Source organism: Flexivirga sp. YIM B11880 (genome assembly GCF_058148645.1).
Genome location: NZ_JBMAMH010000005.1, coordinates 1 through 56384, shown reverse-complemented (window position 1 = coordinate 56384; position 56384 = coordinate 1). Strand labels below are relative to the sequence as shown.

Annotated in this window: 53 protein-coding genes and 2 tRNA genes (1 of these 55 running past the window's edge); 34 read left to right on the top strand and 21 right to left on the bottom strand. The window is 69.0% G+C overall.

Going from position 1 to position 56384, the window contains the following annotated elements; translation table 11 throughout:
• The 3 genes in view from rsmA to ACN8HC_RS09445 are tightly spaced (at most 34 nt apart) and all read left to right on the top strand, a layout consistent with a single transcriptional unit that may run on beyond the window.
• Positions 1-91, top strand: partial view of a 16S rRNA (adenine(1518)-N(6)/adenine(1519)-N(6))-dimethyltransferase RsmA gene (gene rsmA, locus ACN8HC_RS09455; RefSeq protein ID WP_490074579.1) — the final stretch only. Its footprint begins 794 nt before the window's first position; the window shows 91 of its 885 coding nt (coding positions 795-885); its start codon lies beyond the left edge, outside the window; the stop codon is at positions 89-91.
• Positions 92-95: 4 nt separating this feature from the next.
• The gene (locus ACN8HC_RS09450) at positions 96-1025 is read left to right on the top strand and encodes a 4-(cytidine 5'-diphospho)-2-C-methyl-D-erythritol kinase (RefSeq protein ID WP_490074578.1); all 930 of its coding nucleotides are present in this window, start codon (positions 96-98) and stop codon (positions 1023-1025) included.
• A gap of 34 nt (positions 1026-1059) precedes the next feature.
• Entirely contained in the window at positions 1060-2853 is a 1794-nt protein-coding gene (locus ACN8HC_RS09445) for an ABC-F family ATP-binding cassette domain-containing protein (protein WP_490074577.1), read from the top strand.
• Positions 2854-2866: 13 nt separating this feature from the next.
• On the opposite strand, the gene ACN8HC_RS09440 is transcribed toward ACN8HC_RS09445, so the two are convergent.
• Positions 2867-3373 (bottom strand): MarR family winged helix-turn-helix transcriptional regulator, encoded by a 507-nt coding sequence (locus ACN8HC_RS09440; protein WP_490074576.1) that lies wholly within the window; start codon positions 3371-3373, stop codon positions 2867-2869.
• Between the two features lie 89 nt (positions 3374-3462).
• Between ACN8HC_RS09440 and ACN8HC_RS09435 the strand changes: the two genes are divergently transcribed.
• A complete protein-coding gene (locus ACN8HC_RS09435) occupies positions 3463-4248 on the top strand; it encodes a methyltransferase domain-containing protein (RefSeq protein ID WP_490074575.1) in 786 nt (261 codons plus the stop codon).
• Positions 4249-4253: 5 nt separating this feature from the next.
• Positions 4254-4646: a VOC family protein gene (locus ACN8HC_RS09430; RefSeq protein WP_490074574.1), complete on the top strand. Its 393-nt coding sequence runs from the start codon at positions 4254-4256 to the stop codon at positions 4644-4646.
• Here ACN8HC_RS09430 and ACN8HC_RS09425 read toward each other — a convergent pair.
• Positions 4633-5256 carry a TetR/AcrR family transcriptional regulator gene (locus ACN8HC_RS09425; RefSeq protein WP_490074573.1) on the bottom strand — a complete coding sequence of 208 codons (624 nt, stop codon included), beginning with the start codon at positions 5254-5256 and terminating at the stop codon, positions 4633-4635. The genes ACN8HC_RS09430 and ACN8HC_RS09425 overlap by 14 nt on opposite strands.
• A 107-nt stretch (positions 5257-5363) precedes the next feature.
• On the opposite strand from ACN8HC_RS09425, the gene ACN8HC_RS09420 reads away from it, so the two are divergent.
• The 5 genes from ACN8HC_RS09420 (at position 5364) to ACN8HC_RS09400 (ending at position 9226) form a co-directional block, all read left to right on the top strand.
• Positions 5364-5442, top strand: a tRNA-Gln gene (locus tag ACN8HC_RS09420).
• Positions 5443-5518: 76 nt separating this feature from the next.
• A complete protein-coding gene (locus tag ACN8HC_RS09415; protein ID WP_490074572.1) occupies positions 5519-5668 on the top strand; it encodes a hypothetical protein in 150 nt (49 codons plus the stop codon).
• Between the two features lie 238 nt (positions 5669-5906).
• The gene (gene glmU, locus ACN8HC_RS09410; RefSeq protein WP_490074794.1) at positions 5907-7349 is read left to right on the top strand and encodes a bifunctional UDP-N-acetylglucosamine diphosphorylase/glucosamine-1-phosphate N-acetyltransferase GlmU; all 1443 of its coding nucleotides are present in this window, start codon (positions 5907-5909) and stop codon (positions 7347-7349) included.
• Positions 7346-8323: a ribose-phosphate diphosphokinase gene (locus tag ACN8HC_RS09405; RefSeq protein ID WP_490074571.1), complete on the top strand. Its 978-nt coding sequence runs from the start codon at positions 7346-7348 to the stop codon at positions 8321-8323. Before glmU ends, ACN8HC_RS09405 begins: the two co-directional genes overlap by 4 nt.
• Positions 8324-8578: 255 nt before the next feature.
• Positions 8579-9226: a 50S ribosomal protein L25/general stress protein Ctc gene (locus ACN8HC_RS09400; protein WP_490074570.1), complete on the top strand. Its 648-nt coding sequence runs from the start codon at positions 8579-8581 to the stop codon at positions 9224-9226.
• A gap of 67 nt (positions 9227-9293) precedes the next feature.
• Here the strand turns inward: ACN8HC_RS09400 and ACN8HC_RS09395 are convergent, their stop codons facing one another.
• From ACN8HC_RS09395 to ACN8HC_RS09385, 3 genes are all read right to left on the bottom strand, one after another.
• A complete protein-coding gene (locus ACN8HC_RS09395) occupies positions 9294-11048 on the bottom strand; it encodes a hypothetical protein (RefSeq protein ID WP_490074569.1) in 1755 nt (584 codons plus the stop codon).
• Positions 11049-11145: 97 nt separating this feature from the next.
• Positions 11146-11964, bottom strand: a complete 819-nt coding sequence (locus ACN8HC_RS09390) for an ABC transporter permease (protein ID WP_490074568.1) — start codon at positions 11962-11964, stop codon at positions 11146-11148.
• Complete coding sequence (locus tag ACN8HC_RS09385; protein ID WP_490074567.1) at positions 11961-13010, bottom strand: ABC transporter ATP-binding protein; 1050 nt, start codon at positions 13008-13010, stop codon at positions 11961-11963. The genes ACN8HC_RS09390 and ACN8HC_RS09385 overlap by 4 nt, the downstream gene beginning before the upstream one ends.
• Positions 13011-13110: 100 nt before the next feature.
• Here ACN8HC_RS09385 and pth point away from each other — a divergent pair, with 100 nt between their 5' ends.
• Both pth and ACN8HC_RS09375 read left to right on the top strand, forming a co-directional pair.
• Positions 13111-13689, top strand: coding sequence for an aminoacyl-tRNA hydrolase (gene pth / locus ACN8HC_RS09380; protein ID WP_490074566.1), 579 nt, complete (start codon positions 13111-13113; stop codon positions 13687-13689).
• Positions 13690-13774: 85 nt separating this feature from the next.
• Positions 13775-14431, top strand: coding sequence for a GntR family transcriptional regulator (locus ACN8HC_RS09375; RefSeq protein ID WP_490074565.1), 657 nt, complete (start codon positions 13775-13777; stop codon positions 14429-14431).
• 52 nt (positions 14432-14483) lie between these two features.
• Here ACN8HC_RS09375 and ACN8HC_RS09370 read toward each other — a convergent pair whose 3' ends face one another.
• The 4 genes from ACN8HC_RS09370 to ACN8HC_RS09355 form a co-directional block, all read right to left on the bottom strand.
• Positions 14484-15641, bottom strand: a complete 1158-nt coding sequence (locus ACN8HC_RS09370; RefSeq protein ID WP_490074564.1) for an NAD(P)/FAD-dependent oxidoreductase — start codon at positions 15639-15641, stop codon at positions 14484-14486.
• A gap of 91 nt (positions 15642-15732) precedes the next feature.
• The gene (locus ACN8HC_RS09365) at positions 15733-16536 is read right to left on the bottom strand and encodes an amino acid ABC transporter ATP-binding protein (protein WP_490074563.1); all 804 of its coding nucleotides are present in this window, start codon (positions 16534-16536) and stop codon (positions 15733-15735) included.
• Entirely contained in the window at positions 16533-17459 is a 927-nt protein-coding gene (locus tag ACN8HC_RS09360; protein WP_490074562.1) for an amino acid ABC transporter permease, read from the bottom strand. Before ACN8HC_RS09360 ends, ACN8HC_RS09365 begins: the two co-directional genes overlap by 4 nt.
• Positions 17460-17472: 13 nt before the next feature.
• Positions 17473-18399: an ABC transporter substrate-binding protein gene (locus ACN8HC_RS09355; protein ID WP_490074561.1), complete on the bottom strand. Its 927-nt coding sequence runs from the start codon at positions 18397-18399 to the stop codon at positions 17473-17475.
• 224 nt (positions 18400-18623) lie between these two features.
• On the opposite strand from ACN8HC_RS09355, the gene mfd reads away from it, so the two are divergent.
• From mfd to ACN8HC_RS09325, 6 genes are all read left to right on the top strand, one after another.
• Entirely contained in the window at positions 18624-22217 is a 3594-nt protein-coding gene (mfd, locus tag ACN8HC_RS09350) for a transcription-repair coupling factor (protein ID WP_490074793.1), read from the top strand.
• Between the two features lie 97 nt (positions 22218-22314).
• Positions 22315-22860 (top strand): YgdI/YgdR family lipoprotein, encoded by a 546-nt coding sequence (locus tag ACN8HC_RS09345; protein WP_490074560.1) that lies wholly within the window; start codon positions 22315-22317, stop codon positions 22858-22860.
• Positions 22800-23834, top strand: coding sequence for a nucleoside triphosphate pyrophosphohydrolase (locus ACN8HC_RS09340; RefSeq protein ID WP_490074559.1), 1035 nt, complete (start codon positions 22800-22802; stop codon positions 23832-23834). Before ACN8HC_RS09345 ends, ACN8HC_RS09340 begins: the two co-directional genes overlap by 61 nt.
• Before the next feature lie 34 nt (positions 23835-23868).
• Positions 23869-24396 carry an orotate phosphoribosyltransferase gene (gene pyrE / locus ACN8HC_RS09335; protein WP_490074558.1) on the top strand — a complete coding sequence of 176 codons (528 nt, stop codon included), beginning with the start codon at positions 23869-23871 and terminating at the stop codon, positions 24394-24396.
• A gap of 213 nt (positions 24397-24609) precedes the next feature.
• A complete protein-coding gene (locus tag ACN8HC_RS09330) occupies positions 24610-25977 on the top strand; it encodes an HNH endonuclease (protein ID WP_490074557.1) in 1368 nt (455 codons plus the stop codon).
• Positions 25978-26018: 41 nt separating this feature from the next.
• Positions 26019-26657 carry an FMN-binding negative transcriptional regulator gene (locus ACN8HC_RS09325; RefSeq protein ID WP_490074556.1) on the top strand — a complete coding sequence of 213 codons (639 nt, stop codon included), beginning with the start codon at positions 26019-26021 and terminating at the stop codon, positions 26655-26657.
• A 33-nt stretch (positions 26658-26690) separates the two neighbouring features.
• On the opposite strand, the gene ACN8HC_RS09320 is transcribed toward ACN8HC_RS09325, so the two are convergent.
• From ACN8HC_RS09320 to ACN8HC_RS09310, 3 genes are read right to left on the bottom strand one after another with little or no spacing between them, the layout of a single operon-like run.
• Positions 26691-27353: a response regulator transcription factor gene (locus tag ACN8HC_RS09320; RefSeq protein WP_490074555.1), complete on the bottom strand. Its 663-nt coding sequence runs from the start codon at positions 27351-27353 to the stop codon at positions 26691-26693.
• Positions 27346-29460, bottom strand: coding sequence for a sensor histidine kinase (locus tag ACN8HC_RS09315; RefSeq protein WP_490074554.1), 2115 nt, complete (start codon positions 29458-29460; stop codon positions 27346-27348). Before ACN8HC_RS09315 ends, ACN8HC_RS09320 begins: the two co-directional genes overlap by 8 nt.
• On the bottom strand, positions 29460-30188 hold the full coding sequence (locus tag ACN8HC_RS09310; RefSeq protein WP_490074553.1) for a hypothetical protein: 729 nt from the start codon (positions 30186-30188) through the stop codon (positions 29460-29462). The genes ACN8HC_RS09315 and ACN8HC_RS09310 overlap by 1 nt, the downstream gene beginning before the upstream one ends.
• Positions 30189-30470: 282 nt before the next feature.
• Here ACN8HC_RS09310 and eno point away from each other — a divergent pair, with 282 nt between their 5' ends.
• The 5 genes from eno to ACN8HC_RS09285 all read left to right on the top strand — a co-directional run bounded on the left by eno (position 30471) and on the right by ACN8HC_RS09285 (position 34118).
• Entirely contained in the window at positions 30471-31751 is a 1281-nt protein-coding gene (eno, locus tag ACN8HC_RS09305) for a phosphopyruvate hydratase (RefSeq protein WP_490074552.1), read from the top strand.
• Positions 31752-31779: 28 nt separating this feature from the next.
• Entirely contained in the window at positions 31780-32298 is a 519-nt protein-coding gene (locus ACN8HC_RS09300; RefSeq protein ID WP_490074551.1) for an FtsB family cell division protein, read from the top strand.
• Positions 32299-32305: 7 nt separating this feature from the next.
• Positions 32306-32821 (top strand): DUF501 domain-containing protein, encoded by a 516-nt coding sequence (locus ACN8HC_RS09295; protein WP_490074550.1) that lies wholly within the window; start codon positions 32306-32308, stop codon positions 32819-32821.
• Entirely contained in the window at positions 32818-33753 is a 936-nt protein-coding gene (locus tag ACN8HC_RS09290) for a Ppx/GppA phosphatase family protein (RefSeq protein ID WP_490074549.1), read from the top strand. Before ACN8HC_RS09295 ends, ACN8HC_RS09290 begins: the two co-directional genes overlap by 4 nt.
• Before the next feature lie 101 nt (positions 33754-33854).
• Positions 33855-34118 carry a WhiB family transcriptional regulator gene (locus ACN8HC_RS09285; protein WP_490074548.1) on the top strand — a complete coding sequence of 88 codons (264 nt, stop codon included), beginning with the start codon at positions 33855-33857 and terminating at the stop codon, positions 34116-34118.
• Here the strand turns inward: ACN8HC_RS09285 and ACN8HC_RS09280 are convergent.
• Positions 34110-34841 carry a helix-turn-helix transcriptional regulator gene (locus ACN8HC_RS09280; protein WP_490074547.1) on the bottom strand — a complete coding sequence of 244 codons (732 nt, stop codon included), beginning with the start codon at positions 34839-34841 and terminating at the stop codon, positions 34110-34112. The two genes, ACN8HC_RS09285 and ACN8HC_RS09280, sit on opposite strands and share 9 nt — an antisense overlap.
• Before the next feature lie 112 nt (positions 34842-34953).
• Here ACN8HC_RS09280 and ACN8HC_RS09275 point away from each other — a divergent pair.
• Positions 34954-35027, top strand: a tRNA-Leu gene (locus ACN8HC_RS09275).
• Positions 35028-35319: 292 nt separating this feature from the next.
• Here ACN8HC_RS09275 and ACN8HC_RS09270 read toward each other — a convergent pair.
• The 4 genes from ACN8HC_RS09270 to uxaC form a co-directional block, all read right to left on the bottom strand.
• The gene (locus ACN8HC_RS09270; RefSeq protein ID WP_490074546.1) at positions 35320-36411 is read right to left on the bottom strand and encodes a ScyD/ScyE family protein; all 1092 of its coding nucleotides are present in this window, start codon (positions 36409-36411) and stop codon (positions 35320-35322) included.
• A 209-nt stretch (positions 36412-36620) separates the two neighbouring features.
• The gene (locus tag ACN8HC_RS09265) at positions 36621-38159 is read right to left on the bottom strand and encodes a UxaA family hydrolase (protein WP_490074545.1); all 1539 of its coding nucleotides are present in this window, start codon (positions 38157-38159) and stop codon (positions 36621-36623) included.
• A complete protein-coding gene (gene manD / locus ACN8HC_RS09260; RefSeq protein ID WP_490074544.1) occupies positions 38156-39382 on the bottom strand; it encodes a D-mannonate dehydratase ManD in 1227 nt (408 codons plus the stop codon). The genes ACN8HC_RS09265 and manD overlap by 4 nt, the downstream gene beginning before the upstream one ends.
• A 28-nt stretch (positions 39383-39410) precedes the next feature.
• Positions 39411-40847 carry a glucuronate isomerase gene (gene uxaC, locus ACN8HC_RS09255; protein ID WP_490074543.1) on the bottom strand — a complete coding sequence of 479 codons (1437 nt, stop codon included), beginning with the start codon at positions 40845-40847 and terminating at the stop codon, positions 39411-39413.
• A 227-nt stretch (positions 40848-41074) separates the two neighbouring features.
• On the opposite strand from uxaC, the gene ACN8HC_RS09250 reads away from it, so the two are divergent.
• The 8 genes from ACN8HC_RS09250 to ACN8HC_RS09215 all read left to right on the top strand — a co-directional run bounded on the left by ACN8HC_RS09250 (position 41075) and on the right by ACN8HC_RS09215 (position 49122).
• The gene (locus ACN8HC_RS09250) at positions 41075-42073 is read left to right on the top strand and encodes a LacI family DNA-binding transcriptional regulator (RefSeq protein WP_490074542.1); all 999 of its coding nucleotides are present in this window, start codon (positions 41075-41077) and stop codon (positions 42071-42073) included.
• 60 nt (positions 42074-42133) lie between these two features.
• Entirely contained in the window at positions 42134-43357 is a 1224-nt protein-coding gene (locus ACN8HC_RS09245; protein WP_490074541.1) for an extracellular solute-binding protein, read from the top strand.
• Complete coding sequence (locus ACN8HC_RS09240; protein WP_490074540.1) at positions 43354-44499, top strand: ABC transporter ATP-binding protein; 1146 nt, start codon at positions 43354-43356, stop codon at positions 44497-44499. Before ACN8HC_RS09245 ends, ACN8HC_RS09240 begins: the two co-directional genes overlap by 4 nt.
• Complete coding sequence (locus tag ACN8HC_RS09235; RefSeq protein WP_490074539.1) at positions 44496-45419, top strand: ABC transporter permease; 924 nt, start codon at positions 44496-44498, stop codon at positions 45417-45419. Before ACN8HC_RS09240 ends, ACN8HC_RS09235 begins: the two co-directional genes overlap by 4 nt.
• A complete protein-coding gene (locus tag ACN8HC_RS09230; RefSeq protein ID WP_490074538.1) occupies positions 45419-46288 on the top strand; it encodes an ABC transporter permease in 870 nt (289 codons plus the stop codon). The genes ACN8HC_RS09235 and ACN8HC_RS09230 overlap by 1 nt, the downstream gene beginning before the upstream one ends.
• A 4-nt stretch (positions 46289-46292) precedes the next feature.
• Positions 46293-47672, top strand: coding sequence for a mannitol dehydrogenase family protein (locus tag ACN8HC_RS09225; RefSeq protein ID WP_490074537.1), 1380 nt, complete (start codon positions 46293-46295; stop codon positions 47670-47672).
• 133 nt (positions 47673-47805) lie between these two features.
• Positions 47806-48720, top strand: coding sequence for a Bax inhibitor-1/YccA family protein (locus tag ACN8HC_RS09220; protein WP_490074536.1), 915 nt, complete (start codon positions 47806-47808; stop codon positions 48718-48720).
• A 33-nt stretch (positions 48721-48753) separates the two neighbouring features.
• Positions 48754-49122: a VOC family protein gene (locus tag ACN8HC_RS09215; protein WP_490074535.1), complete on the top strand. Its 369-nt coding sequence runs from the start codon at positions 48754-48756 to the stop codon at positions 49120-49122.
• Between the two features lie 21 nt (positions 49123-49143).
• Here ACN8HC_RS09215 and ACN8HC_RS09210 read toward each other — a convergent pair whose 3' ends face one another.
• Positions 49144-49422, bottom strand: coding sequence for a hypothetical protein (locus ACN8HC_RS09210; RefSeq protein WP_490074534.1), 279 nt, complete (start codon positions 49420-49422; stop codon positions 49144-49146).
• Positions 49423-49523: 101 nt separating this feature from the next.
• Between ACN8HC_RS09210 and ACN8HC_RS09205 the strand changes: the two genes are divergently transcribed.
• Positions 49524-51515 carry an OPT family oligopeptide transporter gene (locus ACN8HC_RS09205; protein WP_490074533.1) on the top strand — a complete coding sequence of 664 codons (1992 nt, stop codon included), beginning with the start codon at positions 49524-49526 and terminating at the stop codon, positions 51513-51515.
• A 73-nt stretch (positions 51516-51588) separates the two neighbouring features.
• Here ACN8HC_RS09205 and ACN8HC_RS09200 read toward each other — a convergent pair whose 3' ends face one another.
• From ACN8HC_RS09200 to ACN8HC_RS09190, 3 genes are all read right to left on the bottom strand, one after another.
• Positions 51589-52812 carry an acetyl-CoA C-acetyltransferase gene (locus ACN8HC_RS09200; RefSeq protein ID WP_490074532.1) on the bottom strand — a complete coding sequence of 408 codons (1224 nt, stop codon included), beginning with the start codon at positions 52810-52812 and terminating at the stop codon, positions 51589-51591.
• A 118-nt stretch (positions 52813-52930) separates the two neighbouring features.
• A complete protein-coding gene (locus ACN8HC_RS09195) occupies positions 52931-53347 on the bottom strand; it encodes an HIT family protein (RefSeq protein WP_490074531.1) in 417 nt (138 codons plus the stop codon).
• A 10-nt stretch (positions 53348-53357) separates the two neighbouring features.
• Positions 53358-54434 carry an SGNH/GDSL hydrolase family protein gene (locus ACN8HC_RS09190; RefSeq protein WP_490074530.1) on the bottom strand — a complete coding sequence of 359 codons (1077 nt, stop codon included), beginning with the start codon at positions 54432-54434 and terminating at the stop codon, positions 53358-53360.
• A gap of 145 nt (positions 54435-54579) precedes the next feature.
• Here ACN8HC_RS09190 and ACN8HC_RS09185 point away from each other — a divergent pair, with 145 nt between their 5' ends.
• Positions 54580-55959 carry a cystathionine beta-synthase gene (locus tag ACN8HC_RS09185; protein WP_490074529.1) on the top strand — a complete coding sequence of 460 codons (1380 nt, stop codon included), beginning with the start codon at positions 54580-54582 and terminating at the stop codon, positions 55957-55959.
• Positions 55960-56384: the final 425 nt, after the last annotated feature.

The window sequence follows — 56384 nt, the reverse complement described above, 5'->3', positions numbered from 1 at the left end:
CCCGTCGTTGCGGGGTGAACGGCTCACGATCGACCAGTTCGCGGCCGTTGCTGCCCAGCGGGCGAGCGCCGATCGCGAACACATAGGGTGACGGCATGCAAGTGACGTCCACGGCCCCGGTCACGGCACGCGTGCCGGCCAAGGTCAACCTCGAGCTGCGCATCGGGCCGCTCGAGCAGGACGGATACCACTCTCTTTCAACGGTTTTCCACGCCGTCGACCTCCACGACCAGGTCACCGTCCGACCGGCCGACCAGTGGTCCGTCACCACGACCGGCACCGGTGAGGGCGTCGTGCCGGACGACGACAGCAATCTCGCGATGCGAGCGGCCAAGCTCATCGCCCGCCGGATCGGCATCGACGAATGCCTCGCCATCGAGGTCGAGAAGAAGATCCCGGTGGCCGGGGGTATGGCGGGCGGCTCGGCGGACGCCGCCGCGGCGCTGGTCGCCGTCGACGAGATCTGGGACTCCGGTTTCAGCGCACGTGAACTGCAGGACATGGCCGCCGAGCTCGGCAGCGACGTGCCGTTCGCACTCGAGGGCGGGACCGCGATCGGCTCCGGACGCGGCGAGCATCTGGTGCCGGTGCTCAGCCGGGGAGCTTTCGAATGGGTCTTCGCCCTGCACCACGAGGGGCTGTCCACTCCGGCGGTCTACGCGGAGTGCGACAGATTGCGGGGCGGACGGCGGGTGCCGGAGCCGACTCCCAACTCCGCGCTCATGGCGGCGCTGCGGGCGGGCGACGTCGACGCCCTCGCCGACAATCTGCAGAACGACCTGCAGGAGGCGGCGTGCTCGCTGATGCCCCGGCTGAACGACACCATTGCCACCGGCCTCGCGGGCGGCGCGCTCGGTGCGGTCGTCTCCGGCTCCGGGCCGACCGTCGCCTTCTTGTGCGACGACCGCAACTCCGCGCTCGACCTGATGGTCACCCTGTCCGCCAGCAACATCTGCGACGAGGTGGTCAGCGCCACCGGTCCGGTGCACGGCGCCCATCTGGTGCACGACGTGCGACACCGGTGACCTGCTCCCGACATACCCGACCGATAGCTGCCTGATGCCGAACCTCATTGCCGCCGAGAACGTTTCGCTCGCCCTCGGCACCAACCAGGTCCTCGACGGCGTTTCGCTCGGTGTCGGCACCGGCGACCGCTTGGGCGTCGTCGGGCGCAACGGCGGTGGCAAGTCCACCCTGCTGCGGGTGCTCGCCGGCAGCCAGCCGATCGCCGCCGGCCGGGTGACCCGGGTCGGCGGACTGACGATCGGCATGCTCAGCCAGGACGACCGGCTCGACCCGACGGCGACCGTACGCGAGGCGGTTCTGGGTGACCGGGCGGAGCACGAGTGGGCCGGCGACCCACGGACCCGCGACGTGCTGGGTGGGCTGCTCGGCGGTGTCGACTTCGCCGCGATCGGCGGCCCCGGCGCGGTCGTCGGCACCAAGTCAGGCGGTGAGCGCCGGCGAATCGCATTGGCGACGCTGCTGATCCACGATCCCGACCTCCTGCTGCTGGACGAGCCGACCAACCACCTCGACGTCGAGGGTGTGCAGTGGCTGGCCGACCACCTGGTGCAGCGGCGGGCACGACCGGACAACGCCTTCGTGACTATCACGCACGACCGGTGGTTCCTGGACGCGGTTGCTGACCACACCTGGGAGGTCGTCGACGGCAGGGTCGAGCAGTATGACGGTGGCTATGCGGCCTACGTGCTGGCCAAGAACGAGCGGGCCCGGATCGCTGCCGCGACCGAGGACCGCCGCCAGAATCTGCTGCGCAAGGAGCTGGCCTGGCTCCGCCGGGGAGCACCCGCCCGGACGTCGAAGCCGCGCTTCCGGATCGAAGCGGCGAACGAGCTGATCAAGGGCGAACCGGACCCGCGTGACGAGGTCGAACTGGTGCGTTTCGCGACGACCCGGCTCGGCAAGGACGTCATCGACCTGATCGACGCCACCGTGGACGTGGGCGACCAGCGGATCCTCGACAAGCAGACCTGGCGGCTCGCGCCAGGGGAGCGCACCGGGATCGTCGGCGTCAACGGCGCGGGCAAGTCCACCGTGCTGCGCGCCATCGAGGGCACTCAGCCGCTCACCGGAGGCAAGCGCAAGCAGGGCCGCACGGTCGAGCTGGCGTTCCTCACCCAGGAGGTGCGCGAGCTCGAGACGTATGACGGCATGCGGGTCATCGACGCCGTCACCGAGGTGAAGAGCTTCATCATGCTCGGTGGCAAAGAAGTGTCGGCGTCGTCGCTCGCCAAGCGGCTCGGCTTCTCCGGCGCGCGCCAGCAGACCCGGGTCGGGGACCTGTCCGGCGGCGAGCGACGTCGCCTGCAGCTGCTGCGACTGCTGATGACCGAGCCCAACGTGCTGCTGCTCGACGAACCGACCAACGACCTGGACATCGAAACCCTGACCTCGCTGGAGGACGTGCTCGACGGCTGGGCCGGCACACTGATCGTCGTGTCCCACGACCGCTATCTGCTGGAGCGGATGTGCGACCGGCAGGTGGCACTGCTGGGCGACGGCGTCATCCGCGACTTGCCGGGGGGCGTGGAGCAATACCTCGAACTCCATGCAGCGGCAAGGCGATCCGCGCCGTCGCGGCCCACCCAGCAAACGCGTGCGCAGGTCAGCAGTGCGGCGGAGCAGCGTGAGGCCCGCAAGGAGATGGCGCGGATCGAGCGGACCCTCGGCAAGCTGGCCGACCAGGAGGAGAAGCTCCACGCGGCACTCGTCGAAGCGGCGACCGATCCGGCCCGCGCCACCGAGCTCGACGGTCAGTTGCGCGCCATACATGCGCAACGCGAGGAGCTCGAGGAGCGCTGGCTGGAAGTCGGCGAGATCGTCGAGTGAGCTCGCGGGTTCGTCAGTCCGCGGGGTGCTCGACGGCCGCGAGCAGGGTGCGAAGCGACGCCGCGAGTGACGAGCGGTTGCGGCTCGGTAGGTGCGCGAGGATCTGCCGCTCGTGCTCGAGCAACTCGGTCATCGCCGCGTCGACGGCGTCGCGGCCCGCCGGCGTGAGCCGGACGAGCACACCGCGCCGGTCGGTCGGCGCGGGGTGGCGTTCGACGAACCCGCGGCTCTCCAGCCGATCGACCCGGTTGGTCATGGTGCCGCTGGTGACGAGGGTCTGCTGCACCAGCGCGCCGGGGGACAGCTCGTAAGGTGCACCGACGCGCCGCAACGCCGACAACACGTCGAATTCCCAGCCGTCGAGCCCGTGGTCGGTGAATGCGTGGCCGCGTGCCTGGTCGAGCAGCCGCGCCAGCCGGGACACCCGGGAGAGCACCTGGAGCGGCTCGACGTCGAGGTCGGCGCGTTCGCGACGCCAGGCGTCGACGATCTGGTCGACCTCGTCGCGTTCCGCCACCATGCCCGGCAGTCTACTCACGAGTTTCTTGACATCGAGACATATGAAGGTATCTTGATGTCAAGATAAATTGGTGGCGAGAGGATGCTGGTATGGCGACGTGGGATCCGCAGCAGTACGAACGTTTTTCCGGGCTGCGCAATCGACCGTTCGGTGACTTGCTCGCGCGAGTGGGGGCCGACCGGCCGGCGCAGGTGGTCGACCTCGGCTGTGGGAACGGCCCCCTGACGCTGAGCCTCGCCGACCGCTGGCCGGAGGCGACGATCACCGGCATCGACTCCTCGGAGTCGATGCTCCAGCGGGCTCGCGCGCTGGACGCGGCGGCCCGCGTCCACTGGGAGTTGAGCGACGTCGCAACCTGGAGCCCCTCCGTCGCGCCCGACGTCATCGTCAGCAACGCGACGCTGCAATGGGTTCCGGGGCATGTTGGGCTGATCGAGAAGTGGTTGCGGGCGCTGCCGGACGGCGGCTGGTTCGCGATGCAGGTGCCCGGCAACTTCGACGCCCCGTCGCACCGGATCATCCGCGAGGTCGCCCGTGCACAGCGGCGTGCCGACGATCTGGTCGGCGCGTTGCGCGAGTCGCCCGTCGAGACGCCGCAACGGTATGCCGAGCTGCTCGCGAGCGAGTGTGCGCATGTCGACGTGTGGGAGACGACCTACCTGCAGCTGCTCGATCCGCAGGGCGCGCAACGCAGCCCGGTGCTGGAGTGGGTGAAGGGCACGGCACTGCGTCCGCTGCTGGACGTGCTCGGTGAGTCGGAGCGAGAGCCGTTTCTCGAGGAACTGGTGGCCCGCTTCGACACGGCATACCCGCGCGCGCCATACGGTGTGCCGATGCCGTTCCGGCGCATCTTCGCAGTCGGCCGGAAAGGCTGAAAGACATGACAGCGCACTACGTTTCGGTAACCGGTCTGCATCACGTGCAGATTGCCTGCCCGGCCGGGTCGGAGGACGGCCTGCGCGCGTTCTACGGCGGGCTGCTCGGGCTGCCGGAGATCCCGAAACCACCGATTCTCGCAGCACGCGGCGGGTGCTGGTTCGCGGTCGGCGACACGCACGAACTGCATTGCGGCGTCGAGGAACCGTTCGTGCCGGCACGCAAGGCCCACCCGTGCCTGCTCGTCGGTGACGTCGACGCGGCGGCCACTACGGTCGCAGCAGCCGGCGGAGCCGTGCGCTGGGACGACGCGATCCCCGGTGTCCGCAGGTTTCACACCGAGGACCCCGTCGGCAATCGCGTCGAGCTGCAGCAGGCGCCGGTCACACCGTCTTGAGCGTCGGGTCCTTCGCGATGCCGCCGAGGCCGTGCCAGGCGAGGTTGACCATGTGCGCGGCCACCGTCTCGCGGGACAGCGACGAGCCGGACTCGATCCACCACTCACCGGTGAAACCGATCATCCCGACGAGCATCTGGGCGTAGATCGGCACCACCTCGATGTCGAGGTCGTTGCGCTGGAAGACCTCCACGACGATCTCCTCGACGTGTCCCGCGACGGTCGACATGATGCTGGCCGCCGACCCGCTGCCACGCGAGGACGGCGAATCGCGCAGCAGCACCCGGAACGCGGCCGGATGCTCCTCGATGTAGGTCAGCAGTGCGAGGGCACCTCGCTCGAGCAGTTCCCGGGAGCTGCCGCCGGAGGTCAGCGAGCCGACGAGCTGGTCGAGCAGGTCGCGCATCGCGCGGTCGACGACGACGGCATACAACCCCTCCTTGCCGCCGAAGTGTTCGTAGATCAGCGGTTTGGTGACGCCGGCGGCGCTGGCGATGTCCTCGACCGTCGTCGGCTGGACACCGTGCTCGGCGAAGAGTTGCTGAGCGACGGAGATGAGCTGTTCGCGTCGGTCGGCCGCGGAGAGCCGGGACCGCTTCTTCGTGGGCATGGCACATTCATAGGCGATGGCCGGGCCGGGCGTCCGCGTGTCTCCCGGACCGATATGCCTTCTTGATCGATGTGTCCTACCCTTGTCCGCGTCCCCGGCGGGGGCGTTCCCCGGTTGCTCTGCTGGTAGGGGCCGCCTGACTTTGAATCAGGATTAGCGACGTTGGTTCGATTCCAACCCGGGGAGCTTTTGCCAGCAGCATGATGCTGGTGGAGTGCTCGGCTGGCCGAAGACGCGGCCGGTCCGTGTCACGATGTCTTGCATGTTGGCATTCATCGGTTTGTTGCTCGTCATCTGGATCGTTCTCGCGGTCCTCGGTTTCGTGATCAAGGGCCTGCTGTGGCTCGCCTTCGTGGGGATCATCTTGTTCCTTGCGACCGCCGTGTTCGGCTGGATCAAGCGCAGGGTCTGACAAATGCGACAAGCCCCGCCCACCTGCCGTCGTAGGTGGGCGAGGCTGCGTCTGCCGGCCGCCGATCCGTTGTCGAGGATGCTGCGCGCTGCCGGAATTCGCGCCGCGATCGCCAGCCGGTAACATCGCGGCGGGCCGCATGCGCACGCTGCCCCCTTCGCCAGCGCGACCAGGAGTCGAATTCGTGACCGCAAGACCCGCCGCCGTCATCGTCCTGTCCGCGGGGGACGGCACCCGGATGAAGTCGCGACGCAACAAGGCACTGCACGCCATCGGCGGGCGAACGCTCGTCGGGCACGCGGTGAGTGCGGCGGTCGGCACCGGGGCCCAGTATGTCGCCGTCGTGGTGCGCGCCCAGAAGGAAGCCGTCGCCGAAGCCGCGCGGGAGATCTCCCCGGAGATCGTGATCGCCGAGCAGGACGAGATCTACGGCACCGGGCGCGCGGCGGAGTGCGGGCTGCTGGCCCTGCCGGCATCGCTGGCCGGCACGGTCGTCGTCACCACGGGGGACACGCCACTGCTCACCGCCGAGACCCTGACTGCACTCACCGAGGAGCACGAGGCTGCTGGTGCCGCGGTCACCGTGCTCACCGGAGTGCTGCCGGACGCCACCGGATACGGACGGATCATCCGCGACGCGCACGGCGCCGTGCAGGCGATCGTCGAGCACAAGCAGGCGACGCGCGAACAGCTCGCGATCGGCGAATTCAATTCTGGCATCTTCGCGTTCGATGCCGCTGTGCTGCGCGACGCGCTCGCCGAGGTCGGCGTGCACGCGCAGGCGGGCGAGAAATACCTGACCGATGTCGTCGAGGTGGCCGTCCGCCGTGGGTTACCGGTCCACGGACATGTCCTCGACGACCTGTGGCAGACCGAGGGCGTCAACGACAAGGCGCAGCTCGCGCGGCTCGGCAAGGAGCTCAACCGCCGCGTCCTCGACACGCTGATGCGGCAGAGCGGCGCGATCGTCGTCGACCCGGACTCCACGTGGGTCGATGTCACCGTGAGCGTCGGGCAGGACACCGTCATACATCCGGGGTGTCAGCTGCACGGTGCCACCACCATCGGCGCGGACTGCGTCATCGGCCCCGACACCACCCTGGCCGACACCGAGGTGCAGGACGGCGCGAGCGTCGTGCGCACCCAGGCGAAGCTTGCCCTCATCGGCCCGGGCGCGACGGTCGGGCCGTTCTCCTATCTGCGCCCCGGCACAGAGCTCGGCCGTGAGGGCAAGATCGGCGGCTTCGTCGAGACCAAGAACGCTCAGATCGGCGACGGCGCGAAGGTGCCGCACCTCACCTACTGCGGGGACGCGACCGTCGGCGAGGGCGCCAACATCGGGGCCGGCACGATCTTCGCCAACTACGACGGCGTGACCAAGAGTCACACCAGCGTCGGCAAGCACAGCTTCGTCGGCAGCAACTCGGTGATCGTCGCGCCGGTCGACATCGCCGACGGGGTGTATGTCGCCGCCGGGTCGGCCGTCGCGGAGGACGTGGCTCCGGGCGAGCTGGCGATCGCCCGCGCCCGGCAGCGCAACATCCCCGGTTGGGTGGCGCAACGCCGTGCCGGCACCGACACCGCGGCGGCGGCCGAGGCGGCGTCGCAGGCCGAGCCCCCCGACATACCGGCCGACGACTCCGAGGGCCCCGAAGACCAGGAAGGTCGCACCGCAGAATGAGCACCGGCATGAAACGCACCACGGAGAAGAACCTCATGGTGTTCTCCGGTCGCGCACACCAGGGGCTGGCCAAGGCGGTCGCGGACGACCTGGGCACCGAACTGGTGCCGACCGAACTGCGCGACTTCGCCAACACCGAGATGTACGTGCGTTTCGAGGAGTCGGTGCGCGGCTGCGACGCGTTCGTGCTGCAGAGCCACACGGCGCCGATCAACAAGTGGATCATGGAGCACCTGATCATGGTCGACGCGCTGAAACGCGCCAGCGCGAAGCGGATCACCGTCGTCACGCCGTTCTACGGCTATGCCCGACAGGACAAGAAGTCGCGCGGTCGTGAACCGATCAGCGCCCGGCTGATGGCCGACATGTTCAAGACCGCCGGCGCCGACCGGCTGATGGCGGTCGACCTGCACACCGACCAGATCCAGGGCTTCTTCGACGGGCCGGTCGATCACCTGCAGGCGCTACCCATCCTCACCGGTTACGTCAACGACAAGTACGGCAGCGAGGATCTCACTGTCGTCTCCCCGGACGCCGGCCGGATCAAGGTCGCCGAGCAGTGGTCCCGGCGGCTCGGCGGGGTGCCGCTGGCGTTCATCCACAAGACGCGCGACGTCACGCGGTCCAACTCCAGTGTCGCCAACCGGGTGATCGGTGAGGTCGAGGGCCGCACCTGCATCCTGGTCGACGACATGATCGACTCCGGCGGCACGATCTGCCATGCCGCCGACGCGCTCATGAAGGACGGCGCGGCGAGTGTCGTGATCGCCGCGACTCACGCCATCTTCTCCGACCCGGCCGTGCAGCGGCTGCGCGACTCGGTGGCGCGCGAGGTCGTGGTGACCGACACGCTGCCGATCACGCCGGAGAAGCAGTTCGACAAGCTGACCCCACTGTCGATCGCGCCGTTGCTGAGCAAGGCGATCCGTGAGGTGTTCGAGGACGGCTCGGTCACCTCGATGTTCACGCCCTGACGCCGCCTTCGGGCGGGCATGACCGTGCCTGCTGTCCGTCGCCGCAGGGGCGACCGATTTGGGCGGGGGACCGCTCCCGGCATACGATCTGACCGCCAGCCTCGGCGAGGGACGTTGCACGAACGTCCGTGATCGACAAGGCGTGCACCTCGCGGCCGTCGCTGCCGCTCTGCGCACGTATGTCGGTCACCGCTCGCGCCGCGTCCCGCGTCGAGGCACTCCACCACCCGTTGCCCGATGAAGCGAGGAATCCTCATGGCACAGACCGAGCTGCGGCTGAACGCCGAGCTGCGCACCGAATTCGGCAAGGGCGCCGCCCGCCGCATCCGCCGCGACCACAAGATCCCGGCCGTGCTCTACGGGCACGGCACCGAGCCGGTGCACCTGACTCTGCCCGGCCACGACACCATGCTGGCGCTCAAGCACGTCAACGCGATCCTCACCCTCGACTTCGAGGGCAAGCACGAGCTGGCGCTCGCCAAGGATGTCCAGCGCAACCCGATCAAGCCGGTCATCGAGCACGTGGACCTGGTCATCGTGAAGCGCGGCGAGAAGGTCACCGTCGACGTGCCGGTGCACGTCGAGGGCGAGGCGGGTCCGGAGACCAACGTCGTCGTCGAGAACGGCACGCTGTCCGTCGAGGCCGACGTCCTGTCGATCCCCGAGCTGGTCACCGTCTCGGTCGAGGGCCTCGAGGCCGGCAGCCAGATCCTGGCCAAGGACGTCCAGCTGCCCGACGGCGTGACCCTGGTCGCCGACGAGGAGCTGCTGGTCGTCAACGTCAGCCAGCAGGTCGCGGCGGAGGAGCTCGAGGAGGAGCTCGCCGAGGCCGAGGAAGAGGCCGGCATCGAGAAGGACGAGCCCGAGGCGCCCGCCGAGGGCGAGTCGGGCGACGAGGCCTGATCCACTCCCACGCACCGACGCGGCCCCGATCCTCTCCGGATCGGGGCCGCGTCATCTGTCCCGCTGTTCAGTTGCCGCGCGTGACCGTGACCGTCGCGCCCTTGGCACCGATGATGACGATGTTCGCCTTGCCGCTCTTGGTCGGCGTGAAGCTCACGTCGCCCATGTCCCCGGCCAGGACGCTGTAGTCCTCCGGCATGGAGCTGTCGCCGGCCGACGCGTCCGTCGGGAAGTCCGAGGGGAACGCGTCCGAGGGGAACGCATCGGTGGGGAAGTCGCTCGGCCCGTAGGTCTCCGAGCCGACATCGCCCTCCCCGAAACCGCCGCTGTAACCCTCGTCCACCCAGCCGTCCGCGGTGACAACCTCCATCGAGGCGAAGTCGTCCGGTGAACTCTGCAGGTTCAGCGTCACCTTCTTCCCTGCGGTGACCCGGGTGCCGACCACCGCGACGCCGAGTCCGCCGCCGAAGTCCTTGCGCAGCGTCACCTTCACCGAGCTGCTGGTGAGCGTGGCATCGGGGTCGACGTTCAACGCCATCTGCGGCACGTGCAAATAGAGACCCAGCATCCGGTTGAACTCGGAGTCGCTGACCTTCCCAGTGGTCAGACGGAGCGACTGGATCAGCGTCTGCTCTGGGTCGACGTGCCAGCCGCTGCTGTCCCTGGTGGTGACGATGCCGCGGAGGTCGGCGAGGTCGCCGAAGATGCCGGCGGTGCCTACCGGCATGGTCCCGTCGATGCACTGCTTGGGTTGGCCCTCCAGCTTGATGCAGTCGCCGTCCACCGAACCGGACACGCGCTCACCGTCCGCGTCGGTCGCGGTGAAGTGCAGGCGCTTGATGTCGACCAGCGTCGTGCCGTCCACCACCTTGGTGGAGTAGGCGCTGTCCGAGAAGGTGATGCTCGCGTCAGCGGGCTCGTCGGAGCGGAAGAGTTCGGGGTATGTCGCAATCAGCTTGCCGTAATAGGCGGGCAGCGCCTTGGCGATCGGCGTGATCGACGCGGTGCGCGCGCTGTCCGAGACGGCCTTGAGGAAGCCGTTCACAGCGGCTTCCGGTGAGCCGAAATGCTCGGTGGTGATGTTGCCGCTGCCGGCCGCCGCGCCGGTGGATTGCTCCGATTCGGCGGTGTATTCGGCGATGGTGTAGCTGGGGCTGACATACCAGCGGCCGCCGCTCTTGACGACCATGACGAACGGCGCGATATCGCGACCGTCCGCTGACGATGTTGACAGGTCGCGCCGGATGTCGATCGTCTTGTGCTGGACACGCAGTGACGTGCCGGCCATCGTCCGCAGCCCGGGGTTGGCGCGAGCCGGGTCGAAGTCGGTCGTCATGGTGCCACCGGTGAACGTCACCTTGGCCAGGTCGTCCCGGACGGTGCCCACCTTCGTCGTCACGTTCTTGGTGGTGATCGTCGTCCCGTCGGACATCGCGTTGAGGCCGCCGCCCTTCTGGAGTCCGGAACCCTTGGCGCGCTTCTCCAGGTTCTGCAACGTCTGCGCGACGCCGGCCGACTCGGCCGGCGCCAGCATCGCGGTGAGCGCCATCGGGTCGCGCTTGGCGGTCGCCTCGAGGAGGTTCAGGGCTGCGCCGTCCGGCGATGCCGCGCCGGTGTCGTCCGACTTGCTGCGCAGGACCATCACCCCGGCGAGCACCAGGACGGCTGCGACGATGACGGCGATCGCGGCGAGCAGCCAGTTGCGGCGAGGGCCGCCGGCGTCCTGAGGCGGCGAGAAGTCGGCCAGGTCACCGCCGGACCGGTCGGCCGGCGCGCCGGCAGGTGGGATCGGCGGCCCCGACGGCATGGTGGAATCGGTCATGGTGTCCTCCCCGAGAAATGAATGCACAGCCCCGCAACAGCGCTGCCGCAAGTTAACACAGGCAAACTCTGCTATGAGGTGCTTTTCCGTTCTTGGCTCACCGCCGGATATCGCGCACGTTCAGCGCTGCCACGGCGAGCACCACCAGGCAGGTGGCATACACCAGTGAGGTGAAGATGCCCCATGCCATCCGGGTGGGGTCGAAGACCGTCCGACTCGCGTCCAGCCAGGCGGCGAAATTGCGCGTGGGCAACACGTCGAGCACCACGCGTGCCGAGGTCAGACCGCCGATCGCGTGAGACAGCAATGTGATCCCGACGGCCCCGAGCGTCGCGAGCGCCGGGTTGTCGCCGGCCAGGACGGACAGCAGCAGCCCGAGGGCAGCCACCCAGAGCAGATAGACCATCACGTATGCCGTCATCAGCGCCAGCCGCACGAGCGCGGCGGCACCGGAGGTTCCGGTGCCGGAGATCGGGGTCAGCGGACCGGTGCCGAAGAGCGCCAGCCCGACGAGGTAACTGCTGACGGCGTAGCTGCAGACGGCGACGAAGAGCAGCGTGACGAGTGCGCCGATCTTCTTGACCAGCAACGTAGTCCGGGGCACTGGCGCGGTGAGCAGCACCCGCAGGTAGGACCAGGCGGCTTCGCGCGCCACCGCTTCACCGAAGAGGTATGCCGCGGCGATGACGAGGAACAGCTGAGCCCCGCCATACAGCGACAGCATGGTGAAGTTGCCGGCGCTGGCGGTGCCGACGGCGGCCACGATGTTCCCGTCGACGGTGGCGCGGTGCTCGCCGGCGCGCAGCAACAGTCCGACAAAGGCCGGCGCCACCAGCATCAGGCCCAACAGGACGCGCACACTCGTGCGGCTCAGCTGGCGACGGAGCTCGGCCCCGACCGGGAGGACGGCGTTCACGGAGCGACATCCGTCGTCATCCGGCGGTACAGGTCGCCGAGCCGGTTGTCGGTGTGCACCGACCGCACGCCGACGCCGGTGGTGCCGATCGCGGCCAGCACGTCGTCGAGCTGGTTGCCGCGCAATTCGATGTGCAGCGAACCGGTTTCGCAGTGCACCGCGACCGGGGGATCCAGTCGGCGCCACTGGGCGTCGGCGCTCAGCCGGGCGAGCGCCGCCGCCGGGTCGTCGACGCCGACGCGAACCCGGCTGGTCGTCCGCGCCACCTCATCGACCGGCCCGAACCACCGCACCCGGCCCTCGTCCAGGACCAGCACGTGGCTGCACAGGCTGTCCACCTCGGCCAGGTGGTGGCTCGCCAGCACGACGGTGCGCCCGGAGGCGGCATACCGCTCCAGGGTGGCGCCGAGTTCGCGGGTCTGTGCCGGGTCCAGGCCGTTGGTCGGCTCGTCGAGCAACAGTAGGTCGGGCAGCCCCAGGAGCGCGCCGGCGACCGCGAGCCGCTGCTTCATACCCTGGCTGTAGTCGCCCGCGCGGCGGTCGAGGTATGGCGTCAGCCCGGCCAGCTCGGCCGCGAGTTCGAGGTGTGCGTCGGCGAGGCGTCCGCCGCCGGCTCGCCAGAGGAACTCCAGGTTGTCGCGGCCGGTCAGCTGCGGTGCGAACCCTGGCTCCTCGAGCGCGACGCCGACGCGCCGCAGGATCGGTGCGCCTGGAGTGACCAGTTCACCCATCAGGTATGACGCCCCGGACGACGGGTGCGACAACCCGGTGATGGCCCGCAGCAGGGTGGTCTTGCCTGCGCCGTTCGGTCCGAGCAGCGCGAGCACCGCGCCGCGAGGCACCGCGAATGTCACGTCGTCGAGGGCGCGGCGCTCGCCATACGACGTGGCGAGGCCGTGCACGCGGAGGACGGCATCGTCGGGTCGCGCGATCCGCGACGGCCGGCGCACCCGATGGACGACCAGGGCGACCGCCCAGCCGGCCAGGATCAGTGCCGAGCCGGCGAGCGGCAGTGCCGCGTCGTTCAGCGAACCCCCCACGAACATGCAGCGGACCTTACCGGTCGCGCAGCAGGTGGCGGACGGCCTTCACCGGTAGTGCGTTATCTTTCTGGCGATCGAGCCGGACTTTGATGGGAAGCAGAACGTGGCTGACGAGGCACCCTGGCTGATCGTGGGTCTCGGCAACCCCGGCCCCACATACGCCGGCAACCGGCACAACGTCGGCGCCATGGTCGTCGACCGGATGGCGCGCGATGCCGCCACGACGCTGCGCGCGCACAAGGCCGGCGCGCTCGCCGCCCAAGTCCGCCTCACCGGACAGCCGGCCATCATCGCGACACCCACGAGCTACATGAACGAGTCCGGCGGTCCGGTTGCGGGGCTGATGCGCTTCTTCAAGGTCCCGCTCGAGCGGCTCGTGGTGATCCACGACGAACTCGACATCGACTTCGCGGCGTTGCGGCTCAAGCGCGGTGGCGGGGAGGGCGGCCACAACGGGCTCAGATCGATCAGCAAATCGGTTGGCAGCAAAGACTATTTGCGCGTCCGGGTAGGGATCGGCCGGCCGCCGGGCCGGATGGACGCCGCGGCATACGTGCTGAAGGACTTCAACGCGACCGAGCGGAAGGAGCTCGACTTCCTGGTGCCCGACGCTGTCGAGGCCGTCGAGTTGCTGATGAGCAAGGGGCTCACCGACGCCCAGAACGTCGTCCACGCGCGGTGAAGAGCGGCGGCGGTCGTTCGGCACGGGTGTTTCCCGGCCAAATATCATGAGGCCGTGAAGGTTCCAGCGGCGGAGGGTGGGCACAGTGGCGAAGATCGTGCGTGAGACGGTCGCCGACCGGACCGTGGCCGTGCTGCGCGATCGGATCCTGGGCGGTGAGCTGCGTCCGGGTGACTCTGTGACCGAGGAGGCGCTGGCGGCAGAGCTCGGGGTGTCGCGGCCGACCGTGCGTCAGGCCCTCAACACCCTCGAGCTGAGCGGTTTGCTGACCCGCAACCCGTCCACCCGGGTTCTCGAGGTCACCACGCTGTCCACCCAGGACATCGTCGAGATCTACCGGGCCAGAAGGTTTTTGGAGCTCGGCGGCGTCGATGCCGCTGAAGGCTCCTCCACAGCGGAATTGCTACCGATCCACGAATCGGTCGTCCAGATGGGCGAGGCGGTCGAGGCTCACGACATGGAGCGGTTCGTGCAGGCCGACTATCGCTGCCACGTCGAGCTCGTCCGCCTGCTGCGGTCGAGCTTCCTGTCCCGGACGCACGCCGAACTGCTCGCCAAGCTGCGTCTCGCGGTCACCCAGGTCACCGCTGAGGAGCAGGACAACGGCCTCGTCCTCGAGCGGCATCAGGAGTTCTGGCAACTGCTGAGCAGCGGCCGGATCAAGGAGGCACGGGCAAATCTGGAGCAGCGTCTGCTCGAAGCCGAGCAGTCGATCCTGCCCAAGGCCACCGCGAAGAATTAGGCGGTGTGCCGTGACCTGTCGTCACGGCACACCGCCTCGCGGGGCCTGCTCCTTACTGCTCTCCGGGACGTCGCGGCGCCGGCGGAGCCGCAACGTCTGCGGCATCGATCAGTCGGTCGGGCCGGAAGTCGGCGAGCAGTGGATCTTGTTGTCCGGCAAGCTCGTTCGCAACACTCTCGCCGAGGTATGGCGCGAGGGTGACACCGCTGTGCGTCGCGACGACATACGTGCTCGGCAGGGTCGCGATCGGTCCCGCGACGGTCAGCCCGTCACCGGGAATCACCCGCCGACCGACGACGATCCGCTCGATCCGGGCGTCCTCGGTGTCCTCCAGCACGGACCGCAGCCGGTCCAAGAACTGCTTGCCGAGGTCGCCGTCCACCGGCGGCACGACGGCCGGGTCGGCGGTGACGTCCAGGTCGAGGGCCTGCAGGCGCAGCCGGCCACCACCGTCCGGCCGCAGGTTGAGGCCCGGGCTGGTGACCAGGCAGTCCAGTGCTGCGGGCGTCGGCGTCGTCGTGGCCAGATAGCCCACCGTCAGATCGCCGGGGTGGCTGTATTCCGCCATGCTCAGCGAAACCCCGGACGCACTGAGCAGTGGACCGGTCCAGCGCCCGGCGGCGAGGACGACGCGGTCCGCCCCGACGAGCGAGCCGTCGGCCAGCGCGACGGCCGCACCGGACGGCGTCTCCTGCAGCGCCGTCACGGTCGCGGTCCGCACGACGCCGCCGTACCGCCGCAGCCGCTGCAACTGGAAGGCGACATACGGCAACGGGAAGCAGTGCGCCTCGGAGGTGTAGCGCACGGCCAGCCGGACGTCGTCCGGCACGATCAGGCCCGGCACGAGGGCACGCGCCCGTGCGGCGTCCACCTCCTCGACGGGGTAGCCGGCCGCCGCGAGCCGCTCGGCGCGGGCCGCCAGCTCCGTCGCGTGCGCGTCGTCGGTCGCGAACTCGAGGTGTCCGTGCGACACCAGCCAGTCGGCGTTCTCCCGGCGAGCCAGCTCCTGGTGCGCCGCGACGCCGGCCAGGTTGAGCCGGTAGTAACTCTCGGGTTGCTTGTTGTTCGAGTTGACCCAGGCGTATGACGTCGCGGTGGTCCCGGAGCCGGGCGCCTCCTGCTCGAGCACGGTCACTTCGTTGCCGTGCTCCGCGAGGGATGCGGCAATGGACAATCCCACGATCCCGGCACCTACGACCACGACGTGCATGATGAAACTCCTTTAAGTTCTTGCGGATTCGCGCGCCAGGGCGCGACTGATCACGGCGGCGCGGTTGGTTCGCGCCAGGTGGGGGAGGGGTTCAGAGGACCTTGCCGATGAAGTCGCGGGTGCGCTGCTCCTGCGGATCGAGCAGGACCTGGCGCGGGGTGCCGGACTCCACGACGACGCCGTCGTCCATGAACACGACGGAGTCGGCAACCTCCCGGGCGAAGCCGATCTCGTGGGTGACGACGACCATCGTCATACCTGATGCGGCGAGGTCCTTCATCACGTCCAGCACCTCGCCGACCAGCTCCGGGTCCAGTGCGGACGTCGGCTCGTCGAAGAGCATCAACTTCGGCTCCATCGCGAGAGCGCGGGCGATCGCCACCCGTTGCTGCTGACCACCGGAGAGCGCGGAGGGGTAGGCGTCGGCCCGGTCGGCCAGGCCCACCCGGTCCAGCAACTCCTTGGCTCGGTTCGTGGCGTCCCGCTTGCTCACCCGCCGCACACCGATGGGCGCCTCGATGATGTTCTCCAGAGCGGTCATGTGCGGGAACAGGTTGAAGCGCTGAAACACCATGCCGACCTCGGCCCGCATCCGGGCGATGTCGGACTCGGCCAGTTCGTGCAGGCGTCCGCCGCGCTCGGAGTAGCCGACGAGCTCTCCGTCGACATACAACCGGCCGGCGGTCAGCGTCTCCAGGTGGTTGATCAGCCGCAGGAACGTCGACTTCCCCGAGCCGGACGGGCCGAGCAGCGTCATCACCTCGCCGCGCTGCACGGTCAGGTTGATGCCCTTGAGCACCTCGGTGCGGCCGAACGACTTGTGCACGTTGCGGGCTTCGACCATCACCTGGGTCCGGGTCTTCGTGGGCTCCGCGGTGCGTTCGGTGAGTCTCATGCCGTCGCCTTTCTGCGCTGCTGCAACTGCAGCATCCGCGTCAGCGAGAGTCCGCCGCCGCGCCCGCTGACGCCCTTGCTGAAGTGCTGTTCCAGGTAGTACTGCCCGACGGTCAGGACGGAGGTGACGATGAGGTACCACAGCGAGGCGGTGAGCAGCAGCGGAATCGTCTTGAAGTTGTCGGAGTAGATCAGCTGGGCGGCATAGAGCAGCTCCGGGAACGCGAGCACGCTCACCAGCGAGGTGTTCTTCAGCATCGAGATGGTGTTGTTCGCCGTCGGTGGCACGATCACCCGCATCGCCTGGGGCAGCACGATCCTGCGCAGGATCCGCCGGTGCGACATACCCAGCGCCTGCGCGGCCTCGGTCTGCCCACTATCCACCGACTGGATGCCGGCGCGCACGATCTCCGCCATGTAGGCGCCCTCGTTCAGTCCGAGACCGAGGATCGCCGCCATCACCGGCGTGATCAGGTGGTTGACGTCCGCGGACACGAAGCTCGGGCCGAACGGTATGCCGAGCGAGAGCCGCGGGTAGAGCGCCGACGCGTAGCCCCAGAACAACAGCTGCACGAACAGCGGCGTCCCTCGGAAGAACCAGATGTAGAACCAGCTGACGCCCTTCATCATCGGATTGCTGCTGAGCCGCATGACGGCGAGCAGCACGCCGAGGACGATGCCGAGCACCATCGAGATGACGGTCAGCTGCAGCGTCTTCCAGAGTCCGTCGAGGATGCGGACCGACGTGAAGTACTGTCCGACGACGTCCCAGCCGAAGTTCTGGTTGGTGATGAGCGTGTTGATCAGCATCGCGATCAGCACGCACAGCACGACGTAGGAGATCCAGCGGCCGGGCCGTTTGCGGCGAACGACCTTCTCGGCCGTCGGTGGCGCCGTCGCCGTATCGGCAAGTGCAGTGTTCACTGTGGGCAGCTCCTCAAGATGTGGCCCCGTTGAACTCCGACCGGTCGATCTTGATCGCGGTCAGGTTCCATTTGGTGAGGATCTTCTGGTACGTGCCGTCGGCGATGAGCTTGTTGATCGCCGCCTGCACCGGCTTGGCCAGCTGGCTGCCCTTGGGGAAGGCGACGCCACCGGGGTTCGGGTTCTTGACCATCGGACCGACCGTCTGGAAGAGGTTCGGGCTCTTCTTGGCTGCGTCGAGCAGTGGCGGCGCGTCCAGCATCACGGCATCGATCCGGTGACTCTGCAGCGCGAGTTGCGCCTGCGGCCCGTCCTGGTAGGCCTGCGCGACAGGCGCCTTCAACCCGGCCTTCGCGCACTTGGGTGCCTGGCTGGGCAGGAAGGTGTTCTGCTGCAGGGACCCACGGATCACGCCGACGCGTGCACCGCACGCGAGGTTGGCCTTCAGCTTCTTCGGGTTGCCCTTCGGCACCAGCAGCAGCGTGCCGTTCCAGTAGTAGGTCGCGAAGTCGACGGTCTTCTCGCGCTCCTTGGTGTCGCCGATCGAGGACATCGCCATGTCCACCTTCTTGGCGGCGAGCGACGGGATGATGGCGTCGAACGAGGTGGACACGAAGGTCACCTTCAGCCCGAGCACGCCGCCGATCGCGGTGGCGAGGTCCGGGTCGAGGCCGACCATCGTCGTCCCATCGGAGGCGGTGGACTCGAACGGTGGGTATGACGGGTTGATCGCCATCCGGATCACGCCCGCCTTGCGGACCGAGGCGGGCACGGCGGCAGCGAGTTTCGTGTCGGTCTGCTGGGCCTGGCTCGGCTGACCGGCGGCCGGCGTCGAGCCGGCATCGGTCTTGCTCGGCGAGGAGTTCAGCCCGCACGCCGCTAGCGGCAGAGCGCAGGCAAGGACGAGCAGGTTGCGAGGACGAAGGGTGGGACGGGCCATGAAGGGCCTCCTTGTCTTACTGTCTGACAGCGATGCGCAATTCTTAGTGCCCGCCGCTCGGAGCTGTCAATAGGCCGTCCAGGGCGCGGATCGCGGAGGTGTCCCCGTCGCCGACTAGAATCGACTGCGACAACCCCGTCTCGCCTGCGAACGGGGCCCTTTTGCGTGTCCGCGCCGGCGGGCACGACGACCGAGGAGCTGCCGCACTGGTGACTTTGCAACCGATGCTCGACCTGCTCGCCCGCGACGAGGCCGTCGCACGACTGATGTCGCACGTCGGCACGGCGAACGTCGTCGACATCGCCTGCGCGCCGGGCGCGCGCGGTCCGTTGACCGCACTCGTCGCCCAAGGCGCCTCCGACCGCGCCGCCCGCACCGTGCTCGCGGTCACGGCAACGGGCCGCGAGGCGCAGGACCTCGCCGCGTGCCTGCGCTGCTTCCTGCCCGCCGAGCGCGTCGTGGAGTTCCCGAGCTGGGAGACGCTGCCCCACGAGCGGCTCAGCCCGCGCAGCGACACCGTCGGCCGGCGTCTCGCCGTGCTGCGTCGTCTGGCGCACCCGGACGCCGAGGACGCGACGTACGGCGAGATCGCGGTCGTCGTCGCCAGCGTGCGTGCGCTCATGCAGCCGATCGCGAAGGGTCTGGGCGATCTGGCTCCCGTCTCGTTGCGGGTCGGCCAGGACACCGCGCTCCCCGAGGTCGTCGAGGCGCTGGCGGGTGCGGCATACACCAGAACCGACCTGGTGGAGCGACGCGGTGAATTCGCCGTACGCGGAGGCATTCTGGACGTTTTCCCGCCCACCGAGCAGCACCCCGTGCGTGTCGAGTTCTGGGGCGACACCGTCGAGGAGATCCGCTGGTTCAAGGTCGCCGACCAGCGCAGCCTGGAGGTCGCCGAGCACGGGCTGTGGGCGCCGCCGTGCCGGGAGTTGTTGCTGACCGAGGACGTGCGGGCGCGCGCTGCCACGCTGGCGACCCAGCTGCCCGGCGTGCAGGACATGCTGCTCAAGGTCGCCGAAGGCATCGCCGTCGAGGGCATGGAGTCGCTCGCGCCGATCCTGCTCGCGGGCGGCACCGCCGGCGGGATGGAGACCCTGCTGGACGTGCTGCCGCAGGACACCCACGTCATGCTCAGCGACCCCGAGCGGGTGCGCACCAGGGCGCACGACCTCGTGGCGACGAGCGCCGAGTTCCTGGACGCCAGTTGGGCGAACGCCGCCGCGGGCAACGCGGTCCCGGTCGACCTGCAATCGGTGCTCGGCACCGCGTCATACTGGTCCATCGCCGAGCTCCGCGACCATGCCCTCGCCAAAGGCCTGGCCTGGTGGGCATTTTCGTCCTTCGCGAGCGACGCCGAGCTCGCGGAGTTCCAGGAGGACGATGCGCTCGCGGGCGAGCAGGTCACCATCGGCACTGCCGAGGTGCCGCTCTATCGCGGCAACACCGAGCAGGCCGTCGGTGACATCCGCGACTGGGCGCGTGGGGGCAACCGGGTGCTCATCGTCACCGAGGGCTCCGGGCTCGGACACCGCATCGGCGAGGTGCTGCGCGACCACGACGTGCCGTCGCACCGCATCGACCAGCTCACGCCGGGCAGCGTCGAACTGGCGACCGGGGCCCTGAGCAATGGGTTCACGCTGGGTTCAAGCGATTTCGTCCTGCTCACCGAGAACGACCTCACCGGCTCGTCGAGCCACGGCGGCAGCACCAAGGACATGCGGCGGATGCCGTCGCGCCGCCGCAACGTCGTCGACCCGCTGCAGCTGCACCCCGGCGACTTCGTGGTGCACGAGCAGCACGGCGTCGGACGGTTCGCCACGATGATGCAACGCACCGTCGGGGGTGCGACGCGTGAATATCTCGTGATCGACTACGCGCCGGCCAAGAAAGGCCAGCCGGCCGACCAGCTCTACGTCCCCACCGACCAGCTGGACCAGGTCACCCGCTACGTCGGTGGCGAGCAGCCGACGCTCAACAAGATGGGCGGATCGGACTGGCAGACAACCAAATCCCGTGCCCGGCGGCATGTGCGTCAGATCGCGGCCGAGCTGATCCAGCTCTATTCGGCCCGTATGGCGACCGAGGGCCACGCCTTCGGGCCCGACACTCCATGGCAGCGGGAGCTCGAGGACGCCTTCGCGTATGTCGAGACCCCCGACCAAGCGAGCAGCATCGACGAGGTGAAGGCCGACATGGAGAAGTCCGTGCCGATGGACCGGCTCATCTGCGGCGACGTCGGCTACGGCAAGACCGAGATCGCGATACGCGCCGCCTTCAAAGCGATCCAGGAGGGCAAGCAGGTGGCAGTGCTGGTGCCCACCACCCTGCTGGTCAAACAGCACCAGCAGACCTTCAGCGAGCGTTACGCCGGCTTCCCGGTCGTGGTCAAGGCGCTGTCCCGCTTCCAGAGCGACCGCGAAGCACGCGAGGTCATCGACGGACTGCGTTCGGGCGCCGTCGATCTGGTGATCGGCACGCATCGGCTGTTGGGCAACGAGGTGAAGTTCAAGGACCTCGGACTGGTCGTCATCGACGAGGAGCAACGCTTCGGTGTGGAGCACAAGGAGCAGCTCAAGCAGATGCGCACCGCCGTGGACGTGCTGGCCATGTCGGCGACACCGATCCCACGCACCCTCGAGATGGCGGTGACCGGCATACGCGAGATGTCAACTCTGGCAACGCCGCCCGAGGAGCGGCACCCGGTCCTCACCTTCGTCGGCGCCTACGAGGAGAAGCAGATTGGGGCCGCCATACGCCGGGAGCTGATGCGCGAGGGCCAGGTCTTCTTCGTGCACAACAAGGTCGGCACCATCGAGAAGGCGGCGTCCCGTCTGCGCGAGCTCGTGCCGGAGGCTCGGATTGCCACCGCACACGGCAAGATGTCCGAGCAGCGCCTGGAGGACGTCGTGACCGCCTTCTGGGACCGGGAGTTCGACGTGCTGGTGTGCACCACCATCATCGAGACGGGCCTGGACATCTCCAACGCCAACACGCTGATCGTCGACCGCGCCGATCAGCTGGGTCTGTCGCAGTTGCACCAGCTGCGGGGCCGGGTCGGTCGCGGCCGCGAACGCGCCTACTCCTACTTTCTCTTCCCGCCCGAGAAGCCGCTCACCGACACCGCGCACGACCGGCTGCAGACGATCGCCAGCCACACCGATCTGGGCGCCGGCATGCAGGTCGCCATGAAGGACCTCGAGATCCGCGGCGCCGGAAACCTGCTCGGCGGTGAGCAGTCCGGGCACATCGCCGGCGTCGGCTTCGACCTCTACGTGCGAATGGTCGGCGAGGCCGTGGCCGACTTCCGCGGGGACGGCACCACGAAACCGCCCGCCGAGGTCAAGATCGAGCTGCCGGTCGACGCCCACCTGCCCCACGACTACGTGCCGGGGGAGCGGTTGCGGCTGGAGGCCTACAAGAAACTCGCGACGGTCGAGGACGAGACGGCGCTCGGTGAGATCGAGGCCGAGTTGCGCGATCGGTATGGCGCGCCGCCGGAGCCGGTGCAGCACCTCTTCGAGGTGGCGCGGCTGCGGACGATCGCCCGGCAGGCCGGCATCAGTGACATCGGGTTGCAGGGCCGGATGGTCCGCTTCGGACCGGTCGACCTGCGGGAGAGCCAGCAGCTGCGGCTGGAGCGGATCTACAAGGGCACGATGGTCAAGCCCGCCATCCACCAGATCCTCGTCCCACAGCCCAAGACGGCGCCCGTCGGTGGCAAGCCGCTGCGCGACACCGAGGTGCTGCGGTGGGCGGCTCAGTTGATCAAGGCCGTTCTGCTGGACGACATCTCGGCAGCCGCCGGTGGCGCCGCGTGAGGTGCCCTCGGCGACCACAGCGAGGGCTGGCATGATGCAGGATGCGCGCCGAGCACCGGCGCCGCTCAGGACATCGCAGAAGGAAAGGCCGTTCTCCATGCCCAGCTTCCACCGCGGACGATTCGTCGTGGGCGCCGCAGCAGCGATCAGCACCCTTGCGCTCGCCGGATGTGGCAGCGGCGGTGTGATGCACGACGGCCGGACCGCACTGCAGTATGACGGCCGCACGGTCACCAGTGCGCAGCTGCAGACGGCCACGGACGAGATCAACAAGGCCACCGGCTACGGCATCGACCCGGCCAACGTCGCGCAGGTGCTCTCCATCGGTCCGGAGATCATCAAGGCCGGCAAGGCGCACGGTCTGGTCTACTCCGACAGCTTTCTGCGCAACAAGTACAGCAAGTCGCCGCTGTCCGACGTCGCGGTCGAAGCACTGCGGGTCAACGACATCTCGCAGCGGCTCAGCGATTCCGGCAACCTCACCAAGGCCGACGCCGAGAAGATCGCGGCGCAGAACGCCACCTTCAATCCGCGCTACGGCTCCTGGGTCAAGGGCACCGGTCCGACGAAGGCATCCGAGCCGTGGATCAGCACACCGCCGTCGGCTGGACCCAGCGCGCCGAACGGCCACCCCGCCGGGTGAGCGAGCCCCTGCCCCTGCTCACCGTGCTGGTCACCAGCCCGCGGGTGCCCGCGGGCTTGTTGTCCCGGGACGCGTGGAATGCCGTTGAGAGCGCGGGGCGGGTGCTGGCGGCCGATGCGGACGACCCGGTGCCCGCCGCTGTCGCGGCGTCCGGGATCGACGTGGCGGCGGCGCCATACAACTCGGCGGCGGAAGCCGCGCGCGCTCTCGTCGCGGCCGCCGCGGATGGATCGGTCCTCTGGATCAGCTCCCCGGACGCGGATCCCGGCCTCACCGACGCGCTCGCCGAAGAATTGACCCGACTCGACGACCCGCCGCAGATAGAGGTGCTCGTCGGGTCCTGGGATCTGCCGGGCGCGCGGCTGCTGGACGCGGTGGCCGTCATGGATGCATTGCGATCACCGGGTGGCTGCCCGTGGGACGCGGAGCAGACGCACGAGACCCTCACGAAGTACCTGCTCGAAGAAGCACACGAGACCGTCGAGGCGATCGAGTCCGGCGACATCGAGCACGTCGCCGAGGAGTTGGGCGATGTCTTGCTGCAGGTGCTCTTCCACGCCCGGATCGCCGCCGACGAGGAGCCGGGCTACACCATCGACGATGTCGCAGGTCTGTTGGTGGACAAGCTGATTCGGCGTCACTCGCACGTCTTCGGCGACGGCGACGCCAGCACCCCGGACGAGGTCGAGCAGTCGTGGGAGCGGATCAAGGCCGCCGAGAAGAGCGACCGTGACGCGGACGACCTGCTCGCGGGCATCCCGGTCTCCTTGTCACCGTTGCTGATCGCCGAGAAGGTGCTCGCCCGGGCGAACCGGCGCGGCATACAGCTGTCGTATGACGAGCGCGCCGACCTCGGCGGTCGGCTGCTGGCGCTGGTGGCGGAGGCGCGGGCTGCCGGCGTCTCCGCCGACGCCGCCCTGCGGGCGACGCTGCGTGCGGTCGCGCGGACCGGCACCGACCCACTCGGCCAGTGACGGCCTCCTCGTGGTGCATGACAGGCTGCGCGGTATGATGAACCCTTCCCTCGCCGTCGAAATCGACTCCCGCTGCCGGCTGCGGGGCGAATTCACGCTCCGCTCCGGCCAAGTGGCGACCGAATACTTCGACAAGTACCTGTTCGAGGGGGACCCGCGATTGATTCGTCGGGTCGCCGAGGAGATGCAACCGCTGTTGCCGGATGACGTCGAAGTCCTGGGTGGTCTCGAGCTCGGCGGTGTGCCGATCGCGGCCGTCCTTGGGCAATTGGTGGATACGCCAACGGTGTTCATTCGGAAGAGGGCGAAGGAGTACGGCACGCGCAAGCTCGCCGAGGGCGGACCGGTGGACGGCAAACACATCGTCCTGATCGAGGACGTCGTCACCACTGGCGGCGCCGTCATTGCGGCCGCTCGGGCGTTGCGTGAACTCGGCGCGCGCGTGGAGCTTGTCGTTTGCGCCATCGACCGGCGGCCGCCGGAGGCGACCGAGCTCTCCGATGCCGCGATCGCGGTGCGGTCGGTCTTCACGCGTGCCGATCTCGACGCTGCGCGCGGCTGACCGCTAGCTGGCGTCGGCGAAGTCCGGACCATCGGGAATCGCCGGACGAGTCACCGACATCCCTGTGTATGACGGGCGCCGTTTCGAGGTGATGTGGATAACATTCGATTCCCAAATCGCTTGTCTCCAAGGAAGATTCGTGCGATAATCGAACACATGCACGATAACCACTCAGACGATGCAGGGGGCACTCGCAGGGTGTTCGACGCGTCGGTGGTGCGTGCATTCCACGACCGGCTGGACGCGCCAGTGGACGATGCGGACCCGCTGGCCGAGTTGCGCGCGTTGGAGGAGCTGAAGAACGCCGTGGCGGCGCGTCAAGCCCGGCTGAGCGTCGCCGTGCACGAGACGCAACGAGCCGCAGACGTGCCGCGCGGCATCAGCGCCGCGGACACCGCTCGGGAGGCAGGCACCCGGGTCGCCCTGGCCCGCCGGTGCGCGCCGCACCTCGGCTCTCGACTCCTCGGGCTGGCCCATGCGGTCGTCGAAGAAATGCCTCACACCCGCGAGGCACTCGCCGCCGGAGTCATCAGCGAATGGGACGCGATCGCACTCAGCCGCGAAACCGCGTGCCTGACTCGGCGGGATCGAGCCGCCGTGGACGCCGCCGTCGCCGACCAGCTCGGCACGGTCAGTCATCAGCGGCTGGAGGCATCGGCCCGCGAGCACGCCTATCGGCTGGATCCCGAGGCCGTGACCGCGCGCCGCGCCCGGGCCGAGAGCCAGCGTCGGGTCAGCCTGCGTCCGGCGCCCGATTGCATGACCCGACTGAGCGCTCTGTTGCCGGTCAAGGACGGCGTGGCTTGCTACGCAGCACTGTCCGGCGTCGCGGACCTGACCGCCACCTCCCGGCACCCCCGCGGACAGGTCATGGCCGACACGCTGGTGGCGCGTGTCACCGGCTGCCCGTCGACCGCCACCGGCAGCGGGGCCGACGACAACGCCGCGGCCGGCGACGGGTCCGGCACCGACGACATCGATGGTGTCGGCGCGAGCAAGAGCGCTGGTGGTGTGGGCGTGAACGTCAACCTCGTCATGCCTTTCGACACGCTGACCGGTGACACACCCGCTCGCCTGGCCGGATACGGCCCGATCCCGGCCGACCTGGCTCGGGAATGGATCCGCTGTGCAGACGCGGACCAGAAGCTGCAGGTGCGGCGACTGTTCAGCTTCCCCGGAACCGGTGACCTCGTCGGGATGGACTCCCGGGCCCGGGCCTACTCGGGGTTGCTGGCGATGTTCATCCGGTTGCGTGACCAAACCTGCCGCACCCCCTTCTGCAGTGCTCCGATCCGGCACATCGACCACATCGCCTCCCACGCCGCGGGCGGACCCACCTCCGAACGCAACGCGGAAGGGCTGTGCGAGCAGTGCAACTACGCCAAAGAGCACCCCGACCACGACGTGACCGGTGATGCGAGCCAAACCACCACGCGCACCGGAAGTCTCACCGCGACCAGTCGTCCACCCGCCCCACCCGGCATGCCGCCACCCGTCACGTCGTATGTCGAGCGCACCCTCATCGACATCGCCTGGATCCACCAGACCAGCCGACCACCGGCGCCGGGTGACTGCAGCTGAGTGCGCCCGCTGCCGCGCCCGCGCGGTGCGAGGATGACCCCATGGTCTACCTGCCGGAGCATGATGCCGCCACGTCGGCCGAAGATGTCGCCCAGCTGATCACGTCGGTGCCGTTCGCGACGCTGATCACGTCGGACGGAAAGGCGTTGAGCGCCAACCACATTCCGCTGTTGCTCGAGACCAGCGCGGACGGCGATCGGCTGGTCGGCCACGTTGCCCGCGCCAATGACCTCTGGCGGGACGGCCATCACGAGGGCGAGAGCCTCGCGGTGTTCAACGGGGCCGATCACTACGTGTCACCGACCTGGTACCCCTCCAAGCAGGAGCACCACAAGGTCGTGCCGACCTGGAACTACCTCGTGGCACATGTGTATGGCGAGCTCGTCATACACGACGATCCCGGGTGGACACGCGGTGCCGTGGCGAAGCTGACCAAGGTCATGGAAGGCGGCCGCGAGGACGCTTGGCACATGCGTCAGGCTCCGGCCGACTATCTCGGCGAGCAGCTGGGCAAGATCGTCGGCATCGAGCTGCGAATCACCCGGATCATCGGCAAGTTCAAGGTGAGTGCGGCCCGCAGCAGCGCGGATCGCAACGGCGCCGCCGACGGGATCGAGGCGGAGTCCGGGGCGTCGCCCCTGGTCGATGCCATGCGCGCAGTCCCCACCGTGCAGGACTGACAACCGTCGCGCCTTGTGCGCGGAGCGCGAGCGTCAGGCGCCATACCCCGCTTCGCGTGCCTTGACGATGGCGTCGACCCGACCGGTCGCCTGCAACTTGGCATAGATGCCCGATGCGGTGTTGCGGACGGTCTTGTTCGAGACGTAGAGCTCTGTGGCGATCTCGTCGTTGGACCGTCCGGCGGCGATCATCCGCAGGACCGCGCGCTCTCGTTCGGTGAGCTGCGGAAACGGCTCTTCGTCGGCCCGCGGACCGGCGCCACGGGCGAGCAGGCGGGTGATCCGCTCGGCCAGTCCCGTCCCGAAGACCATCGCGCCCCCGGCTGCGGTGCGCACCGCGTGCTGCACCTCCTCGGCGCCCGAGCCTTTGAGCAGGTAGCCACGCGCACCGGCGCGGATCGCGCCGAGCACCGTGTCGTCGTCCTCGTTCATCGTGAGCATGACGACTCGCAGGTCCGGTGTACGACCCACCAGGAAGCGGGTCGCCTCGATGCCGTCCAGTTGCGGCATCTGAATGTCCATCATCACCACGTCCGGGTTCGTCTCACCGACCACGTGCACGGCCTCGCGGCCGTCGCCGGCCGTGCCGACGACCTCGATGCCGTCCAGTGCGCCGAGCAGCGCGACCAGCCCGTCGCGCACGATCTGGTGATCGTCGACCACCACTACCCGGATCACCGGACCGGCGTCAGGCATCGACGCGCCTCCTCGTCAGGGGCAGGCGGGCACGCACGAGTGTGCCGCCTGCGGGTGGGCAGCTGATCTCGGCATTGCCGCCGAGTTCGGCGGCGCGTTCGCGGAGTGCCACCAAGCCGACTCCGGCCTGCCGGCCGGCGTCGATGCCGATGCCGTCGTCCGCGAGTTCGACGACAAGCGTGTCGTCGTCGAAGCGCAGTTCGAGTCGTGCCGCGGTGGCGCGGGCGTGGCGGACGACGTTGGTCAGGGCCTCTCCGACGATGCGGTATGCCGCGACCTCGACCGCGGCCGGCAGCCGTCCGTCGAGTTCAGGGGCGACGACTTCCAGCGGCAGCTCCAGACGGTCCGCCTGCTGCCGGAGCGCACCCACGAGCCCCCGGTCGTCGAGCGCGGGCGGCCGCAGGTCGTGCACGAGGCGGCGCACGTCGGCGACGACGCCCTGGACGTGCTCGCTGATCGCCCCGAGCCGTGCTGTTGCGGCGGCCGGGTCGGTGGGCACCGCGAGCCGGGCCGCCTCGAGCTGGAAGACGACCCCGCTGAGCGACGGGCCGAGCCCGTCGTGCAGATCGCGGCGAATCCGGCGCCGCTCCTCCTCGCGGGCGGCCACCAGCCGCTCCCGGCTGCGCTGGACCTCCTCCGCGAGTTGGCTGGTGCGGGCGGCGGTGGCGGCCTGTCGGACGAGATCTCCGAGCAGCCGCTCGTCGGCCGCGCTCAGCCTGCTGCGCAGCCCGCGGTCGGGCAGGACGAGGCGGCCGGCCGTGGTGCCGCGGTAGGTGATGGGCAGCGTGCGCACCCGGTCGGGCCGTTGTCCGTATGTCGTCACCAGGCGCTCGCCGTGGCTTCGATCGACCTCGACGCTGACGAACCGCACGCCGAAGGCCCGCGCGACCGCCCGGGCGACGACCGCGAGCTGTTCAGCGGTGTCGTCCGTCGTCTCGAGCGTCGAGGCAAGGCCCGCGACCGCGTCATAGCGGTCGCCGCGCTGGCCCAGCGCCATCCGCCGGACGAGCGCGGAGAGGCGCAGGCGGAGCGGGCTGTAGAGCAGGACGGTCACCGCGAGCACCACCGCGACGACCTGGGCCTGGGTCAGCGTGTCGTCGAGGGCCAGGGTCAGCAGGGCCAGCATCACCGTGTCGGCCGCGACCAGCACGGCCACCACGACGGCGAGCACGATGGTGCGCGCGAGCAGGTCCTGGACGGGAACCACCGAGGGCCGGACGACGGCAACGGTCATCGCGCCGGCGGGCAGCACCATCACCACGAACACCACGACGTAGTCGAGACCCGGCAGGTGGACGGCGACACTGGCGACGAGGGCCACGACGATCGCGACGACGCCCCAGAGCAGCCAGCGCATGCGATCGCGCAGCACGCCGTCGGAGCATTGAGAGCGCACGACGACCAGCAGCAACGTCACGAGGAAGCCCGCGATGCCGATGCCCATCGGAACGAACCCCGGCACCGACTCGAGCGCCGGGATCGAGGTGGGGTCGAGGTCCACGGTGCTCGGAACAGCGAGGCTGCCGAACTGCGCGCCGGCCGGAGCGACGAGCACCAGGCACGCCGAGGCGACCAGGGCCGACAGGGCCGTCCGCCCGGCCACACCCCACCGTCCGGGTAGCAGTCGTCCGGTCGGGAAGTAGAGCAGCAGCGCCGCGATGGCGACCGGCAGGAACGCGCCGGCCCGGTTGTAGAACCACAGCGCCGCTGTCATGGCCGGCCACGCCGTCCGCTCCGTCAGTCCGGCACGGACGTAGGACTGGGTGAAGCCGTCGAGGGCCCAGAAAGCGCCGAGGAGCAGCATCAGCCAGCCCAGGCGCTGACCCAGCTGATGCAGCAGGATCGTTGCAGCCAGGGCGGCGAGGATCACCCCGTTGAGGGCCGCCGGCCAGCCGACGCCGGCGGCGAGTGTGACGGCCGGTCCGGTCTGCTGCGCGATCGAGTCGAGCCATCCTGCCGCGATCAGAGCCGCGACGGTGGCTAGGCCGAGCAGCACCGCGACCCCGGCCGCCACGCGGGCGGCCGGGGTGCTGCGCAGGTGGGGACCCGGATCCGGCACCCGGACATTGTCGTGCCGGATCGCGGCGCGCGCTGCGGTTTCCGGCATCAGCGGGTCCCGCGGAACTCGCGGTCGCCCACCGTGAACCCGACGGCGGTGATGAGGAGCATCAGCACACCGCTGACGCCCGCCATGTATTCCAACGGCGAGACGCCCAGCAGGGTGGTGAGTCCACCGAGCACGAGTCCGACGCCGCCGATCCAGCGCGGCACACCGGTGCGCCGCGCGATCGTGAACAGCGCCAGACCGGACAGCCCGGCCAGGCACCACACCCACGGGATCGTGCCGATCCAGTGGTTGTAGAGCGCGACGTTGTAGCTGTCGACGGACTTGTCGTCGGCGGACAGGCTCATCATGAACTCGGTGTCCAGACCACTGCCGAGGATCATCACGACCGCGGTGCCGATCCAGCCGGCGAGCGCGACGACCGCCGCACTGCTGGCGCCGACGGTCGCGCGCAGCCGATTGAAGAGGCCGGCCGCGAAGGCGACCATCAGCAGCGCACCGATGACGGTGATCGAGTGGAAGGCGAACATCGCTCCGGTCTGTGAGCCGATCTTCTCGGCGATCAGCTCCGGCTTGCCGACCAGGTTCTCGTCGTAGACACCGTTGACCATCGAGGAGGTCACGATGGTGCCGACGCCGGCGAGGCCGGCGCCGATGCCGGCCAGCGCCCAGCGGCGGCTGCCATGGGTCGGCGGGTCCTCGGGTCGCACGACACGCTCGGACGGGACGTCCGAGCGGACGGGGTGATGGGTGGTGGTGGAGGTGGTCATCGCGGGCTCCTTTCGGGATTTCGTTGCGATGACCCGAGATTGGCGGGCTTGGCGTCCCGGACGGCAGGGACGACGGGGCAGACCTGCCGGGACATCCCGGTCCTGCTCTGTCGGGAGCTGTGGTGACTGTCCGTGCTGTCTCGCCGATGGCCCACCGGTGCCGGACCGTCCGGAACGCGAGTCGTTCCGTGGATGCGGGGGCGGCGGCGATAGTCTGGGGCACGCAGCGCGGGCATCACGCCTGTCGCCCACGTCCCGACGAATGTGCCAGGAGACTGCCCAGTGGCCACGATTGACGCCCTGCTCGCCCGCGAGATCCTCGACTCCCGCGGCAACCCGACCGTCGAGGTCGAGGTCGCGCTCGACGACGGCACGGTCGGTCGCGCGGCAGTCCCGTCCGGTGCGAGCACCGGCCAGTACGAAGCGGTCGAGCGCCGCGACGGCGACAAGAAGCGGTATGGCGGGAAGGGCGTCCAGGACGCCGTCGACGCGGTCGCCGAGGAGATCGCGCCCCACGTGCTCGGCTACGACGCCAGCGAGCAGCGCCTCGTCGACCAGGAGATGATCGGCATCGACGGCACCGACAACAAGGGCCGGATCGGCGCCAACGCGATCCTCGGGGTCAGCCTCGCGGTGGCGCAGGCCGCCGCCGAGTCGGCCGACCTGCCGCTGTTCCGCTACGTCGGAGGGCCCAACGCCCACCTGCTGCCGGTACCGATGATGAACATCCTCAACGGTGGCGCGCACGCCGACTCCAATGTCGACATCCAGGAGTTCATGATCGCGCCGATCGGCGCCGGCTCTTTCCGGGAGGCGCTGCGGTGGGGCGCCGAGGTCTACCACGCGCTCAAGAAGGTGCTGCAGGACCGCGGCCTGTCGACCGGCCTGGGCGACGAGGGCGGTTTCGCGCCCAACCTGGAGTCGAATCGGGCCGCCCTCGACCTGATCCTGGACGCCATCAAGGCCGCCGGTTACACGCCCGGCAAGGACATCGCGCTCGCGATGGACGCTGCCGCGAGCGAGTTCTACGAGGACGGCTCCTATCGCTTCGAGGGCACGACCAAGTCGGCCGAGGAGATGACCGCCTACTACGCGGATCTCGTCGCGTCCTATCCGCTCGTCTCCGTGGAGGATCCGTTGGACGAGTCGGACTGGGAGGGTTACGCCAAGCTCACCCGCGAGCTCGGCGACAAGGTGCAGATCGTCGGCGACGACATCTTCGTGACCAACCCCGCCAAGATCCGGCGCGCCATCGACTCCGCCGCGGCCAACGCGGTCCTGATCAAGGTCAACCAGATCGGCACGCTGACCGAGACCCTCGATGCGGTCACGCTGGCGCAGAGCAACGGCTTCCGCTGCATGATGAGCCACCGCTCCGGCGAGACCGAGGACACCACGATCGCCGACCTGGCGGTCGCGACCAACTGCGGCCAGATCAAGACCGGTGCGCCGGCTCGCTCCGACCGCGTCGCCAAATACAACCAGCTATTGCGCATCGAGGAAGAGCTGGACGACGCCGCGGTTTACGCCGGCGCGAGCGCCTTCCCGCGCTTTCGAGCCTGACTGACCGGGGACGACGAAAGGCCTTGTTGTGACACGCGATTCGCGCCAGACCTCAGCAGGTCGGTCGCGCGCGACGTCCCGCCCGGCCACCGGGCGGCGCCGGACCAGCACCGCTGCGCGCAGCACGACGGTGCGCACGGCGTCGGCCAAGGCCCGGTCCAGCCGGGCGGTCCGTTCGTCACGGTCGCCCCGATCCATGCGCCGCCTGGCGGTGGTCGGGGCGCTGATCGTGTTCCTCGCCGTCGTCATCGCGCCGACCGTCCGCTCCTACCTCTCGCAGCGGCACCAGGTGGCCAAGCTGCAGGCGCAGGTCGCCGCGCAGCAGGCGAACGTCGCTTCGTTGCAGGCCGAGAAGGCGAAGTGGGGCGACCCGAAGTATGTCGAGGCGCAGGCCGGCCGGCGACTCGGCTTCGCCAAGCCGGGCCAGACGCTGACCGTCTACGTCACCGACGCCAAGCCCAGCGCGGCCGCCGCGGCGAAGGCCAAGCAGTCGCAGACCTGGTACGGCACGCTCTGGCAATCGGTCGTCGCGTCCGGTGAGCACTGAACCCTCCATGACGCAGTCCTCGTCCCACGCCGTGGACCCGGCAGATCTCGCGGCCGTCGAACGTCAATTGGGCCGGCTGCCGCGCGGTGTCGTCGAGATCGCGGCACGCTGCCCGTGCGGTTGTCCCGCGGTGGTCCGCACGATGCCCCGACTGCCGGACGGGACACCGTTCCCCACGACCTTCTACGCCACCTGTCCGCGGCTGACCGGCGCGATCGGCACGTTGGAGTCCGAGGGGCTGATGCGCGAGATGACCGACCGTCTTGCCACCGACCCGGACCTCGCCGCCGCCTACCGGGCGGCCCATGAGGACTACCTGCGGCGGCGTGCCGAGCTCGGGGAGGTGCCCGAGATCGCCGGCATCTCGGCCGGCGGCATGCCCGACCGTGTCAAGTGTCTCCATGTGCTGGTTGCGCACTCGATGGCGGTCGGTCCGGGCGTCAATCCCCTTGGAGACGAAGCGCTTTCGGCGCTGCCGGCTTGGTGGGAGGGCGGCTGCTGCGCGTCCCCGGAGCGCCCATGACTCGAGTCGCCGCCGTGGACTGCGGCACCAACTCGATCCGGTTGTTGATCGCCGACACCGACGGACGGTCCCTGACCGATGTCGTGCGCACCATGGAGATCGTCCGGCTCGGCCAGGGCGTCGACGTCAGCGGCCGGATCGCGCCGGAGGCCATGGAGCGGACGCTCCGCGTCGCCGAGAAGTATGCCGAGCAGTGTCTCGCCCAGCACGTCGAGCGCGTCCGCTTCGTCGCCACGTCGGCATCGCGTGACGCACAGAACGCCGCGGAATTCACCGATGGGATCGGCTCCGCCTTCCGTGAGTTCGGCGTCCGGCCGGAGGTCGTCACCGGCGAGGAGGAGGCGCGGCTCAGCTTCCGTGGAGCGACGAGCGTCGCGGACGCGTCGACCCCTGCGCCATACCTGGTGGTGGACCTGGGCGGCGGATCGACCGAGTTCGTCCTCGGCACCGACCACGTCGACACCGCCCGGTCGGTCAACATCGGCTGTGTCCGCTTCACCGAGCGACACCTGCACGCCGATCCGCCGACCGACGCCGAGATCGAGGCAGCACTGCGCGAGATCAATGCCGCGATCGACGAGGCCACCGCCACAGTGCCGCTGGAGGGTGCCGGCGCCCTCATCGGGCTGGCCGGTTCGGTGACCACGATCACCGCGCACGCGCTGGGCCTCACGGCATACGATCCGGTGCGCATCCACGGCACTGCGTTGCCGGTCGAGCGGGTCGTGCGCTCCTGCGACGCGCTGCTGCACGCGACCCGGGCGGAGCGCGCGGCCCTGGGCTACATGCACCCGGGACGGGTCGACGTCATCGGGTCCGGTGCACTGATCTGGCGCACGGTCGTCGAGCGGGTGAGCGCCGCCGCCGGCATCGACACCGTTCTCGCGAGCGAGCACGACATCCTCGACGGCATCGCCCTCGGACTGGCCTGACCGTCCCCCGGTGGCGCCGTCATCCGTCGTTGCCCTGTTGCCGGCGAATAAAAACTATTACGCTTGTAACAATTAGGCAGCTGCGGCATCGGAGGTGGGTGATGGATGCACAGACGTGGGGTGACTGGCGGCGGCGCGCGGCCTGCCGCGGGGAGGACCCTGAACTGTTCTTCCCCGTCGGCACGACGGGGCCGGCACTGGACCAGGTGGAGCTGGCCAAGGCGATCTGCCGGTCCTGTCCGGTGATCGCCGAGTGCCTGGCCGCGGCCTTGGCCGGGGGCGAGGACGCCGGCATCTGGGGTGGCCTCACCGAGGACGAGCGACGCCGCGTGCGGTGGTCGCGAACGCGGCGCGCATCAGCGTGAGCCGTCAGCCGGTCCCACGGGAGCCGGGTGGCCCGCTACGCTTGTCTCCGCCAGCCGGGTGAGACACAGGTCCCGCTGGACGAAGGGGTCGAGCCGCGTCACTTCGAGCGGCGCGTCGAGTTCGTCGAGCACTCCGCGCATCAGTCCGAGGTGGACCGCACACACCACCTCGCGATGCTCTTGAGCGACCTCGAGGAACGGGCACCGGTGCAGCCGGATCTCGGGACCGCTTGGCGCTGTGACCGCCTCCGGTGCGAAACCGATCTCGTCCAGCAGTGTGACGAGTTGCTCCGTCGCGATGTCCGTGTCGACGGTCCGGAACGGCGCCGGACGCTCGGTGAGGAATCGTCCCCACGCCTCGCCCGCGTGCCGTGCCGCATCGCCCGGTCGGGCGGTCTGCGTGGCGAGGTAACTGCTGAGGATCTCGGCAAGCAACCGGTAACTGCGGCGACCGGTGTGAGTGCTGTCCGCCCTGGGCCGGTAGAGCGCCCGGGGCCGACCGGGCGCCTCCCGCTGCTCGGTCTCGCGCTGCGCCAGACCCTGCTCGACGAGGCCGTCGAGGTGGAAGCGTGCGGTGTTGGGGTGGAGGCCGACACGCTGCGCGATGTCGGTCACCGACGACGCGCCGTCCGCTGCGCGCAGGGCGGAGAGCACCTGGGTGCGGCGGTCGCCGAGGACGGGAGCCGCCGGCGCGTCCGGCCGGAGCAGTTGCTGGCGTTCCACCTCCTCATAGTGGCACACGAGCAGTATTTATTGATCCACCTGTGAAAAACATGCCCACACTGGTGCAGACCACACCCTGTCGCAGTTTTGCGGCCCGCGTACGCTGGCTCTCGCCCTCGTAGCCCAATTGGCAGAGGCAGGCGACTTAAAATCGCTGGAGTGCGGGTTCGAGTCCCGTCGGGGGCACGACAGGGGACGACTCGACCCGGCCACGTCGCATCGGCTGTCGGCGCCGGAACACCACGATGCGAGGCAAGCTGAGGTCGGCCGGCAGCTCGCGCACCTGAGCCCGGAGGCGCGGACGACGCTTGGCAGCTGCCTGCGCTGGGGAGTGATCCGGCCGGACCGCTGGGGTCGGGACTGCTCGCCTCCGGCGTGCTCGCGGAGAGGATTCGCGAGATCCAGGCGGCGTTGTCGGAGCGGTGAAGGCAGGCCGGCGGGAGGGCTCCAGGGGTTTGCCTCCCACCGACCTACCCGCTCAGCGCACTTTCTGGTGCGAGTGGATCCGGCCGTTGACGATCTGGACGATGCTGCCGGGCGTCGACTCGTCGGCGCCCATCGTGCCGGCGTAGATCGTGCCGTTCCGGGCAGTTTCGACCGAGACGACGCCCGGCAGGTTGAGCAGGGTGGACACCCGTCCGCGGTTCACGACCGAGATCTTGCCGCCGAAGAGCTCGGCGACGTAGATCCTGCCGTGCTTGCCGATTGCCAGGTTGGTCGCGCCGGCGAAGCCGGTGGCGATCCGATTGACCTGGTGGGTGCGCGGATTCACCTTCCACAGCGAACCGCGAGCGCCCAACTCCGGCCCCTCGGGACCGCCCGGCAGTGTAGTGACGTAGATGGTCCCGCCCGGCCCGACCTCGACGTCGGTGGGCACTGCCTCGAAGTCGTAGGTCACGCCGACCATGCACTGCGGCATGCCGAGCGCGTCGACCGCCGCCTGCGTGAGCTTGGTCGGTTGCGCCGGGAAGGTTGCGACGGTGCTGACCCGGCCGCTGTCGCTGACCGAGAGCAGGTCGTTCGCGCCGGCATCGGCCACCAGCCAGCCGCGCCCGTAACTCGCGACCGAATATGCGTGCGAGTCAAGCAGTCCGGTATAACGCGGGCCGACCACGCCCGTGACGCACGGGTCGTTGCTGCGGGGACCGTAGTGGATGTTGCCGTCGGGGTTGTGTCGTGCTTCGTATGCCGTCAGGTCGGCGTATGTCGTGCCGCCGTGCCACCCTCGGATGTGCAGACCGGACGCCGAGTTCTCCATGGTTTCCGGGTCGGTGACCGTCGAGGTGTAGGCCAGCCGACTGCCGTGAACCGCGACGCCGGAGGCGCCCGGCACATCGGAGACGACGGGGCTCACCTCGCCGCCCTTGCGGAGGGCACCGACCAGGCCGGCGCCCCCGTCGGCGACCAGCACGCGGCCGGAGGCGACCTCCAGATTGAACGGCGCGCCCACGGCGGTGGACAGGGTCCGCGGCGTGGGTTTTGGTTGTGGGTGGGCCGAGGCGACGCCCGGCACCGTGACGGAAAGGCCGGCGGCGAGACAGCCGACGACGAGCGAGCGCACATGACGCATGGGTCCTCCGATCCGACCCGCCTGACGTAGCGGGTCACTCCATTCCCTCGGACGGCGACCCTGGATACACCCGTGAGAGACTTCCGGATTCCGGGGCAGGAATCCTCGCGGCCAGCATGCCCGTCGTCACGCAGTGGGGCGGACTAATTGCAGTGCGCCCCGGCTTCCGGTGATTTCATGCGTCGTCGGCGCTTTTGTGTGTGGTCGGCTCAGGTGACCGCGCCGAGCTGCCAGGGCACGAACTCCTCCTGACCGAGGTCGAGCTCCTCACTGACCGTCTGCCGTCCCGAGGCGACGGCAAGGATGCGGTCGAAGATCTTGTCTCCGACGCCGGCCAGCGTGTCGGTGCCGTCGATGATCGTCCCGCAGTTGAGGTCGATGTCCTCCGGCATCCGGCGGTAGAGGTTGGTGCTCGTGGAGAGCTTGATGCTGGGCACCGGCTTGCACCCGAAGACCGACCCGCGGCCGGTGGTGAAACACACGACCGTGGCGCCGCCCGCCACAATGCCCGTGACCGAGACCGGGTCGTAGCCGGGAGTGTCCATGAAGACGAGACCGGCGCCCGCCGGCCGCTCGGCATACTCGACGACCTCGGTGAGATCCGCGTGACCGCCTTTGGCGACCGCGCCCAGCGACTTCTCCAGGATGGTCGTGAGGCCGCCGGCCTTGTTGCCGGGGGAGGGGTTGTTGTCCATCGTGCCGCCGCCGGCGGCCGTGTAGGTGCGCCACCAGTCCAGCCGGTCCAGCAGCTTGCGGCCGACCGCCTCGGACACCGCGCGGCGGGTGAGCAAGCCTTCGGCGCCGTGGACTTCCGGGGTCTCGCCGAGGATGGAGGTGCCGCCGTACGCGACCAGCCGGTCGGAGGCGACACCGAGCGCCGGATTGGCCGTGATGCCCGAAAAGCCGTCAGAGCCACCACAATTGAGCCCGAGGACGAGCTTCGAGACGTCGCACGGCACCCGCCGCAGCTCGTTGATGGGCTGCAGCATCGCTGTGATCTTCTCCACCCCTGCGCGAACCATGCGGCGAATGCCGCCGGCATCCTGGATCACCAGGTGCTCCACGAGTGTCGACGGGGGAATGGCGGCGGAGTCGAGCAGGTATGACGACTGCAGCATCTCGCAGCCGAGACCGACCACGAGCAGCCCGGCGATGTTGGGGTGCGTGGCGTAGCCCTGCAGGGTGCGCAGCAGGATGCGCGCGCCCTCGCTCTCGGTGACCAGGCCGCAGCCGCTGCGATGGGTGAGCGCGACGACACCGTCCACCTGCGGGTAGGCGTCGAGCACGGGGCCGCGGAACTGCTCGGCGATCATCCGTGCGGTGCTCGCCGAGCAGTTGACCGAGGTCAGGATGCCGATGAAATTGCGGGTTCCGACCCGGCCGTCCGCGCGGAGGTAGCCGAGGAAGCTCGGCCGCTCCCCGGCCGGCTGCGTGAGGGTGTGGCGATCGGTGCCGAACTCGTGCGGCTCGTCGGCGGCGGAGATGCTCAGGTTGTGCACGTGCACGTGGTCGCCCTGCTGGATCGGGATCGACGCTGCGCCGATTGTCGCGGCATACTTGCGCACCGCACCGCCGGCGGGGACGGCCCTGACGGCGACCTTGTGCCCGCAGGGTATTGAGGACCGCACGGTGAGCGTCCCGTGCGTGGGGACGGCGACCTGTTCGCCGGCGGCCAAGTCGCGCGTGGCCACCGCTACGTCGTCACCGGCCGCGAGCAGGAGCAGCCCGGCGCTCGCGTCGGTCGTCACCAGTCGTGCACCGTGCCGTCGAGCTTCCGGTTGACCGGAAGGTAGGCCGGTGTGTAGCCGAACGACCCGGCCGCTTCGTCGTCGTATTCCACTCCCAGGCCTGGTGATTCACCCGGATCGAGCAGCCCGTCGGTGAAGGTGTAGCTGGTGCGAAAGACGCCCCGGGTGTCCGCCGAGTGCTGCATGTACTCCTGAATCCCGAAGTTGTGCAGCGCGATACCGAGATGCAGCTGTGCCGCCTGGCCGACGGGAGAGATGTCCGTGGGGCCGTGGAAGCCGGACTTGATCTGGTAGATCGAGGCAAAGTCCATCAGCTTCTTCAGCGCCGTGATGCCACCGGTGTGAGTGACGGCGGACCGCACGTAGTCGATGAGTTGTTCGGTGATCAGGGTCTGGTAGTCGAAGACCGAGTTGAAGACCTCGCCGATGGCCAGAGGAGTCGTCGTCTGCGAGCGGACGCGGCGCAGCGCCTCCTGGTTCTCGCCGGGCGTGCAGTCCTCCAGCCAGAAGAGGTCGTAGGGCTCGAGCCGCTTGCCGAGGATCGCGGCTTCGTTGGGCGACATGCGGTGGTGTCCGTCGTGCAGCAGCGGCAGCTCGGGGCCGAACTCCGCGCGCACCGCCTCGAAAACCGTTGGCACGTGCCGGAGATAGGCGCGCGTGTCCCAGCTCTCCTCCGCGGGCAGCGGCTGCCGCTTGGCCGGTTCGTAGTCGTAACGCTGCCCCGGCTGCTGGTCGGTGGCGACGCCGTAGACCTGGCCGAGGCCGGGCACACCGGTCTGCACCCGGATGGCGCGGTAGCCCTGCTCCAGGTGGTTGCGGATGGAGGTGAAGAGCGCGTCCAGGCTGCTGCCCGAGGCATGCCCGTAGGCCAGGCAGCCACGGCGGGACCGGCCACCGAGCAGCTGATAGAGCGGCATACCAGCGGTTTTCGCCTTGATGTCCCAGAGCGCGACGTCGACTGCTGCGATCGCAGCCATGGTGACGGGACCGCGTCGCCAGTAGGCGCCCCGGTAGAGGTACTGCCAGATGTCCTCGATCTGTCCCTCGTCGCGACCGATGAGCAACGGCGCGACGTGGTCGCGCAGGTATGACGCGACGGCGAGCTCACGCCCGTTGAGGGTGGCGTCACCCAGGCCGGTGACGCCGTCCCCGGTCGTGAGCCGCAGAGTGACGAAGTTGCGTCCCGGGCTGGTCACCAGCACCTCGGCGGACTTGATTGCCATGTTTCTCCTTCGTGCTTCGCAGCCGCGGTCAGTGCTGCGGGGCGGCGTATGCCGTGCGGGCGAGACGGTGTGCCAGGTCGACCATTGTTTCGAGCGCCTCCTCCATGGACAGTCGTCCCTCGGCCACCAGTCTGGCGAGATAACCGGCGTCGATGCGCCGGGACAGGTCGTGACGTGCCGGGATCGACGCGAAGGCCCTTGTGTCGTCGACAAATCCGCTGGTGTTGTAGAACCCGGCGGTCTCCACGGCAGACTCGCGGAAGCGGCGCATCTGCTCCGGGCTGTCCAGGAACCACCACGGGGCGCCCAGCCGCACGGAGGGATAGGCGCCGGCGAGCGGCGCGAGCTCGCGGGAGTAGACGGTCTCGTCGGTGGTGAACAGGATGCACCGGAAACTGCTGCTCATCCCGAATCGCTCGAGCACCGGCTGCAGGCTGCGGGTGAACTCCACCCGGACCGGTATGTCGAAACCCTGGTCGGGTCCGTGCAGCCGGTAGACCTCGCTGCTGTGGTTGCGCAGCACACCGGGGTGCAGCTGCATCACCAAGCCGTCCTCGGCAGACATCTCCGCCATCTGGTAGAGCATGTGCGCGGCGAAGGCGGCGGCGTCGGCCGGGCCGACGTCACCGCGCAGCGCGTTCCGGTAGATGCGCTCGGCCGCCTCGGCCGGCAGCGGCGTGGTGTCCGCGGACAGGTGGCCGTGGTCGGTGGCGCGGGCTCCGGCCGCGATGAACGCGCGCCGCCGAATCCGCAGCGCTGCCAAGAAGCCCGGGTAGTCGGAAGTGTCGGTGTCGGCGACCTCGGCGAGACGGTCGACCTCCTTGCGCCAGGTGTGGTGGCCGACGTGCACCAGCGAGTCGGGCCGGAAGGTCGGCACGATCCGGCCAGGCCCGAGTTGCTCGGCCAGGCAGGCGTGTGCCGAGAGGTCGGCGAGGGCCGAGTCCGTGGTGGCGAGGATCTCGACGTTCATCCGGTCGAGCAGGGCCAGTGGCCGGAAGTCGTCGCGCTGGATCGTGGCGCTCAGCTGGTCGTAGAGCGCGTCCGCGTTGGCCGCCGACGGGGGCGCGGGCAGCTGGAAGATCTCGGCGAGCTCGTGTTCGAGCCAAAAGCGGGTCGGCGTGCCGCGGAAGAGGTGCCAGTTCTCGCAGAAGCGCCGCCAGATCGCGCGCGGGTCCTGCTCGACCGGCACCTGGCCGGCGTCTCCGTCCCGGTAGGGGACACCGAAGTCGGCGTGCCGGTGCCCCTGCGAAACGAGCATGCGTACGAGGTAGTGATCCGGCGTGATGAGCAGTTTCGCCGGATCCCCGAACGGCTGATTCTCGGCGAACAGGCCGACATCGACATGCCCGTGCATCGAGAGCAGGGGAAGAGCCGCAGCGTGCCGATAGATCGTGCGCGCCAGTCCCCGCGTGGTCGGGTCGGCGGGGAGTGCCCGATCGGGGTCGAGCTGCCACTGCTCAGTCATTGCGACCTTTCGATGAAATCTTTCGCACACGATTGCAGAGCACACTATGCCGCTGTCGCACCGAGAGTTCAAGAGCCAATTCAGTGCAATAAGAACCGATTTCTGCCCTTGCGCGACAGCCCGGGTCACACGGAAGGATCTGTTAATAACGTTTTGATAACAGGGATTGACGTGGTTGTGGGCACGATTGCAGGCTGTGATTCACCGCACAGACAAGGAGGTTGCCCGTGGCGCCATCCATCACCGTGCACGACGTGGCCAAGGCTGCGGGCGTCTCGGCGTCGACGGTTTCCCGGGCCCTCTCGGGCAACACGGCCGTCGCCGCCGAGACCCGGCAGCGCGTCGTCGACGCGGCGCGGCAACTCGGCTACCAGCCCAACCTGGCGGCACGAGGCCTGATCACGGGCACGACCCACAACATCGGGCTGGTGGTTCCCGACCTGGAGAACCCCTACTTCGCCTCCATCACCAAGAGCGTCCAGAGCCGCGCGGTGGCGTCCGGCTACTCGGTGTTCATCGCCGATTCCGACGAGGACACCCGCACCGAGCTCGAGCTGGTGCACCAGTTGTCGAAGCAGGTGGACGGCCTCGTCCTGTGCTCACCGCGTATGGCGGAGTCCGACATCGCCTCGGTCGCGCACCAGACGATGATGGTGCTGATCAACCGCGAGTGGGAGGGCCTGACCTCGATCGTCGTCGAGGACGCCGAGATCATCCGGCTGGCCCTGGAGCACCTGCACGCTCTCGGTCATCGCAAGGTCGCCTACGTCGGCGGACCGGAGAAGTCCTGGTCCAACCAGAAGCGCTGGGGCGCCATCGAGCGACTGGCACCCACCTTCGACGACCTCGAGGTCAGCAAGGTCGGCTCCTACGCACCCAATTTCGACGGCGGCCAATCCGCCGCGGACGTCGTCGTCGCCTCCGGCGCGACCGCTGCCCTGGCCTACAACGACCTTGTCGGCCTCGGCCTGCTCGCCCGTCTGCACGTGCGGGGCATCCGGGTGCCCGAGGAGCTGTCGGTTATGGGCATCGACGACGTCAACGTCGCGACCCTGGTCTCGCCCGGGCTGACCACCGTGCGCTCGCCGCTCCGCAAGGTCGGGTATGCGGCCGTCGACCGGCTGGTCGATCTCATGACCGGTGCCAACCGGCCCAGTTCCACGGAAGACCTGCCGGTCCAGCTGGTCGTCCGGCAGTCCACCTCGGTGCCGCCTCCGCGCCACTGAGCCTGCCTCACAGCGGCCGTGAGCCTCACGCCCGCGAAGCACTCAAGGAGCGAAACCCCCATGCGTTTCACCACGAAAGTCGGAACAGTCGCCGCGGTCGCCGCCGCCGGCCTCGCCATGGCCGCCTGCGGAACTCCGGGAGGCGGTGGCTCCGATCCGTCGAAGGCGCTCAGCGCCTCGGCCGTTCCCACCAAGCCGTCGAAGGCCGTCACGCTCAACATTCTGGACGTCGCGGGCAACAAGCAGCTGACCGGAGCGATCTTCGCGTCGTTCGCCAAGGCGCACCCCGACATCATCTCCAAGGTCACCTGGCAGACGGCCGGCGCACCGGACATGGCCGGCAAGGTGAAGGCGCAGCAGGACGCCGGCAACCTGCACATCGACCTGGTGCTCACCGGCACCGACGGCCTGTCGGCCGGCATCCAGCAGGGGCTCTTCGTCAACATGAAGACGTTCTCGGACCGGCTGTCCAACATGGCCAACTACCAGAAGCCGGCCGCCAACATGCAGAAGCTGGCCCAGGACCAGGCGGTGGAGCTGGTCTACTACCCGTCCGGTCCGCTACTGGAGTACAACCCGGCCACCGTCAAGAACCCGCCCACGACCGCGGCGCAACTGCTCGCCTGGGCCAAGGCACACCCGGGCAAGTTCGGCTACGCCCAGCCGGCCAACTCCGGACCGGGTCGCACCTGGCTGATGGGACTGCCCTACATCTTGAAGGACAAGGACCCCAAGGACCCGGTGAACGGCTGGCCGAAGACCTGGAAGTACCTGCAGGACATCGGCAAATACATCAAGACCTACCCGACCGGCACCAGCGTCACGATGAACAACCTGAAGACCGGCGCATGGGACATGGCGCTCACCACGACCGGCTGGGACATCAACCCGCGCGCCCTCAACCAGGTTCCGAAGAACTTCAAGGTGACGGCGCTCGACGGCTTCAGCTGGGTGTCCGACGCGCAGTATGCCGCTGTGCCCAAAGGTGTTTCGGCGGACAAGATGTCGGCGATCCTGCAGGTGCTCAACTACGCGCTGACCCAGAAGCAACAGGCCAAGACGTATGACGACGGCTACTTCTATCCGGGACCTGCCGTCAAGGGCGTCACCATCGACATGGCACCGGCGACGAGCCAGCAGGTCATCAAGGAGTACGGCCGCCCGGAGTACGCGCAGCTGATGAAGTCGCACCCGGTGGTGACCCCGATCGACGCCCAGAAGCTGGTCAAGGCCTTCAGCATGTGGGACCAGAAGGTCGGTGGCGGGAAGGCGGCGAGCCAGTGACCGACCTCAAGGAGGACTTCAGCACCCTCCGGCTGGAGGGCCTGACGCGCAGTTTCGCCGGACAGACGGCGCTGAACGGTCTCGACCTGACGATCGAGCGCGGCGAGTTCATCGCCCTGCTGGGACCGTCGGGCTGCGGCAAGTCGACCGCGCTCAACTGCATCGCCGGACTGCTGCCACTGACCGCCGGCCGCATCATGCTCGACGACCAGCAGGTGGACCAGCTGCCGCCGGAGAAGCGCGGTTTCGGGATGGTCTTCCAGAACTACGCGCTCTTCCCGCACCTGTCGGTGCAGAAGAACATCGCGTTCGGCCTGCAGATGCGCAAGGTGCCACGCGCCGAGATCAAGCGCCGGGTGGCCGAGGCGATCGAGCTCGTGCAGCTGGGGCCACACGCCAGCAAGTTGCCGGGTCAGCTCTCGGGTGGTCAGCAGCAGCGGGTCGCCATCGCCCGCGCCGTCGTCCTCCGGCCGCCGCTGGTGCTGATGGACGAGCCGCTCTCCAACCTCGACGCCAAGCTCCGCCTGGAGATGCGCACCGAGATCCGCCGCCTGCACCAGTCGCTCGGTCTGACCACCATCTACGTCACGCACGATCAGGAGGAGGCACTCTCCCTCGCGGACCGCCTCGTCGTGCTGCGGCTCGGGGAGGTCCAGCAGGTCGGCACCCCACAGCAGCTGCACGAGACGCCGACCAACGCGCACGTGGCCGACTTCATGGGTTACCGCAACCTGTTCGACGGCGTGGTGGAGCGCGTTGACGGTGACCGGGTGACGGTCGCGATGCTCGGGACAAGCGCCCATGGCGTCGCGGCCGGACCGCTGACGGTCGGTGACCGGGTGCGGGTCGGCATCCGGCCCGAGGACCTGACGCTCGGAGCGCCGTCCCCCGCGCCAGCGCTCGGCCTGGCGGGCACGGTCGACGTGGTCGAATACCAAGGCCGCGAGTTCGCCGTCGAGGCCCACCTCCGCACCGGGGAGGCGGTCCATGTCCGCACCCCCGAGCAGCCGTCGGCCGGCGATCGGGTCCGGCTGACTGCCGACGCACACCGGATCCTGGTCTTCCCGACCGCGGAGACCGGCTCCGGATCGAACGGCGCCGAGGCGCCCGGGAACCTCGAAGCGGCGGGTCTCGCCTCATGACGGTCCTGGACGCGCCGCGTCATACCTCCGACGGCGGGACGCCCTCCAAGCCGTCGTTGGTGCACCGCCTCGCCGAGCGCGGCATCGACCGGACGCTGTGGCTGCTGGTGCCCGGGCTGCTGTTCGTCCTCGTGTTGTTCGTCTATCCGTTCCTCTACGGGCTCAACCTGTCGCTGCACCCCACGCACGGAGGTGTGTTCGGTGCCTACCGGGCGTTCTTCACCGACCCCGAGATGCGCGGCTGGCAGTCACTGTGGATCACCCTCAAGCTGGCGCTCCCGGCAGCGGTCGTCAACGTCGTGGCGTCGATCCCGCTGGCCTACTTCATGCGGCGCAACTTCCGCGGAAAGCGGCTGCTGACAACGATTCTCGTCGTCCCCATCACACTGGGCACCGTGCTGACCGCGGAGGGGCTGCTGAACTTCTTCGGCCCCAAGGGCTGGTTCAACCGGTTCCTCGACCTGTTCGGCCTCGGGCCGGTGCAGCTCGTGCAGAACTACTGGGGCGTGCTCTGGTCGTTGATCATCTCCGGCTTCCCGTTCGCCTTCCTGCTGATCCTGTCCTACATCTCCGGGATCGACCCCTCGCTGGAGGCCGCGGCCAAGACGCTCGGCGCCGACTGGAAGCAGCGCTTCCGCCGGGTCATCATGCCGCTGCTCGCACCAGGACTGGCGACGACGTTCTGCCTGACCTTCGTGCTCGCGTTCAGCGTGTTCCCCTCGGCGATCCTGGTCGGTGACCCGTCCGGGTCGACGCGGGTCATCGCCTACGTCGCGTACAACGCGTGGGGCCAGATGTTCAACTACCCGCTCGCCTCGGCCTCCGCCATCGTCATGGGCGTCGCCGAGCTGATCGTGATCGGAATCGTGCTGATGCTGCGCTCCACCATGTACAAGGGCTCCACGGGAGGGAAGGGCTGATGAGCACCCTCGTCAACGGCGCGCCCGTGACCGCACGTCGCCGCCGCATCGTCGCGACTCCGGGCGCCTTCCTCACCTGGGGCGGTATGGCGATCTTCCTCGTCCTGCTGTTCGGGGTGATCGCCTCGGTCGTCGTCAACTCGTTCGCCGGCCAGTGGTTCGACAGCTGGCTGCCGACCAGCTACACGGGGTCGTGGTACGGAAACGCCTGGTCGCAATACGGATTGACCCAAGTGGTGATCACCACCCTGGCCGTGGCGATCGTTGTCGTGGCGGTCTCGGTGCTCATCGGGGTTCCCGCGTCGTACGTGCTGGCGCGGAAGAAATTCCCCGGGTCGAAGTTCGTCCTGTTGCTCTTCCTGCTGCCGATCATGATGCCGCCGATCACCTATGGCATCCCGTTGGCCACCCTGCTCGACTACTACCACCTGGCGCCGGGCCTGACCGGAGTCATCCTGGCCAATCTCGTGCCGTCGGTGCCGTTCGTGGTGCTGACCATGACGCCCTTCATCGAGCAGATCAACCCGTCGATCGAGGCAGCCGCCCGGATGTGCGGTGCGTCGATGGCCAAACTGTTCCTGCGCATCCTCGCCCCGCTGCTGATCCCCGGGATCCTCGCGTCGGCGGTCCTGGTGCTCGTCCGCACCGTCGGGATGTTCGAGCTGACGTTCCTCACCTCGGACTCGAGCTCCAACACCCTGGTGGTGGCGCTCTTCACCGCGATGACCGGTGCCGGCATCCGCGCGCAGCAGTCGGTGGACGCGATGGCAGTGATCTACATGCTCGCCATGCTGGTGCTCCTGGTGATCGCCCTGCGGTTCGTCAACCCGACCCAGCTGGTGGCCCGCGTCGACGACGCCAAGGACTGAGCCGGTGGACCGTCTCGCCCTGGCCACCGTGCCGGCATCCGGCAGTGGCGCCGTCAGTGTTCCACGCGTCGACCCGCGAAGCCTCTCGATCGGGCTGGTGCACCTCGGGATCGGCGCCTTCCATCGCGCCCACCAAGCCGTCTACACCGAGCAGGCCGGCGCCGCGACGGGCGACGACCGGTGGGGTGAGTTCGCGGTCACCGGGCGATCCGCCACCGTGGTGAAGCAGCTGGCGCCGCAGGACGGCCTGTATGGCGTGCTCACCAAGTCGGCCGAGCGATCGAGCCTGCACGTGGTGGGCGGCATCCGACAGGTTGTCAGTGGCGGCGACCCACCGAGCACCGCGCTCGCAGCGATCGCCGCGCCCGACGTCCACGTGGTGAGCCTCACCATCACCGAGAAGGGCTACACCCGCGCCGGTTCGGCGATCGGCCTGCTCGCCGCCGGACTGGTGTCCCGCTTCCGGGCCGGCGCGGAGCCGATCAGCGTCGTCAGCTGCGACAACCTGCCCGGCAACGGCGCCCAGCTGCGTCGGCTCGTGCACGACGTCACCGACGCCGCGGAAGACGACGAGTTCGGCGCCTGGCTGCGCCAGTGCGTCACCTTCCCCTCCACCATGGTCGACCGCATCGTGCCCGCCACCACCGATCGGGACCGGGCCGAGGCGGCGGAACTGCTGCAGCTGCGCGACGAGGGCCTGGTGGTCGCCGAGCCGTTCGGGCAGTGGGTGATCGAGGACTGGTTCGCCGCCGACCGGCCGGCCTGGGAGCAGGCGGGCGCGACCCTGGTGCGGGACGTCGCGCCATACGAGAAGGCCAAGCTGCGGCTGCTCAACGGCACCCACTCGCTGCTCGCCTATCTCGGCGCACTACACGGCCACCGCACGATCGCCGAAGCCGTCGCCGACGACCGCCTCGCCGCAGCGGCGCGTGCCCTGCAGCGGGAGGACGCCATCCCGACACTGGAGGCACCGCCCGGCCTGGATCTGGCTGCGTATGGCGACCAGATCCTCGACCGGTTCGCGAACCCGCACCTCCGGCACACCACGGTGCAGGTCGCGATGGACGGGTCGCAGAAACTGCCGATCCGGCTGCTCGGCACGGCTCGGGACCGGCTCCGGGCACGGGTGGTGCCGGAACATTGCGCGCTCGCGGTCGCGGCCTGGATGGTCTACGTGCGACGTGGTCTGGACACGGTCGGTGACCGGCTGCCGCTGCACGACCCGCTGGCGCCGGTCCTACGGGAGCACGCCGCCGGACCCGAGGGAGGGCTGGTGGACCGGATGTTCGGTATCCGGCAGATCTTCGATCCGGAGATCGCGGCTGACGAACGGTTCCGGGAAGCGGTTCGCGCGGCGGCGGCGGAGCTGCTGCGACGAGTCTGACCGCGCCCGCACCGGCGCCACACAGCCGGAACACCAGGGGCGTCTGCGCGCGTTGAGACGGATGTACTGATCGGGCCTACACTTCGGGCAGGCACCACCAGTCACACTTGTCGACACAACGTAAGGGACCGCCATGGCATCCAATCCGGTGTTCAACCGGTTCAACGACGACCTCTCCAAGGGCCGCCTGACCGGCGCCCAGCCGCAGTACGGCCAGTTCAGCACGCCGGAGCAACAGCAGCAGGCGCGCTACGGCTACCCCGGACCGCAGCAGGGCTACCCGCAGCAGGGTTACCCGCAGGGCCAGTTCGGCCAGTCGGCGCCCGACCTGGAGAAGATGTACGGCGCACCCGCCGCCACAGCGACCCAGTCCGGCCGGATGACGCTGGACGACGTCGTCACCAAGTCGCTCTGCCTGTTCGGCATCATGCTGGTCTTCGCGGCCGTCGGCTGGTTCGTGGGCAAGGAGAACCAGGGCGCCGGCATGGCCCTGTGGCTCGGCGGCATGTTCGTCGGCCTGGCGATCGGCTTCGTGATCGCCTTCAAGCGCACCATCTCGGTGCCGCTGATCATGCTGTATGCCGTCTGCGAGGGACTGTTCGTCGGCGCCGCCAGCGGATTCTTCAACACCGTCTACCCCGGGATCGTCGCCGAGGCGGTGCTCGCCACCCTCTGCGTCTTCGTCGGCATGTTCGCCGGCTGGCGCTTCGGGCTGATCCGGGTCACCGAGCGCTCCCGCAAGATCTTCTTCATGATGGCGATGGGCTACATGCTGTTCGCCTTGGTCAACGTCGCGCTCGTCTGGACCGGCGCGGTCAGCAGCCCGTTCGGCGTCGGCGGCAACAGCACCCTCGGCATCATCATCAGCGTGGTCGCGGTCGGTCTCGCGTCATACTCGCTGGCTGTGGACTTCGACTCCATCCAGCGGGGCGTCGAGGCGCGTCTGCCGGAGAAGTACTCGTGGCTGATGGCGCACGGCCTGCTCGTTACGGTGGTCTGGCTCTACATCGAGCTGCTGCGGCTCTTCGCCCGCATCCAGAGCCGGTAAGGCCAGGGCCGGGTCACGGCAGACCAGTTCCCGATGAGACTGAGCCAGGTCGCCCAGCGCGCCACGGACCTGCACCGCGCAACCGCCTTCTACACCGAGTTGCTCGGTGCGGGGCCGCTGGCGAGTTTCGACCCTCCGGGTCTGGTGTTCTTCGACCTCGGCGGCACCCGGCTGTTGCTGGACCGGGTGGCTCCGAGCGCCTACCTCTACCTGCAGGTGGCCGACATCGAGGCCACGGTGGAACGGCTGCGCGCAGCGGGCACGGTCGTGGTCACCGAACCGCACGTGATCTTCGCGCATGACGACGACACGCTGGGGCCGGCCGGCACCGACGAGTGGCACGCGTTCATCGAGGACTCCGAGGGCAACACCGTCGGCCTGGTCGAGCACCGCGCGCGCTGACCGCAGGACGGCGCAGCGCGCTCAGGGGAGCGCTCGCCGCACGCGGATCAGCCCGCGCAACACCTGGTCGTCGAGACCCGCGCGGCTCGCGTCATACACCATGACCGCGAGCTGGTCGAGCAGCGTCGCGCTCCCGAGATCGGGTATGACGAGCCGCTCCCGCCCCGCAGCAGCCCGCGTAGCATCCGCCAGCTCTTGCGCGAGTTCCCGCAAGAATGAAGCATTTTCGCGTGCCGCTTCCTCGGGCAGCTCGTGCCAGCGCCGACTGACCCGACGCAGTTCGGTCGCGATGTCGTCCACCGGCACAGCGTAGGGCGTCGCTCTTCGCTCGATTCGGGCGACGGCCGGCCGGCGTCTACGGTGGACGGGTTCATCACCCGTCGGCCAAGGAGGTCCGGTTCATGTCCGCTGCGAGCCCCCGGGGGAGGTCGGTCGCTCGCGAGCTGACCGTTCGCGGCATTGTCATCGGTGGCCTGATCACGCTCGTCTTCACCGCCGCCAACGTCTATCTCGGTCTGAAGGTGGGCCTGACGTTCGCCACCTCGATCCCCGCCGCCGTCATCTCGATGGCGATCCTGCGCTACTTCGCAGACCACTCGGTGGTCGAGAACAACATCGTGCAGACGATCGCGTCCGCGGCCGGCACGCTGTCGGCGATCATCTTCGTGCTGCCCGGGCTGGTCATCGTCGGCTGGTGGCAGGGCTTTCCCTACTGGACCACGATGGCGGTATGCGTGGTCGGCGGCATTCTCGGCGTTGCCTACTCGATTCCGCTGCGCCGGGCGCTGGTGACCGGTTCGGACCTGCCCTATCCGGAAGGCGTCGCGGGTGCGGAGGTGCTCAAGGTCGGCGACACCACGGAAGGCGTGGAGGAGAACCGTCGCGGTCTCAAGGTGATCGTCGTCGGCTCGCTGACGGCGGCCGGGTTCTCGCTGATGGCTGCGTTGAAGCTGGTGAGCAACTCGCTGCAGAAGGTGTTCCACCTGGGCGGAGGCGGCACGATGGTCGGCTCGAGCCTCTCGCTCGCGCTGATCGGTGTGGGCCATCTGGTGGGACTGTCCGTCGGCATCGCGATGGTCATCGGGTTGCTGATCTCCTTCGGCGTCCTGCTGCCGATCAAGACCGCGGGCCACCTGCCGAGCCACGGTGACATCACCAATGCGGTGACCGGCGTCTTCGCCACGGACGTGCGCTTCATCGGCGCGGGCGCCATCGCGGTCGCCGCCGTCTGGACGCTGCTGAAGATCATCGGACCGATCCTGCGCGGCATCCAGGCCGCCGTGACCTCCAACCGGGCACGCCGGGCCGGCGACGACCGGGAGATCACCGAACGCGACCTGCCCATCACCATCGTCGCCGCGATCGTGCTCGTGTCGTTGATCCCGATCGCGTTGCTGCTGTGGGGTTTCGCCCACGACACCGCGCTGAAGGGCAGCCTGACCGCCCTCATCGTGGTGAGCCTGATCTTCGTGCTGCTCATCGGTCTCGTGGTCGCCTCGGTCTGCGGCTACATGGCCGGCCTCATCGGGTCGTCGAACAGCCCGATCTCCGGAGTGGGCATCCTCGTCGTGCTCGCCGCCGCGCTGCTGATCAAGGCCGTCCACGGCGGAGGCAGTGGTGCACAGGCCGAGTCGCTCGTGGCGTTCACCCTGTTCACCGCCTCGATCGTCTTCGGCGTCGCCACCATCTCGAACGACAACCTGCAGGACCTCAAGACCGGTCAACTCGTCGGGTCCACCCCATGGAAACAGCAGGTGGCCCTCGTCATCGGAGTCGTCTTCGGTTCACTGGTCATCCCGCCGGTCATGCAGCTGATGAACACCAGCTTCGGATTCCTGGGTGCGCCCGGCGCCGGCAAAAACGCGCTCGCCGCCCCCCAGGCGTCGCTCATCTCCTCGCTGGCCAAGGGCGTCTTCGGCGACTCACTGGACTGGGGCCTGATCGGCCTGGGCGCGGCGCTCGGGGTAGGTGTGATCCTCGTCGACGAGGTGCTCGCGCGGACGACTCGGCGTTTGCGGCTGCCACCGCTCGCGGTCGGCATGGGCATGTACCTGCCGATCTCGCTGACGCTGATGATCCCGATCGGCGCGGTGATCGGCACGCTCTACGACCGCTGGGCGGACCGCCGCACGGACGACCCCGATCGGGTCAAGCGACTCGGCGTGCTCATCGCGACGGGATTCATCGTCGGGGAGAGTCTTTTCGGAGTGTTCCTCGCCGCCGTCGTGGGGGCCACCGGTGACGAGAACCCGCTCGCCGTCGTCGGCGCCGACTTCCTGCACTGGTCGGAGTGGTTCGGCGCCCTCGTCTTCATCGTGCTGGTTCTGGGCACCTATCAGTGGACGCGCCAGGTCTCCACCAGCCGCGATCGGATCCCGGTGGAGACGCACTGAGTCGCGCCCGTCATACGACGTCGGCCCCGGACCGCGAGCGGTCCGGGGCCGAAAACGTCGAAGCGACAGTGGTTCAGGAGAGGCGTTCGTAGATGATCGCCATGCCTTGACCGCCGCCGACGCACATGGTTTCCAGGCCGAAGGTGCCGTCGCGCTCTTGCAGGCCGTTGAGCAGGGTGGTGGTGATGCGGGCGCCGGTGGAGCCGAACGGGTGGCCCAGTGCGATGGCGCCGCCGTGGACGTTGAGTTTGTCGAGGTCCATGCCCAGGTCGTCGGCCGAGGGCAGCACCTGGGCGGCGAATGCCTCGTTGATCTCGTAGAGGTCCAGGTCGCCGATCGTCATACCGGCGCGCGCGAGGGCCTGCCGGGACGCCTCGACCGGGCCCAGCCCCATGATCTCCGGCGACAGCGCCGACACACCGGTCGACACGACCCGGGCCAGCGGGGTGATACCCAGTTCCTTGGCCTTGGTGTCGCTCATCACCACAAGGGCTGCCGCGCCGTCGTTCAGGGGGCAGCAGTTGCCCGCGGTGACCGTGCCGTTCTCCCGGAACACCGGCTGTAGGGTGGACACCTTTTCCAGGGTGACGCCGGGCCGGGGGCCGTCGTCCGTGGTGACGACGGTGCCGTCCGGCAGGGTGACCGGGGCGATCTCCCGGGCGAAGAACCCGTCCGCGATGGCCTTCTCGGCCCGGTTCTGGCTGGTGACACCCCACTCGTCCTGCCGCTCGCGGCTGATCCCGCGCAGGGTCGCGACATTCTCCGCCGTCTGGCCCATCGCGATGTAGATGTCGGGCAGTTGGCCGTCCGCACGGGGGTCGGTCCAGGTCGTGTTGTCCTTCGCGGTCTGCGCGGTGCGGGCCTGCGCGTCGGCGAACTTCGGGTTCTGCCAGGCGGCCTTGCTGCCGCCGGCGCCGGCGAAGTCGGCGTACCGGGAGACGCACTCCACCCCGGCCGAGATGAAGACGTCACCCTCGCCGGCCTTGATGGCGTGCGCCGCCATCCGGGTGGTCTGCACCGAGGAGGAACAGAACCGGTTGACCGTGGCGCCGGGCAGGTGGTCCCAGCCGCCGAGCACCGCGACCACGCGGGCCATGTTGCTGCCGTGTTCGGCCCACGGCTCGGCACAGCCCAGGTAGAGGTCCTCGACCAGACGCGGGTCCAGGCCGGGGACCCGGTCCAGGGCGGCCCGGATGACCTGCACGCTCAGGTCGTCGGGGCGGATGTCCTTCAGCGATCCCTTGAACGCGCGACCGATCGGCGTGCGCGCCGCGGCAACGATGACTGCTTCGGGCATTGAGGTCCTCCGTGTTGGGTGGGAACCGCCGGTCGTGGGACACCGGTGGAGGGGTTACTGATCAGTAGTCGATTGTGTCCGGAAGTGTATGGGCGCCGGCTGGGCGCGCTGTCGGCGGTCAGCCGCGGAGCGCTTCGGCGGCAGCGGCGATGACCTCCGGGTCGCCGCCCTGTCCGGGCTTCCACGGCTCGATCAGCGTGTCGTCGGCGTAGCGCGGGATCACGTGCACATGGAAGTGGAAGACCGTCTGCCACGCCGCGGAGCCGCAGCAGTTGAGCAGGTTCACACCGTCCGCGGCGAACACCTCCTTGGCCCGCGTGGCGATCTCCTGTGCCTTGGTCATGACGGCGGTCAGGTCGGCCGGGTCGATCGTGGTGATGTCCTGCGTATGCCGCCTCGGTATGACGAGCGCGTGTCCCCGGGTCGCCGGGTTGATGTCCATGAAGACGTAGGTGTCGTCGTCCTCGGTGACCTTCGTCGACGGGATCTCGCCCGCGACGATCTTGCAGAAGATGCAGTCAGTTCCGGTGCCCATGCAGCCGACTCTAGTGCTCGGCCGTCCCGTCGGCGGGCGTCCGCGGATCCGGACGGTCACCGTCGCCCCGGACCTGCTGGGGGCGGCCCTCGGCGGCCGCATCGGCGTCGGGTAGCGGCTGCCGGTGTCGGCGCAGCAGCACGGCCCACGGACCGCGCACGTTGCGGGCCATTCCCTTCACCTGGGTGCCCGACACCTCGGTGCCCGGGTCACGCGCGGCGCGGCGGGCAGCCGACGAGACCGGGCGGACGGCTTCCCCGCGCAGCCGGCTGGGTTTGCGGCCGGTGTCCGGCGAAGCCTGTCCGAGCGCGTCGAGCAGGCTCGGCAGCAGCGCCGACGCGGCCCGTGCGTAGCCGGCGGCCGACGGGTGGAAGCGGTCCTTGGAGAACATCACCGACGGACTGTCCGAGAACTCGTGCCCCAGCAGGTCGCCCAGCGACACGGTGCGGCCGCCGAGCTCGACGACAGCCACGGTCTGGGCCGCCGCGAGGTGCCGTGACCAGCGGCGCGCCAGCTGACGCAGCGGCGGCGGCACCGGTTTGATGACGCCCAGGTCGGGGCAGGTCCCGACGACCACTTCACTGCCGGCGTCGCGCAGCCGGCGGACGGTTTCGGCCAGGTGCGCAACAGCGTCCGTCTGCGACAACCGGCTCGTGACGTCGTTGGCGCCGATCATGATCAGCGTGGCGTCCGGCTGCGGCACCTGCTGCAGTGCCTGGTCCAGCTGGCTCTCGAGGTCCGGTGAGGTGGCGCCGACGGCCGAGACATTGGTCAACCGGACCGGTCGACCGGCCAGGGCCGCGATGGCCGTCGACACGATGGCGCCCACGGTCTGTGCCGCAGTGTCGGCACCCATGCCCTTGGCCGTCGAGTCGCCGAGGACCACGAGTTCGACCGGTTCGCCCGGCGCGGCGCCATACACGCCGTTGTCGTCGGGTGCCCCGTCGAACGGCTGGCCGACGACGCGACGGGCGATGGCGGCCTCTCCCTTGAGAACGCCCCAACCGCCGAGGAACCCAGCGGCGCCGATGCCGGCGCTGCCCGCGACATAGGTGGCCGCCTTGCGCGCCATCGATGCCCGACTCATCGCTGGTCCACCCACCCTCCGCTGCCGCTCGCGGGAAGCTCTCGATCGTCCGTGGAGCTCAATGCTCTCATTGCGGCACCGGCTGGTCGCGGGGGAGTTGACGGGACGCGTGCCGCCCCGATCCGCCATCTGAGACGATCGAGGCATGAAGTTCGCTGAGCACATCGTCGATCTGGTGGGCGGCACGCCCTTGGTGCGGTTGTCGAAGGTCACCGAGGGCATCGCCTGCACGGTTCTGGCCAAGGTCGAATACGTCAATCCAGGAGGGTCGGTCAAGGACCGCATCGCCCTGCGGATGATCGAGGCGGCCGAGGCGTCGGGTGCGCTGCAGCCGGGCGGCACGATCGTCGAGCCGACCTCCGGCAACACCGGTGTCGGCCTCGCCCTGGTGGCGCAACGCAAGGGCTACCGGTGCATCTTCGTGTGCCCCGACAAGGTCAGCGAGGACAAGCGCAACGTGCTCAAGGCGTATGGCGCGGAGGTCGTCGTCACGCCCACGTCCGTCTCGCCGGAGCACCCCGACTCCTATTACAGCGTCTCCGACCGGCTCGCGGCCGAGACACCGGGCGGCTGGAAGCCTGACCAGTACTCCAACCCTGAGGGACCCAACTCGCACTACCACTCGACCGGCCCGGAGATCTGGGCCGACACGGACGGCGAGCTGACGTCGTTCGTCGCCGGCATCGGCACCGGGGGCACCATCACCGGCACCGGCCGCTACTTGCGCGAAGTGTCGGCCGACCGGGCCGGCGGCCGGGTGCGGATCATCGGTGCCGACCCCGAGGGCTCGGTCTACTCCGGCGGCACCGGCCGTCCCTACCTGGTCGAGGGTGTCGGCGAAGACATGTGGCCCCGCGCCTACGACCCGGCCGTGGTCGACGAAGTGATCGCCGTCAGCGACGCCGAGTCGTTCGCGATGACCCGTCGGCTCGCTCGTGAGGAGGGTCTGCTGGTCGGTGGTTCCTGCGGTATGGCGGTGGTCGCCGCCCTCCGCCACGCGGCCACGCTCCCCGCCGAGGCGACGGTCGTGGTGTTGTTGCCCGATTCGGGGCGCGGTTATCTGTCCAAGATCTTCGACGACGAGTGGATGAGCAGCTACGGCTTCCTGCCCGGCCAGGCGGAGGAGCGGACCGTCGGGGACGTCCTGGCGGCAAAGTCCGGCAGCATGCCGGCCCTCGTGCACACCCATCCGAACGAGACGATCCGCGACGCCATCGAGATCCTGCGCGAATACGCCGTGTCCCAGATGCCCGTGGTCAAGGCGGAGCCGCCCGTCATGGCGGGCGAGGTGGCCGGATCGGTGAGCGAACGCGAGCTCCTCGATGCCTTGTATGCCGGGTCGGCGCACCTGGCCGATCCGGTGGAGCGGCACATGGAGGCGCCGCTGCCGATGATCGGGGCGGGTGAGCAGGTGGCGGCTGCGCGCGACCTGCTCGGCAAGCACGATGCGCTGATGGTGGTGCAGGACGGCAAACCCGTCGGCGTGCTGACCCGTGCCGACCTGTTGAGCCTGCTCGTCGACTAGCCCGGAATCGTTGCAACGACGCCGATTTGGCACTTCGCCGATCGGTGGTCTACTGTTCTTCATGTCAGCCCAACGGGGCGGGACACGAAGAGCGAGAGCCCTTCGCACGCCGCCTGCTGAAGACTGATCAGTCGGATTTTGAGTCCGGCCGACAGCCTGCTAAGCTGACAACGTCGCTCGGAGCCAAGTGCGCGAGAGTCGAGGTCCACCGGATCGCCGACTTGCCGCCCAAGAGCCGAGCGAAAACAACGAAAGCTAGTTCTGGTCGATGCGTGGCGTATGCCGTGCAAAACCCAGTGCCTGGTCGTTTTTTGAGAACTCAACAGCGTGTCGAGTGATTGATGCCAATTGTTTGTTGGTTTTTGATCGTTTTTGTAGCATTTTTGCTCTTGATCGATTTTTTAGCCATGTTTCGGATTTTTCAT

What these genes read in the sequence shown, in the direction of transcription:
- ACN8HC_RS09370 (WP_490074564.1), bottom strand. Translation starts at nt 15,641, where the DNA reads ATGCACGTCGTGGTCGTAGGTGCCGGGATCGTGGGATTGTCCATTGCC.
- ACN8HC_RS09220 (WP_490074536.1), top strand. Translation starts at nt 47,806, where the DNA reads ATGGCATCCAATCCGGTGTTCAACCGGTTCAACGACGACCTCTCCAAG.
- ACN8HC_RS09395 (WP_490074569.1), bottom strand. Translation starts at nt 11,048, where the DNA reads ATGACCGATTCCACCATGCCGTCGGGGCCGCCGATCCCACCTGCCGGC.
- ACN8HC_RS09430 (WP_490074574.1), top strand. Translation starts at nt 4,254, where the DNA reads ATGACAGCGCACTACGTTTCGGTAACCGGTCTGCATCACGTGCAGATT.
- ACN8HC_RS09315 (WP_490074554.1), bottom strand. Translation starts at nt 29,460, where the DNA reads ATGCCGGAAACCGCAGCGCGCGCCGCGATCCGGCACGACAATGTCCGG.
- ACN8HC_RS09295 (WP_490074550.1), top strand. Translation starts at nt 32,306, where the DNA reads ATGACGCAGTCCTCGTCCCACGCCGTGGACCCGGCAGATCTCGCGGCC.
- ACN8HC_RS09270 (WP_490074546.1), bottom strand. Translation starts at nt 36,411, where the DNA reads ATGCGTCATGTGCGCTCGCTCGTCGTCGGCTGTCTCGCCGCCGGCCTT.
- mfd (WP_490074793.1), top strand. Translation starts at nt 18,624, where the DNA reads ATGCTCGACCTGCTCGCCCGCGACGAGGCCGTCGCACGACTGATGTCG.
- ACN8HC_RS09245 (WP_490074541.1), top strand. Translation starts at nt 42,134, where the DNA reads ATGCGTTTCACCACGAAAGTCGGAACAGTCGCCGCGGTCGCCGCCGCC.
- ACN8HC_RS09425 (WP_490074573.1), bottom strand. Translation starts at nt 5,256, where the DNA reads ATGCCCACGAAGAAGCGGTCCCGGCTCTCCGCGGCCGACCGACGCGAA.
- ACN8HC_RS09445 (WP_490074577.1), top strand. Translation starts at nt 1,060, where the DNA reads ATGCCGAACCTCATTGCCGCCGAGAACGTTTCGCTCGCCCTCGGCACC.
- ACN8HC_RS09235 (WP_490074539.1), top strand. Translation starts at nt 44,496, where the DNA reads ATGACGGTCCTGGACGCGCCGCGTCATACCTCCGACGGCGGGACGCCC.
- ACN8HC_RS09365 (WP_490074563.1), bottom strand. Translation starts at nt 16,536, where the DNA reads ATGAGACTCACCGAACGCACCGCGGAGCCCACGAAGACCCGGACCCAG.
- ACN8HC_RS09435 (WP_490074575.1), top strand. Translation starts at nt 3,463, where the DNA reads ATGGCGACGTGGGATCCGCAGCAGTACGAACGTTTTTCCGGGCTGCGC.
- ACN8HC_RS09290 (WP_490074549.1), top strand. Translation starts at nt 32,818, where the DNA reads ATGACTCGAGTCGCCGCCGTGGACTGCGGCACCAACTCGATCCGGTTG.
- ACN8HC_RS09285 (WP_490074548.1), top strand. Translation starts at nt 33,855, where the DNA reads ATGGATGCACAGACGTGGGGTGACTGGCGGCGGCGCGCGGCCTGCCGC.
- glmU (WP_490074794.1), top strand. Translation starts at nt 5,907, where the DNA reads ATGAAGTCGCGACGCAACAAGGCACTGCACGCCATCGGCGGGCGAACG.
- ACN8HC_RS09400 (WP_490074570.1), top strand. Translation starts at nt 8,579, where the DNA reads ATGGCACAGACCGAGCTGCGGCTGAACGCCGAGCTGCGCACCGAATTC.
- ACN8HC_RS09440 (WP_490074576.1), bottom strand. Translation starts at nt 3,373, where the DNA reads ATGGTGGCGGAACGCGACGAGGTCGACCAGATCGTCGACGCCTGGCGT.
- ACN8HC_RS09345 (WP_490074560.1), top strand. Translation starts at nt 22,315, where the DNA reads ATGCCCAGCTTCCACCGCGGACGATTCGTCGTGGGCGCCGCAGCAGCG.
- pyrE (WP_490074558.1), top strand. Translation starts at nt 23,869, where the DNA reads ATGATGAACCCTTCCCTCGCCGTCGAAATCGACTCCCGCTGCCGGCTG.
- ACN8HC_RS09215 (WP_490074535.1), top strand. Translation starts at nt 48,754, where the DNA reads ATGAGACTGAGCCAGGTCGCCCAGCGCGCCACGGACCTGCACCGCGCA.
- ACN8HC_RS09185 (WP_490074529.1), top strand. Translation starts at nt 54,580, where the DNA reads ATGAAGTTCGCTGAGCACATCGTCGATCTGGTGGGCGGCACGCCCTTG.
- ACN8HC_RS09385 (WP_490074567.1), bottom strand. Translation starts at nt 13,010, where the DNA reads ATGTTCGTGGGGGGTTCGCTGAACGACGCGGCACTGCCGCTCGCCGGC.
- ACN8HC_RS09320 (WP_490074555.1), bottom strand. Translation starts at nt 27,353, where the DNA reads ATGCCTGACGCCGGTCCGGTGATCCGGGTAGTGGTGGTCGACGATCAC.
- ACN8HC_RS09325 (WP_490074556.1), top strand. Translation starts at nt 26,019, where the DNA reads ATGGTCTACCTGCCGGAGCATGATGCCGCCACGTCGGCCGAAGATGTC.
- ACN8HC_RS09190 (WP_490074530.1), bottom strand. Translation starts at nt 54,434, where the DNA reads ATGAGTCGGGCATCGATGGCGCGCAAGGCGGCCACCTATGTCGCGGGC.
- manD (WP_490074544.1), bottom strand. Translation starts at nt 39,382, where the DNA reads ATGGCAATCAAGTCCGCCGAGGTGCTGGTGACCAGCCCGGGACGCAAC.
- ACN8HC_RS09450 (WP_490074578.1), top strand. Translation starts at nt 96, where the DNA reads ATGCAAGTGACGTCCACGGCCCCGGTCACGGCACGCGTGCCGGCCAAG.
- ACN8HC_RS09230 (WP_490074538.1), top strand. Translation starts at nt 45,419, where the DNA reads ATGAGCACCCTCGTCAACGGCGCGCCCGTGACCGCACGTCGCCGCCGC.
- ACN8HC_RS09355 (WP_490074561.1), bottom strand. Translation starts at nt 18,399, where the DNA reads ATGGCCCGTCCCACCCTTCGTCCTCGCAACCTGCTCGTCCTTGCCTGC.
- uxaC (WP_490074543.1), bottom strand. Translation starts at nt 40,847, where the DNA reads ATGACTGAGCAGTGGCAGCTCGACCCCGATCGGGCACTCCCCGCCGAC.
- ACN8HC_RS09195 (WP_490074531.1), bottom strand. Translation starts at nt 53,347, where the DNA reads ATGGGCACCGGAACTGACTGCATCTTCTGCAAGATCGTCGCGGGCGAG.
- ACN8HC_RS09200 (WP_490074532.1), bottom strand. Translation starts at nt 52,812, where the DNA reads ATGCCCGAAGCAGTCATCGTTGCCGCGGCGCGCACGCCGATCGGTCGC.
- ACN8HC_RS09415 (WP_490074572.1), top strand. Translation starts at nt 5,519, where the DNA reads ATGTTGGCATTCATCGGTTTGTTGCTCGTCATCTGGATCGTTCTCGCG.
- ACN8HC_RS09205 (WP_490074533.1), top strand. Translation starts at nt 49,524, where the DNA reads ATGTCCGCTGCGAGCCCCCGGGGGAGGTCGGTCGCTCGCGAGCTGACC.
- ACN8HC_RS09405 (WP_490074571.1), top strand. Translation starts at nt 7,346, where the DNA reads ATGAGCACCGGCATGAAACGCACCACGGAGAAGAACCTCATGGTGTTC.
- ACN8HC_RS09310 (WP_490074553.1), bottom strand. Translation starts at nt 30,188, where the DNA reads ATGACCACCTCCACCACCACCCATCACCCCGTCCGCTCGGACGTCCCG.